Below are 57,671 nucleotides of genomic sequence, written 5' to 3' on the forward strand. Positions count from 1 at the left end.
GTTGGAAATCTTGCTTCCGGAAAATACGTAGTGCGTATAAAAGGAGAAAATGTTAGCGTAAGCAGGCAATTTGTAGTCCTTTAAAACAGAACAGTATCTTATGGTCGTGTAAATTTTTCCAAATCCGATTACTTCAAAAAATACTAAAACGAAACCTGTTTTCTCTGAATCATGTTGATGAAAGATGCAAGGCCGAAGTTGGGTCTGCGAGTTTATTAACTGATTTGTGGGAGGTTAAAATTTTCTTCCCAAAGTATTTTAAAGAGTAAAAAATGTTGTCACAAGTTTCTTCCCAAAAGTATATTAAAGAAGAGCATAAGGGTATCGCCAATTTATTAGCCTTTGCTTTAATTCCGCTCTCAGGATTTGCTACTGATATTTACCTTCCGTCGCTGCCCTCAATGGCGGGAACGTTGCAAGTAAGTGATATTCAGGTTCAACTCACATTGACCTTATTTTTAATTAGTTACGGTGTTACACAGCTATTTATTGGCAGTATTCTGGATAGTTTTGGACGTTATAATATCAGTCTTTGGGGTTTAATTATTTTTGCACTGGCCAGCATCGCGATTGCCAATACGCATAATATTTACGTTATATACCTTATGCGGATTGTTCACGGAATTACTGTTGGCGCAATCGTTGTATCCAAAAGAGCTTACTTTATCGATCTTTTTTCAGGTGAGCAGCTAAAACATTATCTGAGTTTGTTTTCAATTATTTGGTCAACAGGGCCAATTGTTGCACCTTTTCTGGGTGGATATCTGCAAACTTCTTTTGGCTGGGAATCAAATTTCTATTTTCTCGCTCTTTTCGCAACCATCATGGCTATCCTGGAATACATTTTCAGCGGAGAGACACTACGTCATTATTCTGATTTTAATATAAAAAAGATAGCCGGCATTTATGGCGGTATGATCACCACGTCCAGTTTTACACTGGGTCTGGCAATGATTGGACTGGCGTACAGCATGGTGATGATTTACAATATGACAGGGCCTTTTATCATAGAGCATGAGCTGCATCTGTCACCGGTCGTATCCGGTTATGGCTCCCTGGTTCTGGGATTTGCTTGGCTGGTCGGAGGATTCGTCGGCAAGGCGACAATCAATAAGCCACTTTTTAGAAGAATTTCCTTCAACATTGCCTTGCAGGTTGTTTTCGTTGCAGGAATGTTAGTCAGTATCCAGTTCATTTCAGGACTTTATTCTTTAATATTTTTTGCGTTTATTATTCACGTCGGAGCAGGATTTACGTTTAACAATTTTTTTACTTATTGTTTAAGCCGTTTTCCAAAAAATGCAGGTATAGCAAGCGGTCTAAGCGGTGGAATTAACTACGTCATCGTATCTTTCCTAAGTTATGGAATTGTATTTGTATTGCCGGCGAAGGACGAATACAATCTGGGTTTTAGCTATGCCATATTGATTTTGGCTTCTGTTCTGGTAATGTTTATTCTAAAATCCAGGAAAGAAGGCCTTGATTGATTTTGCTATATCAATATTGCGGATCGCAGACATTTTGACGATGGCGAAAAAACCATTTTCACCTTTTGATTTAAATCCTTCGTTTTAGTACCAAAAGGACGCTCTGCGGTTTCTTATTCCGAGCAATTTCCAACAAAACACCCCGGTTATTTCCGGACTTGAAGTATTCATCAATTTCCTCCAAAGATAAACCGGCAACGGGTTTAAGGTTGACAGACAAAATTTCGTCATCTTTTTGCAAGCCTGCCTGATCTCCTGATGAACCGGGCTCGACGCGGCTAATGATAACACGCCTCAGGTCAGGCCCGCCCGCAAAAAATTCAAGTCCGCTCATGTCATGTTCAAATGGTTCGCCGAATCGCTGCGTTGGTTTGAGATACATTGCGTGGTCGTGGTAATTCAGTGTGATCGTAAAACGCTTCAAAATTCCTAATCCTAGATTTCCGTCACGTTTGGTGATTAACCGTTCGCGTTTAAACGGGTCTATCTCTGGAAATGCGGTAAGTACATTTTTGAATTTATATTTGCCAATCTCTATTCGGTTAATCCGACTCAGAAAGCCGCTGATGGGTCCGGTAAATCCCATTCCCAGGTTCGCCATGGCTAATTTCGGATATCCCTGCTCATGCTTTGCAGCGTCCTCAAGTGATAGCGCGTGTCCCGCCCCAATATCTACGACGAGCTTGCTTTTCTTTTTCGTTCCATCGGGCAGTACCAAATGCGTTTCAACATAAGGCTTTCGGTTTTCGATCGTTATAGGAATTTTATTTCTTTTTCGTCCAATTTTAAGATCTTTAGGCCGACAAATATTGAGCTCGCTATCCGTAAAATTAATCTCGACAGCCAGATTATTAAAAAATTCGTAACCTAATAAACCATGGATTCGGGTACCGGCGTAATTTGAAAGGCCGAAATGATCCTGCTTGAAAATTACTGCGCCAACTCCGTTACTGTAAATATCCGGGAGCGTCACATGAAGTGCCGATGCTATGTAGGCTTCAAAAGACTCACCATCACCGAGACCATAAAGCTGAATCGTCTTCTTATAAGAAATGTTTATGGAGTCAACAAGTTTAGGTTCAGTTATGATCATCAAGCCGACACCTGTATCAAGGATGAAGTTATAGGGGCCATTGTCATTTATCATAAGCTCTACCACAACCATATTGCGAACCAGCTTGAATGGAATTTTTACACGTTTTTTATGGTCGGCAAGATTAAAGCTTTGAGCTTTTACGAATGACGTGAAAACGTTATTCGTAAGAAAAAGTAGAGCAGCGAATAATGTGAAGCATTTAAGGCGCATATTATCTTGGCATTATAAAAAGCTTCCGGGAAAAAACTCAAAATTTACAGAGCAATTGAAAGTAGTCTTAGTCGGTTATTGGTTACATTACGAAATGTTTCTCAGTGGTACTAATATAGAATTTTTATAAGTTTTATCATAAGAATATTGCTGATCAATCAGGATTTGACTCTTTTTATCTTTGAGATCTTCTCTATGATTATTGTTGGGATTCAAAAAAAAATTAATTTTTTATCAAATGACAGCTGAATCCGACATTCATTTCCGATTGGTGAAAACTTGTAACTTAACGGTGTTAAGATTTATCTCAGTCACAGATTATGCTCTGATGAAGCGTTAAAGCGCTTTTGATAATATTTTGATGATAGATATTTTTTGAAATCCAGAGAAAAAACGTTGCTTGAATGGCTTATTTTAACTAATTTTCCGACTAGGTTACAAAGTCGTGAGACTTGGTGACTAAGCAAATACAAACCCTCATCATACTCAACGTGAATAAGTCAAACATCTTCGTTCATATCGAGCTTTCCAAGCTCGTTGCTAACCTGACGACTAATGTTTTGTTGTCGAAGGAATACCTGAAATCACAGGCAGGTTATTTCAACATCATTCCCCCAAAATATTTTTCAGATGCCTTGAGTCCGGAGTGGCAAAACATTATTGATTCCATTAAACACAAAGGACCAAAGCTAGATGAAGACGGTCGGGTGGTAGTTAACGCGGTTTTAAATACGATTGAACAAATGTCTTCCGAAGAATGCATCGCTATTGCCATGCGTATTATCAGCCTTCGTGACAAGGTGAAAATGGAATTTGAGTAAGATTTTTTGAGTATATATACCTAATTTGTGGATAGTAGTATCCTAAATACCCCCGACATCTGTTAGGGGTATTTATTCTGTTTTCGGTATGAAATACTCAGATATTTTCATTGCTCAGTTTATTTAAGTTTTCTTTTTGCTCGGTCATGCCTATCTTCAATGCTTAATTTTAACAATCAAAAGCGTCTGTCATGCCATTTGTAAATTTCAATAAAGGTAAAATCGTCAGGATTTGGGATGGTATTTCAGGGACGCTCGCACATTCAGAGCGTTCTACTTTTGGCCATTTTACAATTGAATCAGGAACGGATTTGCCAGAACACAGCCATGTTCATGAGCAGTGGTGCCATGTATTGGAGGGAGAGTTGCTATTCACAATCAATGGCGAAACGGTATTGTTATCTTCGGGAATGACTGCTTTTATACCTTCGTGGTTGCCTCACTCTGCGAAGGCGTTAACGGCGTGTAAGGTAATCGACTGTTTCACGCCCGTTAGGGAAGATTTTAAAATTTTAGAGGAAAATCAATCGGATAAGCATTGATAATTCTTGCAAAAATCAGGCAGTTCCAAGGATAGACAGGAACCTTTGTTCGGGAAATCGCTAAATCAAGCCAATTCTGTTAAACTTATTTTGATATTAATTTGGTGGCAATCTTCTAAAAACTAGAAACTTAGATAGTGGAAGGAAAAAAAAGTAAAAATTAGTTTATAATTTAATTGGGAACATAGAGTTAAAATCATACTTTTGCATCACAATTGAGCGACACGGTAAAAGCGGGTTGCTACATTGTCTGCTCTGATTAAAGATAGTATTTTGATTAATTAGGGTAACATAAAAAATATCCTCAACATGTCCAGGTGGTGGAATTGGTAGACACGCTACTTTGAGGGGGTAGTGCCCGTTTGGGTATGGGAGTTCGACTCTCCTCTTGGACACGAAATACAAATACCAACAAGATTCCGTAGCTCAGCTGGTAGAGCAATACACTTTTAATGTATGGGTCCTGGGTTCGAATCCCAGCGGGATCACTCCAAACAGTATCAAAAGACATTAAACTCCTGCAAATCAAAAGATTGCAGGAGTTTTGTTTTTGGAAAGCACCTCAAAATATTCAATAATTCTCAAAAAAAAAGGTGAGTGATTCGGTGAGTAAAATCGGCGATATCCCAAATCACCAGAATCGCACGTAATGCGTTGCAAGATTAATTTTTAAGCTAATTTACATCTAATTAGCCAGGATCTGGAGGACTACATCGGTTTAACTAACATCTTCTTATAAGAGTCTATGTAGCTTTATGTCATATCGGTGCGCGACGTAAACTCAAAATATTCAATAGCCTACATGTTATCGCATATACACCCTCAGGTGCTGATCTGTATAAGGTATGATAAGTCTTAAGATTAGAATAATACGAAAAGTACAAAGAATTGAATTTTCAATCGGAACAGTAAGGGGAAATCAGGATTGAGTCATCCGAAATTTCGGTTTTGGTTAGGGATGCAGGAAAGTCAAATGATCTTCACGAAAAAGGCATAGAACCAAGAGTTGGAGATTATTCATAATATGATTCACTTGTTCTTGCTTTTAAAGGTGTAAACAAAATTCTCCTGGTTTTTAGTAATGACCGTCTGGCCATTGGAAACAGAACAGCTCATCACCTGAATGCAAAGCTGCGAAAGAAGCTGACGTTAAACGAATTGTTTATACATCTTTTGTCAGGAAGCCGAACTTTGAAGATTTAGCCATATCGGGTTTTCAAAATTCGCATTTGCGGTTAGAAACTTTTCTAATCAATAGCGGGATACATTATACGATTCTTCAAAACGGGATTTATCTTGAAATGATACCAGTCTTTTTGAGATAAAAAGCTGAGGAAAAAGGTATTATTCTTTTTCCTGCCAAAAATGGAAAAGCCAGCTTCGTGCTTCAAGAGGAACTGGCAGAAGCCGCAGCGCACGTTTTAACCAAAAATGGTCGTCGCGATAAGCTGTACCAACTAACCAATACATCTTCTGTTTCGATTGATGACATTGCTGGCGTGCGATCAAAAGTCACGGGGAAAGACATATTATTTGAGCCTCCGCCGGCAGAAGAATTTGAATCGATGTTGAAGCGTTTTGGTGTACCTGATCAATCTGTATGTGATGTGTGCAGCGGTTATATCCCAATGTACGATGGATACAGATGGTAGCACTTTGGAGCTCTTCTTAGGTCGAAAGTGAACTACCATAGAGCAGTTTGTCAAAGATTTTTATGGAAAAGGTGACACTGATACAGCCAGCAAGAGTTAGGGTAGGTTCCTCAAACGGAAAATGGGATTCTTCCGACTTTCTCGAAGTGTGATACCATGGATTCCGTATCGTGCTTTGATTTTAGTAATAGAGAATATTGAATTAACCGTAAGAATTGCTCTGGTTTCTTAATTCATCCTGCAACTCCGTTATAGCTTTCTTTTTATTCTGTTTGATCCTGTCAAGCCACGTTTTAGGGCCTCCGTCGGGGTTATATCGGGAGCCCCAATTTAGAATTTCCACCATGACCGGCACCAGTTCAATACCCTTGTCGGTTATCAGATACAAGAATTTTGAAGCATTTTTAGGGGATGTAACTTTGGAAACTATTCTTTCGTTCAAAAGTATGTTCAGCTTTTCCGTGAGTACTGCAGAGGATATTTTCTCATCTGATGCCCGAAATTCGAGGAAAGAATTTTTTCCATTAAACATGATATCCCTTAATAGTAAAAGCATCCATTTGTCGCCGAAAATTTCCACAGAGTAGTTGATAGGGCAAGTTGATCTTCTTTCTGTTGTTTTCATGATTTTATTATTAAAAGTAGTCTGTTTTCTGAACTACTTTTATGGATTTGCAGTTCATAAAACAGATTACAAAAATAACTAAAAATTAATTATGGACTTTACAAATAAAAACGTCGCTATCACAGGCGGAACAACCGGAATAGGGCTGGCGACCGCAAAAGCATTCATCGGCGCGGGGGCAAATGTTTGGATTACAGGAAGAAGTGCAGGTAATCTGCAAAAGGCCAGCGCGGAAGTGAACAGCCCGAAACTGATTACCGTCGTATCCGACACTTCAAAACTAGCAGACATTTCGGTTCTGGAAAAGGCAATTGCAGACGATGGAAATAAACTGGATGTTCTTTTCCTTAATGCGGGAATAGGGACGTTTGAGCCAATCGAAAAAGTAACCGAAGCAAATTTTGACGCACAGTTCAATACCAATGTTAAAGGGAATTTTTTCACACTGCAAAAATTACTACCGCATCTGTCAGATGGCGCATCGGTAATATTCACTTCATCATCGGTTGCAGCTGCTGCAAATCTGGGAACAAGTGTGTATTCCGCAACCAAAGGTGCAATAAATAAAATTGCTCAAATCGCAGCTAACGAGCTTGCTCCGAGAAAAATTCGCGTAAATGTCATTAGTCCGGGACCCATTGCAACACCGGGTTTGGATAGCGTGGCAACGGAAGAAGCAAAAGCGTTTTTGGCCGGAGCAACAGCATTGCAGAGACTTGGACATCCCGATGAAATTGCAAAAACGGTAATGTTTCTGGCTTCTGATGCTGCTAGCTTTATATCGGGAACAGAAGTTACCGTTGACGGTGGGTACCATAGCTACGCACTAAAATAAAACGCCAGGATCATTTTTGGCTGGGGTAAAAAAGCGGCATCTGCCGCTTTTTCCTTTTTTGCATAATTTATTGATACCTTTGTTTTTTACAAAAATAAAGTCATGTCCAAAACCTCATTCGAAGATCTTTGTTACCACCTTTCCAGCGGCTCTTCGACTGATCTGAGCGTACTGTTGCCCGAAGGGATACAAAAGGAAGTTGGTCATTTCAATGTATTTAATTTGACAGACATTATGCCGGAAGCCCGGGATAAAACAAAAATTTCCTGCGCATCCCGTGCATTTTACAAGATCAGCTTATTGACGGGCCGCTCACTGGCTGAGTACCCGGACCGGGCGGTTGAGATCACGCGGCCGACATTGATTTTTACGACGCCTAAGAGTCCATATGACTGGTCGCCCATAGGCCGGCAAACCGGACAATTCTGTGTGTTTACAGCTGAATTTTTTCATCCGTCAACGAGCGGTGTCATACTGGACGAATTGCCTATTTTTAAATCGCCGGAACATCCTGTCTATGCACTTACAGATTCTGACGTTGTTCGTGCACAAGGCATTTTTGACAACATGAACACGGAAATCAGTTCCAATTATGCATACAAATATGACCTGCTCCGTGCTTATGCACTGGAACTGATCCACCTTGGGCAGAAGTTGCAGTCAACCGTTATACTGCATCCGAATCACAGTGCATCGGCACGAACTACATCCTTATTTTTAGAGCTGCTTGAAAGACAATTTCCTTTGGAAAGTCCGCAACAGAAAATGGTCTTGCGGACGGCAAAACAGTACGCCGATCACCTTTCCGTGCACATCAATCATTTAAACAAAGTCCTGAAAGATACCACAGGACTAACTACCACCGAGCTCATCGCCGGCAGAATTCTTCAGGAAGCGCGGGCATTGTTGCGGCTCACCGACTGGAGTATAGCCGAAATTGCTGATAGTCTTGGTTTTTCAGATTTTGCGCATTTTGCTAAATTCTTCAAGAACGAAACTTCCTTATCTCCCGGAGCCTTTCGCAGTCAGGCAAAAAGTTTGAATTATACATAAAATTGATTGACCGGAACTAACCTGCACCTGGTCAATTGGCGGACATTTGTACTGTTTTTAATCTGTACAAAATTAGTCTTATGACAACTCAAAAAATCGCATTAGTAACCGGCGGAAGCCGCGGAATTGGTAAAGAAATTGCAATAAAACTTGCAGAAAAGGGAATCGGTGTCTTGCTTACTTACAACAGCAACCTGGCAGAAGCAGAGAAAACCGTTGCAGCAATTAAATCTCTGGGACAAAAAGCAATCGCCCTGCCGCTCAACACTGCTGATACCAGCGGTTTTGGTGATTTTTTCCTGAAAGCCAACTCGGCATTAAAGACTGTTTTTGGTACCGATCGTTTCGATTTCCTGATCAACAATGCGGGAACAAGTCTTACAGCACCTGTCACTGAAACAACTGAAGCTCAATTTGATGAGATGATGAACATTCATCTGAAAGGTGTTTATTTTCTGACTCAGAAGGCACTTGTTCATCTGCGGGATGGTGGGCGGATAATCAATATTTCTTCCGCCGTATCACGGGTAAGCTTTCATGGCGTATCTGCTTACGGAATTATGAAGGGGGCAGTCGATGTATATACCAGGTTCCTGGCGCTTGAATTGGGCATTCGTGGCATTACCGCTAACGTAGTCGCTCCGGGCGCCATTTTTGGCGGCGGGGCAATGGAGGATACACCAGAAATTCGTGCTCACATAGCAGGTGCAACTGCGCTTGGGCGCGTCGGTTTGCCAGATGATGTTGGTGGCGTAGTTGCTTTCCTTTGCAGCGAAGATGCCAAATGGGTCAATGGCCAGCGTATTGAACTAACCGGCGGAATGAATTTGTAATATTAATGAAAATCACTGGCGTATATAACATATTGTTGTAAACGATATGTTATATACGCCAGTGATTTTGAGTCGCTTTTTGCATATTAAATGCTGGCGGGGACGAAGTATAGGGTCTCTCTACCAGGATTAATCCATGTTTCCTCGTTTCCGAAATCTTCTTTTAGAAAATGGCAAGGCCTAGTGTTGCCTGAAACAGGTTGCTCTTTTTACCAAATCGCGAAGCGGTTGTAACATTATCGAACTGAATTTTCAAAATATCCGTGAAATTACCTTCATAACGGACATCCAGGCTCAGTCTTCCAAGGTCAAATCCAACGCCGGCCTGATAACCATATGCCAGTCGGTTTTTGAATTCTGCTCCTGAATTTTCACCCGTGACAGCATCAAATGAATCCCCGATTTTACCATTGCTGGACAATCTGAGCGATGCCATCGGACCAACATTTATGCGGAAAAACTTAGCAATGCGTACCCCAAAAAGGACAGGCACATCAAAGTTTGAAAAACGCACATCGACTTTTCCGTTGTTCAGCACGCCGTCCTCGTACACATTGAACTTACCGCCTTTTTGAGATAACAAAATCTCTGGCTGGATATAAAACGTTTTACCAAAACGAAAGTAAACACCACCGGCGAAGCCTGGTGAACGGTTATCGTTATCCCTGAAATCAAATGCATTACCTCCTGGTGAAAGGCTCAAATCATTACTGCCATTAATATTGGATAAATTAGCACCTGCTTTGATTCCGAATCTAAAAGCAGGGTCGTATTGTGCATTTGCCGCATAGCTAATCGTCAGCATACACAGCGCAATCATCATGTTTTTCATGTGGAATTTGGTTTGAAGTTAATTGTAATTGATAAAAAATTTCAAGGAACGGTGCGCGGAGGCTACTTTTTAACAAGATCATTCAAGTCGGCATCAAATAGACTCGCAAATTCGCGGCTGCCGATAATATGGTCTTTATTGTCTGCGTTTCTGGCCAGATTGTATCCCCACTCGGTAGCTGCCTTTCTTTGCGTAGGTGTACCGTGGTGCCCGTCTATCGTGAAATCGCAATCACCTGTGTTGTAGAACACCTCTGCGACTTGTTGCAAATCATTTAATTGCATCGCGGCACCTTTGGTGTGTGCCAAAAAGTAGGCTGCGTATGCATCGGCCATTAATTCGGCGCGGCGGGAGATTTTTGGGGTGAGTTTCATACCCGGTTTTAAAATACCCAAATCATACTGAATGTGGTGGCCAAACTCATGAGCTAAAATAGACTGGGGTGCCGTGTCGCTGTAACCAAGTTCGTCGAAACCCTGCAAGAGGCCGTCACAAATGATAATTTTAGCCGGAACGTGACCAACATTGGTAAAGGTTGTGTCCGGTAGAGCAATTTGATTAAATGTAAAAGCTGGATGTTCTCCGTTAAGGAACTGCGGGTAGGTTTTGAATAACGTAGCCAATGAGTCGGCATATTTGTTAGACTTGTCATTACTGTATCCATATATTTTTGTATACATTTTTACGACCTTACTCCGGTCTTGCAACATGGAACCATGCGCTGCAACAGCCATGATGTTTTCCGCTTCGATATCCCAAAAGTTTTTCAGATCCTTTAAGCTCTTATTAACCTGTTCGGTATGTTCACCTTTAACACCATAATATTGGTTTTCAGAACTGTTCTCAAAGTATAAAGAATGAAAAATAGACAGATCTGACATGTGTAGCTCCTGACTGGCTGAGATGAGCGTTGGCTTTTCGCCCCAAATACCAAATTCCTTAAAAAGCCAGGCACGTAATGGAGGATTGGTACAGGGAGTTAGCTCCACTTCTGCTAAATCGGGAATGATCGGAGCATGATCAGCAACTTCATTGCAGCTGAAAAAAAGAATTAAAGAGGCGGCAACAGTTGCCGTTAATATATGAATACGTTTCATAAGATTTTTAGTCGTCTATAACGCTGGGAACAATAAAAAAGAAAAAATATATAGGAAAATGGAGGGTATTCTGTGTTAGTTCAGTCAGTTGGATTATTCGGAGGCATAGAAAGCAGCTTGGCATTAATCATTTCAAAAAACTCTTTTCGATACGCTTCACCTATTGTAATCGATTGTGCTTCATCCACGATCCGTACCATATTGCCTTCAACCGCAGTTAAGTGGCTAAGGGATATAATAAACGATTTATGTATACGGACAAAACCCTTTGAAGAAAGATGCTCTGCAAGTTCTTTCAATTTTAAATAGGCCGTTATCTTTCGCTGATCGTTCATATGGATTGTGGCATAATTACCCTGACCTTCGATATAGGTTATTCTACGTGAGTCTATTTTCAAAAGCTTGCCCTTTTGTTCTGTTTTTACAAATACATAATGATCCTGTTCATTGACCGGTCGAACGTTATTCTGAATGGTCCATAAGCGATTAACAGCTTTGAGAAATCTAAGAAAAGGGATCGGTTTTAATAGATAGTCAACCACTGCATGCTCAAAGCCTTCAAGTGCATACTCCTTATACGCTGTGGTCATTATTACATGGCTGTCATTGCCAATAAGCTTCAATATCTCGATGCCGGTCAGGTTTGGCATCTGAACATCTAAAAACACAAGTCCCGGTTTGAGATCAGCGATCATTGCTAAGCCTTCGATCGGATTTGATGCCGAGCCGACCAATTTTAAGAAATGAACATGCGTGATATGTTCTTTCAATAAATCAATGGCATGCTGTTCATCATCAATTATAATGCAATCTATCATAGCGGAAATGTTATTTTTAATGATACATTAAAATGGATTTCACTTTCCTCTATCAGAAACTCAGACCGGTTCCCGTAAGTCAGGCTGAGCTGCCGCCTGATATTATCAAGGCCTATGCCATTTGAAAGCTCTTTCAGTCCTTTTCCCTTTTTGTTGCTGATATCAAATGAAAGTTCGTTCACAGACGTATTGATTTTTATCCGCAGACTGTGGGCCGGGTCATATAAATCTCCGTGTTTGAAAGCATTTTCAACGAGCGTAATTAGTACCAAAGGCAAAATGCTAATAGACTGGTCGTCAATCTGCTCATCGTATTGAATATTTAACTTGTGATTGTGTCGACGTTGATTAATCTCGATCACATTTTTCATGTGTTCCAATTCATCCATAATATTGACAGTTCCATCACCGCCTGCGCTTTTCCCCAACGCATACCTCATGATATTGGCCAATATTAGTATCGAATCTGCGGTTTCTTTATCGAGCCTGATAACCTTTGCATAAATAAAACTTAACGAGTTGAATAAAAAATGGGGGTTAATCTGGTGCTTTAAGGCTTTAAGTTCCGCTTCGGTCTTTTCTTTTTCCAGCATGATACGCTCCTTTCCTTTATTAACCCACTCAACCAGCAGCGCCGCAGAAAAGCTGGTAACCATGACATAGACGTAAGAGATTAATAATAGCCAGAAAATACTATTTTCGGGCAAAACGGTTGAGGTGGAAAACGCACTATTATCCGCCTGACGTCTCTTAATTGAATATGAAATGTAATCAAATGCAAACTTGACTATGAAGAAAAGTATCCCAACAATGATAACCCTGTCGATACTCCTTTCTTTACGCATCGCAGGAAGTATTACCACGAAAATGAGAATGTAATGGGTGACTACCGACTCAATAACAAAGGTTAAAATATTGAACAGAATTCCGGTTTGACCAGCGAAGTTTCGTGCGGTTTGCGTTGGGTTAACCACGTAAGAGAGGAAAAAAAACGAGCCATATAGGCACAAGGATAATAAGGCCAATAAGATCAGCCGCCTGTAATTTTTTCTCAGAAACTTCCATGCTGATGTTAACATTCTATTTGAATTTACAAAATCCGGATAAATAAGATTTCTCTAACCCAATAACGATTTAAACGACAATTGAATTACGGTTTTCGGTACCCAATCCTGAGATTTGTAAATAATTGCATAGATCTTAAACACTTGGTTTTGGATCTATGCAAATATAACTGCGTCAGGATTCAACGAAATTTTCTATTCGTATTTAATAAATGTTGCCACAATCTTTTTTTCCTTAATATCCATTGTCGAAGACGAATTAGTAGCAACGACTTTCTGTTTTTTTGTTTTGGAAACCACAGCTGTTCCGTTTTGCTGCGTGGAAATTACATCTTCTGTGAGGGTCATAATCACGCCGTCTGCACCGTTGGCCTTACCTAATTCTATTACTTTCTGCTGCATGGCGCTCATCGAGCTGAAACCTTTCGCAAGATTAGTAGATCCCATAGTAATGAAGTTTTTTTTTACATCTGTTTTATCGAGATAGATATCTACATTTTGAGTGGGTGAATAAGTCTTCCCAAAATAGGATGGCTTTGCGCATGACGCTAATAACGCGATGAACAGAATGATGAGTAAGTGAATTAATGCTTTCATTTCAAGTGTTTTTATTATTTTAAGATTTGACAGGTTTATGTCAGACGGATAAGGAGCTTGCAGATTATATAAGGATTTTACTAAAAAGACTATGTTAAAAGACTTCACTTTACGCCTGGAAATTCCTCTTTCCTAAACCATGAAACAAAAGTAGCTGAGCAGGCAAACCTGAAAAAATATATTATTTGAACAGGCAGTTTGTATATGCCAATGGAGATTGATGTAATATCTTAACTGTTTCGCGTTGCTATAAAACTTATGGCCGGAAATTGAAAGACAACAACCGGCCATTTAACAGGGATTTATTTCTCTAAACAAGTATTAACTTTGAAAATGGAGAGATTTTCAGGTAAATGTTTATAGGATTTTGATGACGAATGCCCTTAATTAGGCCATCTTGCCATCCTGGAATCAAAACGCCAGACATCGCATTAGGCGTAATTAGAAACAGGATTTATGTGAAACTGATCACAACACCTTTAAATAGCCAGTGTTTTCATAAATTCCAGTATATCAGCACCGATCTCCGCGGCGTTTGTTTCAAGAGCAAAGTGACCTGTGTTGTAAAATTTCAAAGTCGCATCCGGAAGGTCCTTTTTATATGCCTCAGCTCCGGCAGGAAGAAAATACGGATCTCTGTTTCCCCAAACCAGTAATAATTTTGGTTGGTAGGTCCGGAAGTATTGGTGAAACGCAGGGTAAAGTGCAACATTGGTTCTGTAATCTTTCACCAAATCCAGCTGGATTTCGATATTACCAGGCCGATCCAGGAAGTGCTGATCAAGCGTATAAGCTTCCGGCGCAATCAATGACGGGTCGGAAACACCTTCGTGGTATTGAAAAAAGGTCGCCTTATAAGAAACGAAATCCCTTAGCGTATCACGATTTGCTTGCGATGAATCTTTCCAATATCGCTGTATTGGGCTCCATTCCTCACTTAGTCCTTCTTTATAAGCATTGCCATTTTGGGAGATGATCCCAGTGATCTTTTCAGGATTTGCCATGGCCAGGCGCAGGCCAACAGGCGCGCCGTAGTCAAAAATGTAAATGGCAAAACGTTTCATGCCAAGTTCATCAATGAATGCTTGCATTGTATTGGCAAGATTGTCAAATGTGTAATTGAAATCCTGATTTCCCGGTGCGTCAGAATAGCCAAACCCTGGCAGGTCTGGTGCGATAATACGGTATTGTTTGCTCAGGATCGGAATCAGATTTCTGAACATGTGGGAAGACGTGGGGTAACCGTGAAGCAAAAGAATGGTTGGTGCTTCTGGCGCACCCGCTTCCCTGTAAAATAGGTCCAAACCGCTTACCTTAACCTTGTTGAAACGAACTGATGTATTTTCCATGAATGATTTTTGTTTTTGATATGTCAAAATTAAGCCTGATATTTGATCAGAACAAACGATTAATAGTGATACAATAAATCACTTTTTATGATTGATAAATGAATACAAACGATTTGAAAATATTTGAAGCCGTTGCAGCGAGCGGAAGTTTTACTAAAGCGGCCGCGGCGATGTTTACAGTCCAGTCAAATGTTACCGCCAGGATTAAAAACCTGGAAGAAGAATTTGATACGGAACTGTTTTTCCGTACATCCCGTAAGGTAGAGCTTACTGCCAGCGGGAAAATTCTGATGCAGTATTGCAAACAGATCGGCATTCTGGTTGCTGATGCTAAAAGCAATATTCAAAGTAGAACGAAAATAAGTGGTAGCCTCAAAATTGGCTGTATAGAAACGACCATGGCATTGAAAGTCCCCGAGATTCTTAACCATTTTGAAGAGAACTTTCCGGATGTTGAGTTGGAGTTTAAATCACAAATGAGAAATGCCCTGATAGATGATGTGTTGAACTTCAATCTGGATGCCGCATTTGTATCGGGCCCAATTAATGTAAGCGGCCTGGATCATATTAAAATCAAGGAAGAACAACTGGTCATTTTAACTGCTTCTGAGGGGCCGAAAATTGAGGAATTACTTGCAAGAAAGCTAGTAAAGATCGTAGTGTTTGGCGAGGGTTGTATATTCAGAACAAGGCTGGAATCCTGGCTTAGCTCCAAAGGTATAGTTCATTATAAAAGCACGGTACTCAATTCGATTGAAGGCATTATCAACTTTGTCGAAGCTGGTTTAGGTATCAGCATATTGCCCGAAGAGGTAGTTTTAAGATATTATGCAGGCAGGAAACTGACAAACTATGCTTTAAATAAACAGCTGGGAACGATGAATACCGTCCTGATTTACAAAAGTGATAAAGCCCAATCCGGCGCATTGAGGGCATTTATTGATATGTATTTCAGTAACAAAGAATCAAAAAGTAACAGCGTCATTTAACTGCTGAACTAATCCTTCGCAACAAATTCATTGATCAACACATACCAAACTGCTCGCCAACTTTGTTCAGAAAATCAAGAATGTACGAATATTGCAAATGCGGACGAAAGCGTAGAAATTGGAGAGATAATTTCAGTTAAAACCATTTTCTGAACGCCGATGGCGACTGTTCAGTTTTTTATTTAGACGATTTATTGAACGACTGCGGATGCGCGTTCAGTGTTACTCATTTTTGCATGTACAAAACGCCTGTTCAGATAATAAATTTCTTTCAAGATAGTTTGCCAGGTTAATTTCGCTTCCGGCTTTGGTCAAGTATAAGTAATATAAGTCCGGCTATTAGCAAAATGTAATTAACATCACGGTCGATCCGCTAACTGTCCTCACTTTTTAGCACAGCTTTTAAAAGATAAATTATATTTTTTTGTTAAACGATTTAGGTATTTACTGAATGTAAAATGAAAGCAGCAATCTTAAATGAGTTTGGTCCTGTCGAAAATTTCGAAATTGCAGACGTACCAACGCCAAGACCAGGCGTCAGTGAAGTTTTGGTGAAAGTCATAGCAACATCTGTGAATCCCTTGGACTACCAGGTCCGTCGTGGGGATTATAAAAATGAACTGACCTTACCTGTCATCACGGGCCATGATGTCTCCGGTGAAATCGTTGAAGTGGGCCAGGGCGCCGGAAATTTCAAGGTTGGTGACCAGGTTTATTATACACCTGAGATCTTTAAGGGGCAAGGAAGTTATGCGCAGTATCATTGCGCTAATGAGTCTGTCATAGCCTTAAAACCTAAAAACATCAGCCATCTTGAAGCTGCAACCCTCCCTCTTGCAGCCGGCACGGCTTGGGAAATGCTGGTTACCAGGGCACAGCTAAAAGTCAATCAGTCTGTCTTGATCCACGGCGGGGCCGGCGGCGTAGGAATGCTAACCATTCAGATTGCCAAAGCAATCGGAGCGGTCGTTTTCACCACTGCAAGGAAAGTCCATCACCAACTACTTCTTGCATTAGGAGCAGATCATGTGATCGATTATGAAAACGAAAATTATATCGACGTTATTCAGCAAATTACGGATGGTAAAGGAGTTGATGTCGTCGTTGATACCATCGGAGGTAATACCCTTTCTGATAGCGGACTGATCCTAAGTCAGCTGGGGCAGGTAGTTACCATCGTCGATATTGAAAAACCTCAAAACCTATTTCATGCCTGGGGGAAAAATGCAACTTATCATTTTGTCTTTACCCGACAAAATCGAAATAAACTGGATGAAATAACCAAACTGGTAGAAACAAATAAGTTAAAGCCAGTTCTTACGAAGGTGTTTTTATTGTCAGAGATAAGTAAAGCTCATGGTTTGTTGGAAAACAAAATCGGCGATAAAAATTTTTATGGGAAAATCGGCATACAGATACACGATTAACACAGTCAATAAATGAAAATTATTAAGTCATCCCAATATTCTAGTCACAGCGCACAGAGTTTTGCCAGCAGGGAAGTATGACATTTACCAGTAACTGCACCGAAGATATCGAAGATTGTTTTGACAGTAAAAGCTGCCGGATTTTATTAAACTGGAAAAGTTAACTCACCCTATTTCGGTTAAAAGTTTACAGAGAACTTTTAACTGTCAATGACCAGCTTTGATTTTAAAGCTGGTCATTGACAGTTAATTGATTTAAAGTCTGACGGAAAAAGTTATAACGTTATTCGACAATCGTAGGCTCAATAATGATATGGCTCTCAGCGAGATCAAAAACATGGTGATAGTTATGAGGACTCGCTGCAAGAATTGTTGCCGCTGACATATTATAGATCAGAAAAGCAGTATTTCCGGTTAAATCGGAATAAACTGCTTTGTTACCGGGCAGCAAATTTTCCTTTACATGATAAAAAGCGTCAACAGCGGTTATGAATGTCTCGCCGTTGGCAATAGAAATCATCTGTAATACAGGTGGAAAAACGGGCGGGAATTGGTACAGGGCAAACTGAGCATCCATATTTGTAGTTCCGGAATTTAAGAATGGAATAACATATTGGTTACTGCTGGAAACGGAAGGATTGGATACCCGTTTAATATGCAGTAATACTTTAAAGGTAATGTCAGCATAACCTGGGGAAGGATAATAATAGGACCAGGCTGCATTAACGGGAATACTCACTTTACGATTCTTTGGTGTGACTGTGGCGACAACTTCGTTCCGGTTCAGCTTATTTGTAAACTCTGCTTTGACAAATTCAAACTCACAGGGGTAAAAGCGTGGCGAACCATCCACTCTGATGCAGGACGTTTCCGGATTTTCAATATTGTGATCGGTGCATGACAACACGCCAGCGCTCAGACTTATCGCAAGGCAGGCGGTAATCAAAAGCAATGAATGTATTTTTTTTATCATTTGATGTGAATTTTGAACTGGTTATTTTGTGTGGGCAATAAATAGGGGAGTCTTTAACTGCTGCATCAGTCCATCAGCCATACTGGATTTAAACCATCTGGAAATCGTGTTTCTCCTGTATGCACCCAGGACGACAAGTTCATTCTGGTGTTTATTTTTCAAGTATTGCACGATCTCTGTTTCAGGATCACCCGTCAGGATTTTATAAGTCGCGTCTGGGTAGTGTCTTTTCATGAATTCTTTCATTAAGCGGTTATCGGGCAGGTGAAGGTTTTGATTTTCATGTCTGACTGAAAGTATTTCCGTTGGCAGCAATTTCAGATCAGGGAAGAGATAGCTGAATTGTTTTACGGCGTATACGGAGGAAGGTTCGCCATCATACAGCAGAATTATTTTCTCAATCAGATCGAATTCAGAGGGGACAATGACGACAGGGCACTCAGTATCAACCAGCAATTGTCTTATAAAGTCCGACGGTACGTCTTGCTGGTAACGCGTTAAACTCTCTTTTTTGTCAATAACAAGTACATCTGCGTAAATACTTTCGTGCAGCAACTGTGGTAAGGCAAAGTTTTTATCACGGTGAATAGAGTAATTTATGCCCGATATACGGCAGATTTCTTTAAACATGTTAACAGAGTGCTCCCGCGTTGACTTGTCTTCATCGATCATCCTGCCAATGTTTTCTTCGATCGGACCGTCAATGACTGCAATGTTGTAAGGCGAGTAACTGTGGTAAGTAAAATCTTCAAGAAAAATACCTACCAAATGCGCGCTGGCTTCTTTGGTCAATTGTACGGCATATTCAACGGCACTGGTCGAAAATTTCAACCCATCAATGGCCACGATTATTTTTTTCATGATCGGGAAATATCTAAAATGGTGAATTCCTGAAATTTTAATTATGGAATACCTTCAAGTTACACGAAGTGCCACTACCGGCGAATGATTTTGGACATGGGTTTATATGATTAAAAACAGAATTGTTACGTATCGTTGAACGTTCCGACAATCCATAGGTTGGCAAACATTAATCCGTTGGCGGTCTGTTTTAATTTGTAAATGTTAAACGGTTTCCGTACACAATGGAACGGTCTTCAAATTTTGCGTATGTCCGGTAGTAGAAAAATGATCTTCCGTTGATAAAATCTTTGGAATATACCTGCTGATTAAGCCCTTCAACCAAAGCTGACTCAAAAGGCAACACGTGATCCTCCACAGTTGGAAAGAGATTGTGATCACCAACACCCCGGTAATAGGCAGTATATACAATTCCATATTCAGTGACCTTCCGATTTCCAAGTTGCTCAGCCTGTATACTAAATACAAAGTTTTGATTTTTATATTCAAAAGGGAGAGTTAAAAGAACAGTGGGCACAATTTCCAGATCGTGATCTGTAATACAACCTGTAAGGATAAGCGGGCAAAAGAAAATTACACTTATATATCGCCTTATCTGCATGATACGCATGTTATTTCGGTTTAAATGATGTTAAATTGACTTGTCTCCACTGAACAGATAAGATGCGTTTTCTTTAACGCGACATAGATCAATTACTTTCTTTTCTTGTCAAGCTTTTTTGTGCAGGAGAAACCTTACATTAATATGAAAAATCGATATTGAGATTTTAAACAACTACCAGTACCGGAATTGTTGATTGTCTTGCAATTTTCTCGGAAACTGATTCCAGGACAGAGAAGATACGCTTATTATGTGGCCTGGGTAGAATAACTAACAAGTCTGCTTCCGTTCTTTTTTCAAATCCACTGAGGATGGATACCAAATCGTGTCCCTCCACGATCGTTAGCGTATGCGGATAATTCATCATCAAATGCCTAATGTGTTCACTCGCTTTTTGGAAGGATGATTCCTTTGGGTTTTCGCTCATGCAAACGATATCCGGTTTCGCTTTAAATCGTTCTGCAAAAAGAATTACCTCATCGAGTTCCCCTGCATCGACGGGTTTTGAGAGGTCGATCGCTACCACCATGTTTTTAAAAGGGGTAACGGTTATATTTGGTGGAACCAGTAGTAATGGAATAGCTGTTTTTAGAATCATTTCCGTGGCCTGACTGCCAAAATAACGAGCTCCGGGTGATTTTTCTCCCATGATACCCATAATGATCAGATCAGCCCTGTGCCGCATCGCAACTTCGTTTATGGTTTCCAAGGTAGGGCCTTCCTCTGCAATTACAGAAATATCCAGAAGGCCGTTATATGCGTTTTGCAGCCTGTCCCGAAGGCGGGATAGTTTGCGGATGGAGCTTATTTTATTTTTTTTTATACGTGTCGTGTGAGGATCCAAAGAAAAAATATTCATGGAGTCCTGGTATATATGAACCAGTATAAGTCGAGTATGGAGCAGAGCAGTAAGCTGCGCAGCTTGCGCAGAAGCCGAGTCGGCGGCCTTTGAAAAATCGGTTGCCAAAAGTATTGTTTTCATCGTCAGAATGATCAGCGTGAACAACGACTGTTTAGAACTAAGCAAATCTAGCGATAGGATAAAACACTTCTTATGACTGTAACTTCTCAATGGAATGACGTTGGTCATACCCGCGACCTGGGCGCTTGCACTTCTGCCTTGTAAATAATCGGCGCAACGGACGTTCCTGAATTTGCTGCGGTAATTCTTGTCGCATGCAGGTGTGTTCCGGACCTTATCGTTACAATATCCACGAAGATGATTACCCGTGCAACGTCTTCAGCCTTCAGTAACTTCTATTTTGGTACTTGTCTGTCGCCCCAATAGTTGCTGTCGGTAGGGCCCGGGTTGATGTTTACCTGATCAGCACCATTGCGGCTTTGGGCGGCGTATTGTTCGGGTTCGACCTGGTCATTATTTCCGGGACAGTTTCTTTTTTCGCAAATCATTTTCAACTTAGTGAACTTGAAACCGGCTGGGCTGTGGGCTGCATTAATCTCGGTGCCGCCATTGGCGCAGTGATCGGAGGCAGGTTGAGTGATACGCTGGGGCGAAAAAACTTCTGATGCTTTGTGCTGTCCTTTTCGCAGTAACCGGCGCAGGTACCGGCTGGGCTGGCTCGTTTCAGCTTTTTGTCATGTTCAGGATGTTGAGCGGCGTGGCTGTTGGGGCGGCTGCGCTGGTCTGTCCTATGTACGTGGCCGAAATTTCGCCTTCCGCCATGCGTGGCAGGATGGTATTCTTTTACCAACTGTACATCGTGATCGGGATTTTATTGGCATATCTGTCTAATTATCTATTGCTCAATACTGGTGAAAATAACTGGCGCTGGATGTTTTCTTCCCAATCAGCACCTTCCTTGTTATTCTTCTTTGGCTTGTTTTTTGTGTCCGAAAGTCCGCGCTGGCTCATTGGTAAAGGGAGAAATCCGGAAGTAGATCAAATTCTGGCTCGGATCGGAGGGGCAAGTTATGCCAGAGCAGAGGCAGAACAGATCACGTTAAATTTTGCTGATACGCTTGCATTATCGGCTGCCTTTTACTTTCAGCTACCCGGCATTTGGGTACTGATTTTTGTTCTAGCTTTCATTGCCATTTATTCGGTCACGCTGGGACCCGTAATCTGGGTAGCATTGTCGGAGATTTTTCTAAACAAGATCCGTGGTAATGCATTGGCTGTGGCAACGCTGGCTTTATGGATCGCGAATTTTTTTACTACCTCGCTGTTCCCGGTCATGAACAAGTACTTAGGACTGTCGGTAACATTTTGATACACGCGTTGATCTGTCTTGTTTATTTTCTTTTCATCAGCGCACGGGTGCCTGAAACGAAAGGGAAATCACTGGAAGAAATCGAAAAGTTATTGAGCGGGAAATAAGGAAGTTTAAGGCCGGAACGAAAAACACAGTTCACCTGGGATACCAGGTATCGAGCAAAATGAAAAGCAGATGAAATTTCATAAATTAAGTTCCCTATATTAGTAAGAGGAACCTGAAAACAACAAAATCAGTCAGACTAATTTGAAGCCGGAAAATTTCAATCTTGCCAATTCATGAAACAATACATAGGGCAGATCACATTGGTCGTTGGAGACTATGATGAGGCGATTCAGTTTTACACTGAAAAGCTTAATTTTATCTTGATTGAAGACGTCCGCTTATCTGAAACAAAGCGGTGGGTAATCATTGCACCGCCAGGATCTTCAGAATGCGGACTGCTGCTGGCGAAGGCAGTAGGAGAGGAGCAAATGAGCCGGATTGGTAATCAGACCGGCGGAAGGGTTTTTCTGTTTTTGTATACGGATGATTTTGACAGGGACTATAAGAACCTTCTGGCTAACCAGATTCAAATTATTCGGGATCCCAAGGAAGAAGAATATGGTAAAGTGTTGGTTTTTGCAGATTTGTACGGAAATCAATGGGATTTAATTGCAAAAAATAACTTCGGCGTTTGAAGTTCGTCCGGACGAAATGCTCGCGAAGGCAATTTCAGCCCGCCAACTGAAAACCGCTTGCTTTCAAGTTGGATTATAAAAGGATGATTTTTTTGCAAATATTGATGTATCACAATGGGTGAAAGCGCGTTTGTCAATGTGATCTTGCGTGAATTGTTTTTAGTAAAACCACACTTTGAAATCGAAATAGATGAAGGTATTCGCAGATGAACAAATTATTGTAAAATTGGAAAAAAGGAAAGGCGTATTTTTATCTAATCATTCCTGGTGAGGTTGTAGATAAATTCAAAGATGACAGGCAATTTGGTGCAGGGATAACCCTTGTTTCAGAGATTCCACCTTAAAGTCTACATTCTATTGGCACCTCGCGGGAATAGCGCTGTTAGGTGTACTGGCAGTACTCTCTTTCATTGTTCAGAAATTCAGACGCCCTGAGTCGCTACCTGCGGTTCATCGGTATCGGATTCTCTGTATGTTTTGTGATCAGGATTTTGGCTACTTTCAGTCGTGAACTTGGCAATTTTAGTACTCAAATATAACGGTAATCGTTTTAGTCATAAGATCACGTAATTTTACTCATATCAATGCGTAGTTTTTGGTTACGATTTTGTTTTTGCTAATTATTAACTTTGATATCATCTAACGGGTAAGAGGATAAAAGCCGATGACTGTACAGTTATAAAAGCCTGACTATTCCGCATAAAATGATTTTAATATTGCGTTCGGATCTTTATTAAAAAAATGAATTTCACAAACTTCTTGAAGGCATTGTGAATGTCTACCTGCAATTTGATTGGCATTAAGAAGCAGGAAATAGGCACGTTAATTCTAAAAACTTAAAGGTAAATGATTAAGTTTTTGAACCGAATGAATTATAAAAGTTCCTTCGAAATTTTGTATAGGTAGTCAAATTAGATTTTGCAAATGGTGCAGGTCAATGTATATTGCTCTAAGAATTTAATGATTTGATATATACACACTTACTCCCAAATGATTACTTATGGATTTCGTTTGCTCCTTTTATCACTTGTTTACTGTTGCTGTTGCCAAGTCATTTGTTCGCAAACTTTGTCCATATACGTAGATGGTCAAAAACGTTCCCTGAAAGACAAGCTGGTATTCAATTCCGAATATCATGATATTGTAATTGTCTTCACGACAAACCGAAAATGTGAATATGCGTTTAGACTGGAAGGTTTGGAAGAACGCGAGATTACTTCGAATTATCCTGTCGCCAGATATACCAATCTGAGCGGTGGCGAATACCAATTTTATGGAAGGATACTCAACAACGGGAGAACGGTAGAAAAATTTGTGGTGCCGTTTGAAATCAAAGAGGATTTCTGGGAGAAATGGTGGTTCTGGCTGTTTGTGGCGATTGTAATCGTTTCATTTTTATCCATTGTCATCTACTTCTGGTTTTTGTACGATTTTCGACAGCGCATGAAGGTTCAGGAAATAAGGCAACGTATAGCGGCAGATCTGCACGACGAAGTGGGTGCAAATTTGAGCAGCATTACTTTTTTTGTTGAGCTATTAAGAAAAACGCTGACGAAGTCAGAAAACGAAATGAATCCTCTGCTTGAAAGAATTTCTAAGAATTCGCAGGAGTCAGCATCGTTAATAAATGACACAATTTGGGCACTGAATCCGGAATATGACAGCTTTGAGAAATTGGCTGAAAAAATGAAGAGTTTCGCTTCTGAGATATTAGCTGCAAGGGATATTGCACTTACATTTCAACCCATTCCTGAAATAAAATTTGATTTCAGCATCGACCAGCGCCGCGATGTTTATCTGATTTTCAAAGAGGCGATAAACAATGCGGCCAAGCATTCCCAGGCGAATCAGGTATTGGTAAAGATGGCTGAAATTGAAGGAGCACTTGAAATTTCAGTGGAGGACAATGGCATTGGCTTCGACGCCTATCGGGTGTACGAAGGTAACGGTTTAAAAAATTACAATCACCGATCACGTAGCGGAGAAGCAAAAGTGAAAGTTGAATCAAAACCAGGCCAAGGGACAACGATCAGGATCAAGACCAGCATACAAAATCACCAGAATTGATGATTTCTTTTGATCAGCAACGTCACTTATTTTGATGGTGAAATAAACAACTAACAAGTTAGCAGTAAACAATCAGCAAAAGCCAATTGCCACAAGCTAACAGCTAATAGCTAAAAAATGATCAGGGTAATGTTGTTTGAAGACAATGCGAATTTCAGGGAAAGCCTGTCTTTGTTCATTGCGGCGTCAGAAGGAATGTGGTTGTTAGGAGCCTACGCAGATGCACGTGAAAGTGTATCACTTGTACGGAAACACAAGCCCGATGTGGTGTTGCTGGATATCCAGATGCCATACGTGACAGGAATCGAAGCGCTGAAACTGATCAAAAAAAGCTACCCTGAAACCAAAGTACTGATGCAAACCATACATGACGATGACGATAAAATCTTCGCTGCCATTTGCTCCGGTGCTTCGGGATATATACTTAAAAACAGCAAACCTGATGATTATATGAACGCCATACAAGAAGTGCACGCGGGAGGTTCACATTTGTCTCCAACGATCGCGGCCAAAGTGCTGAGAATGTTCCAAAACCAGTTCGTAAAGGACCAACCGAACTACATAGACCTGACACCGAGAGAAAAGGAAGTATTGGGTTGCCTTATCAAAGGAATGAGCTACAAACTCATCGCTGACAAGTGTTTCATCAGCATCAACACCGTGTGCACACACGTAAAACACATATACGAAAAACTACACGTAAACTCCGCCCCGGAAGCAATTCTTAAGGCGATTGAACTGCATTTGATATGAAGAAGGTTTTGGTTATGATGACTTTCACGTTTTATTCTTGTAATAATCAAAAGGCATATTTAGTACCTCAAATATACCCGGAATCTTGCTGGGCCGCCTGTCTAGCTATGTCGTCTCAGTACATTAATGGAAATGATTCCCTAAGTCAGTGCTATTTTATTCATCGTTCAGTCTCAAATAATAATTCGGGATGTTGTAGGTTACAAGATGGTACACAGGTCGACTTGCAAGGCGAGGGATTAATTGATAGTCAAGGAACTAATAATTGCCATAATGGCACATCCTCGAAAGGATTGGACGTGATTACTGCTCTGGCGGCAAATATTCCATCCGTTACAAATAGGATAGCAGGGAACGTAGGTTTACCATTTTTTTCCTCAAGATTTACTGAAAATTCAGTGTCACCTGTAATCTACTCGTATCCTTTTGTCGGCGTTTCTAATAAATATCCCGGCGCGAACAGATACCACGTAAGCCTATTAGATGGTCTTACGAATCTCAAATCCGAGAGTTCGATCGGCGACCAACATATGATCAGAGTTAAGGATCCATGGCCAGTTTCACTTGGTACTGAATATTTTCTTAGCTATGAAAGATTTTGGAGTCATGATTTAAAAGAATTGATCCACTTCAGAGAGCCGAATGAGCCATTAATAGACGTTCAAACAAATTCTTATATAACAAGCTTCGAATCATTGTCCAGTGGAGATTTTAATCAGTTAGTTAATAGATTTTTGGAGAAAATAATGAAAATCGAGAGTGCTACACAAGAGGACTTTTTGAATATATGTGGTTTACCGTTATTGAAAGAAGATAGAGGGAATTTAAACGCAGGCAACTATTATCAGGTCAAGACAATCGATCTAGACCTTGACAATGTAGTGATAAATGAAAGCGATAATACTATAACTGTATTCGGTGTAAATTTCAATAAAAGTATGTTTGAAGAAAAGATTGCTCCTATCTTTTCACATAATGAACTATGCTCGGTAGTTACGGTTTCAAAAAAAATAAATGCGAACCCTACTATAAGTAATGGTTGGATGATTGGTAACATTGAAAATGGAAAAATAAGATATCAAAAATTATCCAATATTGCCCTTGAACGTTTTAAACATCAAGGGATCTTTCCTAATACTGTCATAAAGATATACGGTGAGGTTAATGGAATTTATTTGGCTGAGGAAATAGAACCGAATAAAACCTATAGAATAGCCTATCCTATTGTTGCGTTTGCAAATAGAATTCCAAGGCTGCCTACTTTTCCATCATATATATATATTAAATAATCTAAACTAAAATAAAAGATGAAACAATCAAACGCACTTCAAAGGGTCTTGCTAAGAAATGAACCTGACTTTGGAATTTATTTGTCTTTGGGCCAATTGAAAAAACTTTCAGAATTTCAAGAATATGAAGGTAATAAGCCAGATGGAGTTTTTATTATGGCGGGGAAGACGGGTGGAGGAGAAAACACCATCGAAATTATTCCCTATGTGAATGATCTGGATAATCCCCAAGTAGGTACTCCAAAGCTGAAATATTACCAGTCTATCAGAAAGGGTGATAGTAGTTCTACTCCTGAAATAGTTCAAGGGGAGCTTTACCTTAATTTAGGCTTCCCCATTCCTTCAAGGCCAGAATTTGATGAAAAGGGGCCGCTAATTTTGGATAATGGGCCTGGAACCCCTGTTGCCGGCCCCGACGGAACTGCCCAACAAACGCCTCCTCCAAGCAATTGATTAGGATATGGAATTCTCGTTTCCGCTTATTATATTCCGGATTTCCGGCTGGACTATTAATCTCCTCACTCTTTTCATCGCGTGGAAGGCTGTGAGGAACAAAAGAATGTGGGATGGGAGATATTTATTCTTAGCTATCAATTTCTGCGTAGTCGCTCTTCTAGAACTCGTATCCTCCATAACCGCGATTATTCTCGTCAACAATCTTTTTATATCTTATGTATATATTATTGTTGAGTTTTCAATGATGATGATGTACCTCAGTGGCCAATACCACGACATGAGAATTCAAACAATAAGCATCTTGATCATTATGATATTTATTGGGTTTGAAATTTTTCAGGCTATTGATTCGGCAGCATACCTGAAATATAATGCAATTGGTGTTTACAGTAATACTATTTTGCTGTTGTTTTTTTCCTTATACAATTTGATTATATTATTTAGACAAAGAACTCTGTCAAAAAAATTACGACTCAATTCTGACTTTTGGTTTACGGGGACTATTTTCTGTTTGTGTTTCCTGGATTTATCAAATAGTATTTTGGCTGAGGCAACTTACGCGTCCAAAAGCGCTAAGATTTGGTATTCTATTTACATTCCCAGAAACTTTCTAAAAGCAATCCTCATGTATGGCTACTACAAAGGCATAAAACTTCTGAGATAACCAGTCATATATCAATTTTCCTCATTAGACCGGAGCTTTCTGCTTCGGTTTTTTTTGTGCTATAAATCACCAGTTTATGTGATTTACAAGCAGCACAAGAGTGACGAACTTTGATAAAGAAATTTATAGGGCAATTGGGGCACAACATATATGTCCCGTCGGCAACTACATTTTAGTTAACAGGCATTTAAAAAAACATAAATCCATTTTGCCATGTACACAATCAAATTATCAACGCTTTACAAACTCTATGTCTACCACTTTTAGCTCTTAAGAAAATGACGACCGCGGAAGAAAACAAAATGAAGCAAGGTATTTTCGACAACATCTTTGGCGGGGCAACAGAAGCTAAGCCCTGTGGAAGACCACTCGCCCTTTTCAATCATATCCCTTCTTCTTTCGCACTGAAACATAGACAACCGAATTTGCCATATATCCGGCCGCAAAAATCTGATTATCAATTTGGTTGAATAAACTATTTATCCAATTACAGTAAAGGCGTATACCGAAAAGCCTGAATAGAGTAGGTGCCAAATTACAAACTTCACAAGTATGTCAGCACAAGTTTCATTCATCTCAGAAAGTCAAAATTCCTTTCTTGCCGCACTGCCCGCAATCGCAGAAAATCAAATCATCACTGGATTTGATAGCTTTATTCCAAATCAATTTTGTACGCCCAGTTTTTTGGGATGCAAGCTTTGTATAGGTGCTAACGTGGTAAATGGGTTTTTAACTCTGACTTTCCAGGCAAGCACTCCATTTGGAGGTGTTAATAAATCCTTTAAGATTACAAACAACATCAATTTCACATGGAATCCGTTCGGGTTATTTAAGGTCGAAGTCAAGATTGCAAACTTCACCAGAACCGGAAGTAGCTTTAGCTTTAAAATTACGGTAAAGATTTGTATTAAAGTTCCGATTTGGGGTTGGAAATGTAAATCGTTTAGTCACACCTTCTCCGTTCCAACAGTATTACCTCAGGCACAACAATCCTTTTTAAGTGCTTCGGCGGATGATGATAGTGTCGACGATACAAATAACGTATACGGCACAATGTTAATGCTTCAAGCGATTTTGGAAGACAAAAGTGTTTGTAGCTGTGAATCTGACGATTAGTTTTTAATAGATCCGGGATGTCGAAAGATATTCCGGATCTGGTAATTCTCTATTGATACAACGAAATCCTAAAATCCCGGACTTACTAATCCATCTTATAACTATGTGTACAAACAAACATCATCGTCATTCCATCTTCTGCATTTTACCGCCCTATCTTTTGCAACATGTTGCAAGCCAGGGGACTTCGCTAAAAATGCGTCAAATGGCAATTGATATTATCAGCATTGACAATACGTTTCGAAATCTACGCATGTTAAAACGTTCCAATGCCGATTTAAAACATAACCTTCCTACTTCCTTCACAGTTGGGGGAGATAAACAGCGTTCTATCGCGACAGCTCATAATCAGCAAACTTTTCCGGGAACAATCATTCGTTCAGAAGGAAGTCCTCCATCTAGTGATAAAGCAGTAAATGAAGCATATGATGGTTTAGGTGACACCTACGATTTTTTCTGGGAAACTTTTAACAGAAATTCTATCGATGACGAAGGATTGCCACTAGAAGGGATTGTACACTTTGGGCAAGACTATTCCAACGCATTTTGGGATGGACAACGCATGGTTTTTGGGGACGGAGATATGGAACTATTTAATCGATTCACCTCTTCACTTGATGTGATTGCACATGAACTTACTCATGGTATAGTACAGGATGAGGCGCAATTGATTTTTTCCTTTCAGTCAGGTGCGTTGAACGAATCCTTTGCAGATGTCTTTGGCTCGTTGGTGAAACAAAAAAAATTAAACCAGAATGTTGATCAGGCCGATTGGCTTGTCGGTGCAGAATTGTTAAGTGATCAAGTAAAAAACGACAGAACTTTAGGAGAAAGCAAGGCAATAAGATCGCTTAAAGATCCGGGCAAAGCATACCATCATCCGGTATTAGGAAAAGATCCTCAACCGAAACACATGAGGGATTTTGTAAATACGTTTGAAGACAACGGCGGCGTTCATATTAATTCCGGAATTCCCAATCACGCATTTTATCACAGTGCGATAAATATTGGTGGGAAGGCCTGGGAGCTGGCTGGCCGGATATGGTATGAAACCTTACTGGATTCAAGGCTAAAACCAAACGCAAAATTTAAACGATTTGCTCAATTGACCATTATCCACGCACGTCAATACAACGTTGAGGATCAAGTTAGAAGTGCCTGGAAAACAGTTGGAATAGAGCCTAATTAGCATAAAATACCTATGATGGTCAGAATATTTATCAGACATTTTCTGGCACAAATATGTTTTCACAATATCTGATAAATTGCTGATATTTAAATTCTTGGATTTAAAAAGTGGTCACCGTATGAAAATATCATTTAAAACTGAGGGAGGGTTTGGTTTCTTTCCCGGATTAAATAAAAAGCTGGAAATAGATACCGCTAAGTTGCCAAAACAAGAGGTTGAAAAGGTGACCCTCATTGTAGCCGCAATCGATTTCGAAAATCCGCTTCCAGAAAAAGAACAGACGAAAATCGGGGCCGATTTACAAAAATATACCATCGAAATAGAAGATAATGATTCATACTCAAAATTGAGTATCGCGGATGATGAGCAAAATATACCTATTCAAGATCTTTTGCATTACCTTAAAAATAAACAGAAGGAAATGCGGTAGTATTGGATTGCATCAAAAAGTGTGGGGCATTGGTTATTTGATAGGCTGAAAAGATTTTCAAAAGACTGTTTGCCTTCACTTTTTCACATACATTTTAAATTTTCCAACATTGTGGCTTAAAAAAGCCCACATTTTTAATGGATCACATCACTGAAAATTCCCGTCTATCCCCACCAGTATGATCCTTGTCAAAAATTTGAAAATTACAGCGAATTTTACTGAGCAAGACTGGAAAAATGCCAATGAAGCCATTGCATTTGGGTGTTTTAATATTGATAAATCAAGGTTTGCAGAAGTGACTATTTCCGGAGTCAAGACTTATGTGATAAATGCCGGGGAACCGCAAATAATTGGATGGATATGTAACTATCTGCCCAAATTTCCGGCTTACTCGGATCCACATTTAGATGAATGAAGTTTGTTGCTTTTCACCTTTACTGTTGAATTTATCGAACATTCTTTGGTGATCCAATGATGCGGTTATACAATTTATATACATTACTTGGTTGGGGATATTTATCTTAATTGAAGGTTACAAAAATTAATACGGGAGATGCGAAAAATGGCAATCAATCTTAAATTTCTTGATTATGAAATCACTTACAGAAAATCTTAACCTAAACCTCTTAGAATTACTATCTGTACTAATGCCCGGTGCAGTTTGTTTGACAATTCTAAACAAGATTAAGGCTATTCATGATGCCATATCACTGCTTATCCCTGCTGGAGATGGCTGGAAAGATAGTATTGGCTATGTAGCGGCTGCTTATTTTATAGGTTATGCCATTTATGTCATAAGCACCTATATGGATGAGGCATTTGACTGCTTAAAAAATAAATATGCTCTTGTCGACAAAAAAGAAGCCGATTGTCAGATAACTTATAAAAAAATAAGATGGTGGGCAAAATGGATTTTTCCTTATCTCGCGGATACCTACAAGATGATGAATCATGTAGTTCTGATGAAACAAAAACATTTAGGAAGTTGTGACCATAAACCCATTACGGATTTTCAATATTGCTATCGTCGACTCATGATGGAGGAGTATCCACTAATGTTCGCAGAAGTAGAAAGATATGAAGCTACCTCTAAATTTTTTAGAAGCATGATTGTTGTTTTAGTACTAAGTCTATTTGTATTTTCTAATTCTGTTTTTTTCTGGACCGGCCTTATACTTTTTACGGTTTCATTACTTGTTTATCTTAACCGAAGGCAGAAGGCATTGAATGTGGCATTCAAAAATATTTTAGTAATTGAAGGGGTAAAAGGAGGAGCAAAATAAGGTTATTATGGCATATTGCTAACAAACGCAATACCGCGAGTGTGTATTCATGCCTTCGTTCACTGTATTCATAAAGCAATTAAAACTGCAAACATAGGGTTCATCAAGGTCACGCATGGAATGATATCTGGTATTTTCGAAAGAATATCGATTTTAATGTCAAACATGCGAAACAAATAAATTATTTGGCATGAGATGTCGGACCAAAAATCGAAAAACGCAAACTCCTGTAATCCTTATTTTATATTTTACAGACGCATCACGAAACGGCCAAACATCCGGATGGGTAGGAATGGCGGTTATCAAGCATATGGATGCTAACAATGCTAACAAAGGAAATATCAAGGTTGCGGAGGTTGAGAATTTTTAGTTGCGTGACAGCAGAGATTTTAACAGAATTATAGTTTTTTCTTAATAAATAATAGAATAAAAAAATTGAGCAGTTACAAGGCAGTAATACTGCCCTGCAAAACAGCTTTTATAAAATGGTTGAATTACGTTCCGGTAAATAGCCTTATGTTTGTCCTAAATGATGCGTTTTAGATGGACGAAAAAGTAAGATATTTTCGAAAATTGCTTGATCAGCTTTTGATCGCAATGAGTGTAACATGTTCGATGGTGATTATTTTTCATCTGGGGTATAATACTAATCGTGAGATTGAAGAACTCACCAATCGTATACTGGAATGGTGTTTTCTTTTTTTCGCACTGGCACTGGCTCTAAAGACAATTACTGTATTTAAAAGCAAATCTTCTGTCATCTCTCGGATTGGGGAAGCGATGCTGCTTTTTTATTTCCTTGCTGTAACCATCGCCGACAGTTATTATTTCTCCGCAATAGATGGCACCCAGCTCGTCAAACCGGAATGGATGTATGTCGGTATTTTTGCGATATTGATCATTGAAATCTCCAAGCAGACGCTGTTTTTTGATAAATTCTATTTCAATCCAACATTGCTTTTTGTACTGAGTTTTTTAGCATTGATCCTGATAGGCACCGCATTATTACTATTGCCGAAGACGACCCACCATCAGCAGCTCAGTTTTGTGGATGCGCTTTTTCTGGCAACGAGTGCAGTCTGTATTACCGGTCTGTCCGTGGTGGATATAGCCTCTGAATTTACACGCTTCGGGCAGACCATTTTGCTCATACTTGTTCAGATCGGCGGGCTGGGGATCATGACATTTACAGGCTTTTTTGGCTATTTCTTTTCGGGTGGTTTTTCGTATAAAAATCAGTTGATGTTTACGGAACTGATAGGTGAGAGCAAAGTTAGCTCTGTCATTTCGACCTTATACAAGATAATACTGGTTACTTTCTTTTTTGAAATACTGGGAGGGGTGTTCATATATCTAAGCCTGGATCCTGATCAGTTTGAAAACCGTGGCGAGCAGCTTTATTTTACAATATTTCACTCGGTAACTGCATTTTGCAATGCCGGGTTTTCTACGTTGCCTGATGGATTAAATAATGCTGCTGTACGCTTTAATTATGAGCTGCATCTTTCACTGATCCTGATTTATGTTATGGGCGGACTTGGTTTTGGCATTATTTTTAATTCCTACGAATTCATCAGCCGATGGGCTCTCAATTTTTATCATAAAATAAGGTATCGCCGGCATTTTATTTACAGGGCACGCGTAATAGCCTTCAATTCCAAAATTATCGCTTACACCAGTTTTTTTCTGATTTTCTTTGGATCTCTCCTGGTCTTTGTTCTGGAATTTAACCACACGTTGCTGGCAGATAAAAGTTATTATGGAAAGTTTGTTACCGCCTTATTTATTGGCACGAGCCCACGAACGGCCGGATTCAACACCGTTGTCATGCAGGAGCTGGCTTTCCCGACAGTGATGGTGATCTTTTTGCTCATGTGGATTGGGGCCGCTCCCGGTTCAACGGGCGGAGGTATTAAGGTGACAACATTTGCGTTGGCAACATTGAACATCCTGACATTGGCCCGCGGGAAAGACCGAACTGAAGTTTTTGGAAGAAAAATTCCGAGCAATTCAATAGCCAAGGCATTGGGAATTATTTCCTTATCCCTGATTTTTTTGGGACTGGCTATTTTCATGTTATCGGTAACAGACCCTGACAAAAAGTTGATATCACTTGCCTTTGAAGCCTTTTCAGCATATAGCACAACAGGCCTTACCTTAGGAGTTACACCCCAACTTAGCAACGCCGGCCGATTAGTGATTATTTTGACTATGTTTGTCGGGAGGGTAGGGTCGTTGACGTTGCTGGTAGCTTTCGTTAAAAAAGCAAAACCAAAAGACTATCAGCTTCCCGGTGAAGAAATTATTTTTTAAATTATTGATTATGAAGTATATCATATTTGGACTTGGAAGTTTTGGGAAATCCCTCGCCATTCGGCTGACTGAATTGGGTCACGAAACCATAGGGGTGGATAAAAATATGCAGAAAGTGGAACAGTTAAAGAACCAGATTACGCATACGGTCTGCATGGACTGTACAGATAAGAATGCCGTGAGTTCACTCCCGCTAAAAGATGCAAACTCGGTAATTGTTGCGATTGGTGAAGATGAAGGTGCATCGCTTTTGGCAACAGCACTACTTAAACAGCTCGGTGTGAGTAAAATCATTGGGCGGGTCGTTTCAGATCTTCAAAAAACGGTTTTGGAGGCAATGCAAATTGAGGAATACATCCTTCCCGAAGCTGAATCAGCTGAAAGACTTGCAATGCGCCTGGATAATTCAGGTATTGTTGATTCATTCAAAGTGTCGGAAAAATACAGCATTATCGAAACACGCGTCCCGGCGCGTTATGTGGGGATGAGCCTCGCCCAGGCAGACCTCACCAATCGGTATAATGTGATTGTGTTAACGGTTTTAACAATGTCAAAAGGTTCGGAAAACGGTCTTGCCCGGATCTTTAAAAAAGCATCAGGTATCGCTACCCCTAACACAATCATGCAGGAAAATGAAGTTCTGGTCCTGTTTGGGGAATTGAAAGATATTGAAAAGCTCATGCACTAAGTCTGGGTCAGACTTCAGGCGCTTACCAGCAGGATTGATGAAGATCCTTCTCACTGATTTCCAACGATAGTCTGTCGCTATCGTTGGAAAAAGTTTCATTGACCATGCATTAAAAGTTGGATGATCCTCAGATTACATAATTGTCAGAACTGGATATTCGAACTGCCTATCCTTTTCAAGGTTTTAGAATGTTTCGAATGAACTTATCACCCGTTTTTCCGAGTTGATTTATTCCTTTTTGGAATATTTCGCCAGTCTTTTCCGTCTGGCTGGTTTGGAGTGAAAAGTCAGCCTGAAGATCCGGGTACATCAGCAGGTAATTATACTCATTAAAATATTTGGCCAGGTGACGTGGAATTTCCGCCAGGGCAGGATGGTAACTTATATTTCCAGGCCGGGCACAGATAACAACAAACAGATCTTCTGTACGAACGTCCCTCGAAAGGATCAGGAAATCATCCCAGTTATCAAAAAGCGTAAACTGAGCTCCCGGGCCCTTATTTGCCTGATTATATGCTTTGATGGAAGCGAGGGTGCTTTCAGTACTATAATAATGAACATCACAGTTCAATTGTTTTCCGATGGTCGATATGCGTTCAATTAATACCGGGAATGAGGCTTCAAGCTCCACCCGGTCAGAACACACGACGGTGATTTTTCCAATCGTGCTGAGTGGTTGCATGCCATGGATCAAATAGACAATCTGAGGACATCTCGCCAGCAGTTTCTGAGATTTTAATCCTGTCACCGAACCAGGATTTTTCTCATCTTTTTGCTGCCCGATGATAACTTCGTGTATCCTTTTTTCTTCAAGTGTATGCTGAATTCCGGAAACATAACTAACATCATAACGGATCAGCGGTGATACGATCACATCCGTTGCAGCGGCTGTAACCACCATTCTGTCCTGATATTTTCTCAGCCTCCGTTCTTCAGACTCGCGGTCAGCCGTTTCGGAACTTATAACGGACAGGACAAATATATTCTGTTCATCTTTTCTTGGCTGCATCAGCAGCGCAAGTTCAATCATAGGATCGATCGTATCTTCCTTCGAGGCTGCGATCAGAATGTTCCTGGTATCCTGACTTGTGGTCTGACTTGCACCCTCGTTGAGTTTTCGGGCTAGCTTCACTGAGGCCCTGCTGGTTTCAATAGAGGCGATTGTACAGGTGATCAAAATCATAATTAAACAGCCATTAAGTACATCCTCATTTAATAACCGGATAGGCTCACCCAATGCATCCTGACCAATGATGATATTATAACCAACTAAAACCGTGGCTAGCGTGGCAGCCGCACGTGCCGTGCTCAGCCCGTAGATCAATGTACGCTCATCGCCGCTCATTTTAAATGTCTTCTGCGTAAGGAGTGCTGCCAGCCATTTAGATCCCAATGCTGCAATGGTCATAATGCCGGCGACCTTTAATGATTCGGCACTTTTGAATAACACCTTAATATCGACCAACATGCCTACACCTATTAAAAAGAATGGGATAAAAAGTGCATTGCCCACAAAATCTATCCTGTTCATTAAAGGGGAATGATGAGGGATTAACCTGTTTAACGCCAATCCCGAAAGGAATGCGCCGATGATTGGTTCTATGCCTGCCAGTTCTGCCAAAAAAGATCCAAGGAAAACCATTGCCAGCACAAAGGTATATTGCGCGATACTGTCATCGAAATGCTTGAAGAACCATCTCGCGATAATTGGAAAGATAAACCAGACGATTAATGCAAACACAATGACCGATACAATGAGCTGTATCCAAAAGGCCTGGTTGATCTCGCCCTGGCTCATTTTGGCAATAACGGCTAAGACGAGCAGGGAAAGAATATCTGTAATGATTGTCCCTCCAACGGCGATAATGGCTGCTTTTGTTTTATGAACATTGAACCTGGCCGCAACAGGATAAGCAATAAGCGTATGGGATGCCAGCATACTGGCAAACAGAATACTTGAAATCCAGCTAAACTCCAATAAGTACCTTGCAGCAGGGGCTGCGATCAGCATAGGCAGTGCAAAAGTAAAAACCCCAAAGATCAGACTTTTGGAACTGTTCTTCTTAAATTCTTTCATGTCAATTTCCAGCGCCGCCAAAAACATGATGTAGATTAAACCCACGGTGCCAAAAAGAACAATACTGCTGTCCCGTCTGAGCAGATTTGCTCCATGTTCACCAACCGCCACACCGGCCAGAATGAGCCCGATGACATAGGGAACTTTAATTTTGTTGAGTAGCAAGGGAACGAACAAGATAATGAAAAGCACGAGCGAAAATATCAGTACCGGATTGCTAAGCGGCAGCTCGAACATACTTTCTGCATTTAATAATATGGCCATAAGGTCTATTTTTTAGCGGATGGGTTTAGTGTAACTTCACGATCCAGGATGGTCAATGAGCGTTTGCCTGCATCGTAAAATGCACTCTTTAGAATGACTTTGCCGCTGTCAGCCAACATTTTTACCTGTGGACTGCTTTGAAGTATTTTTTCGACTGTAAGTTGTGCTTGCCGTTGGGCGATGTTATCTACAAAACTTTTGTTTGCAGAAGACCTGTCTGCAAATTCAGGGGCAGTTTTTGTTGCCTGCGAAAGATCGCTGACGATGCTTGGGAAGTTGGCAGTCTGCACATTGTCTACTGCCGCACCTATAATCCGGCTGCTGCTGTTCGACAGCACCAGAATTACTTTGGTGCCACTGTAATTTAGCGCATATTCCATCACTGCGATCTGTTTTGGGTCAACCAGGCAAGCCGGGCTTGCCAACTGCATAAACATCGAACGCCGCAGATCAAATATCTTTTCAACCGACAGCCCCAGATCGATGTCCGTCAGTACCAGAAACGGTTTTATACGGGCGAGACTATCCGGAATATTTTTTTTGGAATTATAAACAAATGAGGAGTCATTTTTAAATCGGTTATGACCTGTCATCAACGCCTGAAAAACTTTTTTAGGCGTTTTCTGATAAATAGAGTCGATGACCATTTCAAAATTCAGTCTTGAAGAATCTTTTCCGATTGTCCCGACAGCGGTGTCCGCAGCAGTTATCGCGGTACTATCAGGTGTTTCTGCCGTTTTATCGCTGGAAGACTTACAGCAGGCCAGTCCCATTATTAAGACAGGTATAATGATTGCATAAAGGCTCTTTTTTGCAGATTGTACCATATTTTTTTTAGTATTTATTGAAGTATTGTTCACCATAATAGTAAATTTTTTCGACTAATTAAAAGCTAAAATTTAATAATACTGTGAAATAATTTAATTAACTGGTCATCAAGTGTACGGAAAAACGCTTCCTTGCGTAGTTTAACTTATGGTTATTCAGGGTTGGTTATAGTCACTGTTATCAAAAAATCATGCTCTTATTTGTGACCGACTTTGACTCAGGTCAGAAAAAGAAACTTTTGGTACCCATTTTCTCTCCTTCTTTAATTTGTGAATTATTTTTTGTGGTTGCTGCTACAATTTTTACCGAAGATCTGAGCGTTGAGAGGAAGTCTTTTAGATGATTTGTCAGCTACTGATTTTTTGCAAATGCCGGGATTAAATATATTGACAACTTCACAATTTTCATCGGGAAAATATGCTTTGCGAGAATTGCCCTGAGGTGCTTTTACCAATTAACCCGTTCCGGAAAGTATTTCCACATCATCCAATTTTTAGCCCTTAATGAGAAAATTGTTCCCAGGTTAATCTTTCAGTATGTATAAAATAAGCCTTGGAACGATATCGGTGGGGGTGGATATGAAACAATTGAATGGGCCTAAGACTTCACCAGCAGAATCGGTTTTATAAGCAAACGTATCCAACCCCGATGTTTAAGAGTCATTTGACATCTAAATGAGATAGCGAGGCTTGTACAACGCGCATTGAAACTGGGACAAAAGGCAAAAGCTGATTTGTAAAGTTCGCATTCAATAAGCTAAACAATCAATAACCACTTAATAATTAAAAATGACGAATCGCTCTTTTGATATAAGAAATCTAATACTTAGTTTTTCAATCTTGTTGATGGTGTCTGGCATATCTGCATGTTCACGAAAACTCTCTTTTAAAGAATCGGCAATTGTGCCTGCGGCTCAGGGAACAGTGAAATACAAAAAGGATAAAAATGAAAACTATGCAATCGACCTCTCGGTTCGTCATCTTTCACCGCCTGACAGGCTTGTGGAATCCAGAAACACTTACGTGGTTTGGGCAAAAACTGAGCGGAATGGTCTGAAAAATCTTGGTCAACTCAAATCATCCAGCGGCTTATTCTCTAAAGAGCTAAAAAGTGATCTGGAAACGGTTACCACATTTGAGCCAAGGGGCTTTTTTATCACGGCAGAAAGGGCTGGTGATATCGGATATCCGGAAGGTCAGGTAGTGCTAACAACTGATTAATTGGTTGATATTTACAATGAAAAAACATTAGCTGTTATGGATCAGATATTTTTTAGTACTTGGGATAGCTTGCTACGCACATTTATAATTTGTATCCTTGCCTATTTTTCACTAGTGGTCATGTTGAGGACTTCCGGGAAGAGGACCCTTTCCCAGATGAAGGAATTTGATTTTATTTTGACCGTGGCACTCGGCTCGACACTGGCAACGGTTTTGTTGAATAAAGACGTAGCACTGGCCGACGGCACACTGGCATTGGCACTGCTGATTTTCCTTCAATATTTGCTTGCCACAGCATCTGTAAATTCCAAGACATTCTCCAGATTGATCAGTTCGGAGCCTACACTGGTTTTTTTTAAAGGAAAGTTTCTGGATGAAGCATTAAAAAAAGAAAGAGTCACAGAGGACGAGATCCGATCAGTGTTGAGAGGGGAAGGAGTCACTTCTATTTCTGATATTGAAGCTGTCGTGATGGAGTCTAACGGGAAATTTACCGTAGTCAGACAGGGCAGCTTGTCAGACAAGGATTCACCCTTATCAAATGTAAAACATGTTATAATTTGAGATAATGACTATTTTTCGGAAAAAGTGACTTTGTCATATTCAAGTACTTTTTCGGATAATCATTTTTTATCTGAGCGCCCTAAGCCCATAAATCATTCGCTTAATTTGGTCTTAGGCCTTATTTTTAGTAATTTGCGCTTATTGTAGGAAGGTAATTACGTTCATAATCGATCCACTTCCTGCTGCACAATCCTCTGGGCGACATTTGCCTGAGACATTTAGATCGACTACCTGATCAATTCAATCTGGATTTCGCATCCACTACGCCGGAAAAATGTCTGGCTCTAATACTTTGTTAATTTTGGATCGTTTCAGATCTGCAAAATGCATCATCATGAATAATACTTTAAACGCTGTCTTTTTTGGTAATACTATTGGTTCCTGGCTGCTCGCACTGGCAATACTGTTTGGATTTATAGTATTCATTGGTTTATTTAAGTCAATTGTGATCAGAAGGGCGAAAGCGTGGTCTCTGAAAACTACTACCAGTTGGGACAATTATGTAGTGGACATTATCGGAAATTCAGTCGTGCCGGTACTCTATATCAGCAGTGCATATTTCGCGATATCTACATTGGTACTTCCACTGAAGTTTGAAAAAATTACGGATGTTGTGTTTCTGGTTGTCGTTACATTTTTTGCGCTAAAGATTATTAGTTCAACTTTCCGGAAGTTTGTTTTTTCATTTATCCATACACAGGAAAACAGCGAGGCCAAGGAAAAACAGGCAAGTGGATTGATCTTAATCGTTAATATCGTAATCTGGATTATCGGAATCATTTTCATGATTGACAATCTTGGATATGACGTAACCTCGCTGATCGCCGGGCTGGGAATTGGGGGTATCGCTATTGCCCTTGCTGCGCAGACAATTCTTGGAGATCTTTTTAGCTATTTTGTCATTTTCTTTGACAGGCCATTTGAAATCGGGGACTTTGTTGTAATTGACGATAAATCAGGCGTGATAGAATATATTGGAATAAAAACTACACGCATCAGGACGCTTGGCGGAGAACAGCTCGTTTGCTCTAATACAGACCTGACGAATTCCAGGCTTCACAACTATAAGAGACTTCAAAAACGTAGAATTTTGTTTAACCTTGGCGTAACTTATCAGACTTCTCATGAGTTGCTTTCAGAAATTCCGAATGTTATTAAACAAATTATCCAATCAAAGTCAGACGTCACCTTTGACCGTGCTCATTTCTCTGGTTATGGAGATTTTAGTTTAAATTTTGAGGTGGTATATTATGTGTTAGATTCAGATTACACTGTTTACATGGATAAGCAGCAGTCAATTTATCTGGACTTATTCCGGGCTTTTGAAGGTCGTGGGATAGAGTTTGCCTACCCAACTCAGACGGTCATGATGCAGATGGAAAATTTTCAGGCGCGCTAAAAAACGAATTTTGAAATGGATTACCCTAAGCAAAAGAACGAAAGCCCTAAGCAGTCTTCTTTTCATAATACAAAGTCACAACGCCAGACCCAAGAGTTTTTGATGCCAGTAATTTTAAATTACTCATTTGTAAATTACTATCAAAGAGACTGATACCTTCACCTAATATAACGGGATGTAACGTTAATTTATATGCATCAATCAATCCAAGATTCATTAGACTTTTAGACAGACCAGGGCTTCCAAATATCACAAGATCCTTACCGGGTTGTTGTTTCAGTTTGTTGACCTCTTCCACAACATTATCGTTAATCAAAGTCGTATTGTTCCAGTCCGCACTGGGTAACGTCGTTGAAAAAACGACTTTCGGAATATCCTGTACCCACCGTGCATGTGCAAGGGAATGTTTGCTCGCATTCGGATCGTCCAAAACTGTGGGCCAGTAATCCTTCATTAAATGATAGGTGTTTTTGCCATAAACAGGAGTGCCAACCGTCTTTACCAGCTCCTCCGCGAATTGTTGAAGTTCCTCATCGTAAGAAAGGAAACTAAGGCCACCGTGAATGTCACCTGCAAACCCGTCCAGTGAAATGTGTGCGAACAGAACTAACTTTCTCATTTTGACTGTGTTGGTTTATTTCAGTAAAAATATAAATTATTTATTACCAAACTGTTGCCACAGCAGGGCGTGATGTGATGCTCTATAAAGAGATGCATTTTCTGCACTTTAATTCAGTTTTTTCACAAATACTATGACAATTTGATTTCAAACGAACGCTTTGCCAGCCCTTCCTAAGCTACGTCCTAATCTAAAAACAAAGTTGCTTCCTTTACCACAGCGAACGATCCGTCGTGTCAGTAAGTGATTATCTCATTGGAAGTCAGGAAGCAAATAAAGCACCTTTGAAGCCAGCGGCTGAGCATTTGTGGTGGTATCAGTATTATTTTGCAACAGAGCGCGGTGCTGTGGGCTATAAAACCAGCTACTATGAATTTAACAAGCTGATCTGGGAGGCTGCTTCTCCGACCTGGAAGTTCAGTGAATATACATACAACCGTTCGGCTGCGTCATTTAATAATCAGGACCACGTCAGTATTGTCATCGACAATTACCGTTGGCGGCTGGGCCTCTCGAAAGGAGAAGCCCGATATAATGAACTTGAAGTCAGACTTGCTAAATTTCCGGTGATCACGGTCCCGACCGTTACGCTGGAAGGAGACGCAAATGGCACTCCTCATCCTGATCCAGGTAATTATGCTGTAAAGTATAAAGGTCAATATGTCCATGATATTGGTATAAATGATCAGAGCAGTTTCTTTGCAAAATTTACAGTCTGCTTTACCTCCCGGAATGTCTGCTTCGCCCACAGGTTTGTCGAATCGAAGGTTTTTTGCTGGAATATGGGCCCGCGAGATAATACTTTTAGGCATAAATAATCAAAAATTCTACGCAAATGAAAATTACAGGAATACCAATTTACAGCAGTGTAGCAGTGATGATAATATCACTTTTCACCTGGCTACAGGTCTCATCGCCCGCTATTGTGAATCCACCCATAAAAAGTGAGATCGCGCTTCCATCTGACGTGAAACAAATTCTGGAACGGGCATGTTATGATTGTCATTCCAACCAGTCCAAGCTTGAATGGTTTGATAAGGTGGCCCCGGTATCTTATCTGGTCGGGCAAGATATCAGAGAGGCGCGGCTAAGATTCAATTTTTCAGAATGGGACAGGAATCCGCCAGCCGTTCAGGAGCTTTTGCTTTGGGAAATGGTGAATGCTATTGAGCAGGGAAAAATGCCTTTGAAACGTTACAAGAAAGTGCATCCTGGTGGCCGAGTGTCTGCATCCGAACTGATGGTTTTGAAGCGATATGTCAACACGCTGCCCGGTGGACATAAGGTTGATACCATCAGAAGTGCCGCTAAACCTTCAACTATCCGGAAAGTCCTGAATCGCAGAAATAGCATTTCTCTGAATGGAATACCGTATTCCGAGGATTATAAAAACTGGGAGGTCATCAGTGTTACAGACAAATATGATGGTGGAAGCATGCGGATCGTTTACGGCAACGACATCATGGTGAAAGCCATCAAAAACAAGAAGTTGCCTTTTCCTGACGGCGCAAGGATCGTGAAGGTAGTTTGGGGAAAACAGGCGGAGGATCAAGACGGGAATGTCTTACCAGGCAGCTTTTTAAACGCGCAGTTTATGGTTAAGGATAGTAAAAAATACAGCTCGACGGAAGGGTGGGGGTTTGCCAAGTTCGATGGACCGGCGCTGATACCTGTCGGGAAAAACATTCTCTTTGAGCAAACCTGCGCTAATTGCCACCAACTTCTGGCACCTCAAAATGATTTTGTTTTTAATATTCCTACCAAATAGAACGCCACAACGATGAAATCGAATTTGATGATCTATATTTTCGCAATCACATTTTTAATGCTGTCCTGCGACAATGTGAAACCAACTAACCTTGCGCCGGAGTATCTTTATGATGCTAAAAATCAGAAAGTGATAAAATCCATTATTAACAATAGGAAGGGGACGATCGCTATACTCTATGGCAATGACCTTGCATTGCAAACTGCCGGCGATTCGTTACTCGAAATGCAAGTCGGGGCAAATTATACGTTGGTGACCTGGAATCAGAAGCAAATGCCGCAATGGTATGGTACCAACATGAACGAGGAAATTTATTCCGTCGAAACTGTGAATGTGGTGCAAGCAAATCGGGGGGATATTGCTTTTCAGTATGATTTCAGTTCAGGAAACGGTTTCAGACCAGGTGATCATCGACCTTCAGAGGATCAGAGAGTTCGTTTTATTACTGAGCAGCGCACGGCTATTTTCCCTTGATAGATTATATTCGCACCTTTGATCCTACGGATTTTTATATGGTAACAAAAGGAAGTTTGAAAGTTTCAAATAAAATCATCTGGACAAGCTCCATAGTGATTGGTCTTTTATCCTCGGTGCCTCAGCTTGCATCCCAGCAGTTTCGGATTCTGGAAGCGGTTGTGAATGCGGGGATCACGGCTGCATTTGCCATTATCATGTGGTATTTTAATATCTATATGCTTTCGCGGAAAAGCAACCGGAAGCAAGGCCTGGAGATTTCTTATGGCAAGTTATTAAATTCCCTGCTTTTTGGTCTCGTTATTATGCTTGGCCTCGCTTACTTTCAGCAGCTTATACTCTCCCATATCGATTTCGGCCCGGCGATGTTAATGGTGGAAGTCCGTGGGATCCTGATCAATCTCGTTTTTTACATGTTCCTGAATATGCTCCAACAAAATTATGAGAACCAGCATGTGAGCATGGAGCTGGAACGCTTTCGGAACGACAATTTGAGTGCGCAGTATGATCTTTTAAAACAGCAGGTGAATCCACATTTTCTGTTCAATAGTCTTAATACGCTCAAAGCGATGGTGGAATCCGGCGATAAGCAATCAGTCGATTTTATCCTTAAACTTGCTAACTTTTATCGCTATACGCTGGAAAGCCGCAAGTTGGATCTTATTCATTTGAAAGAAGAAATAGAGATCCTTTCAGCCTATCTTTTTTTGCAGAAAGCAAGGTTTGAAGATGGATTTATTTTTCAAAATACGCTTGATGAATCTGCATTAAATACATTAATTCCGCCTTTTACATTACAATTACTGGTCGAAAATTGCCTGAAACACAACATTGTGTCGCTGCACCGACCTTTGCACATCCGCATTTTCAGCGAAGGTGACAAGCTGTTCGTCGAAAACCAGGTACAGTTAAAAAAAGGCGAGGAAAATTCCCTGGGCGTAGGATTAAAAAATATCGAACTCAAATACAGACATTTGTTGGACAAGCAGGTTGAGGTAATCAACGATCAAAACGTATTTAGGGTTATACTTCCATTAATTTATGAACATCGTAATCATTGAGGATGAGCTGAAAACGGCAAGATCTCTCGAAAATATTCTGAAAGAAATCAGGCCTTCTTCCAGGATCACCGGACCGTATCAAAGTATTGAAGAATCGGTCGAGGCCCTTTCTGAATTGCCTCAGCCGGACCTGATTTTCATGGATATCCAGCTTGCGGATGGCCTGAGTTTTGAGATTTTTAAATCTGTAGAGATCGTTTGTCCGGTGATTTTTTGTACGGCTTTTGATGAATATTCACTTGAAGCTTTTAAACGAAATGGCGTCGATTATGTGCTGAAACCGTTTTCCAAAGAGCATATTGTAAGTGCACTTGAAAAAGTTGACGGACTGAAAAATTTCTTTCAGCAAAAAGCAATACCAGATCTGAGCGAATTACTGAACAGGATTACCCCGACTTCGGACAAGACCAATTTTTTGGTTTTTAAACATCAGAAATACACGACGGTTCAGACAACGCAGATCGCTTTTTTCTATATTCAAAACGAATCAACAACGATCAAGTGTTTTGACGGACAAGAGTTTTCTCTGAACCAGTCGCTTGATCAGATTGCCGGGTCGGTGAGTAAAATACAATTCTTCCGCGTCAACCGGCAGTACCTGGTCAACTTTTCCGCAATTAAAGAAATTGAGCATTATTTCCTTAGGAAGTTATATGTAAAACTGGTCATAGAAACGCCCGAGCCACTGCTTATCAATAAAGAAAAATCGCCCTCGTTTCTGGCCTGGATGGAAAATCGATAGTATCACATATCCGTCAGATTCGGGATGTCCATTTGGAGGTTTTATATGCCCGGTTCAGCGTAAATCTCCTCGTTTTCTGTTTCTCCTGGCTATAAGTTTGTATCGTATTTAAAGATCAAAATTTATGAAAATGAGAAACTTATTTGGATTAGCAGCGAGTTTATTGCTAATAGCGGTAGTGCTCAGCTCGACTGCAGTATCGAAACCAGGGATTGCAGATGTTAATAAAGAAAATGGATTTCTGGTGCTGGAATTATTCACCTCAGAGGGCTGTTCAAGCTGTCCTCGCGCCGATGAGCTGTTAGGGAATATCCAGCAGCTGGCCAAAGACAAACCGATATACATTCTTGCCTATCATATCGATTACTGGGATCATCAGGGTTGGAGAGATATATTCAGCAATGCGGCTTATACAAAACGCCAGTACTGGTATGCACAAAAATTAAACGCGCAGGTATACACGCCACAAGTAATCGTTAATGGTAAAACCGAATTTGTTGGATCTGACCAGTCGGCTTTGACAAATGTACTGCAAAATGGCTTTCACTGTGATTCTTCTAAAAATTTGATTTTGACAGGTAAGGGGAATGGAGGAAAACTGGCCGTTAACTATGTAACGGCGGAAACCAGGACCAAGGGTGAGCTGTTAATTGCAATAGTTCAGAAAAATGCGGTGCGTCAGATCAAACGAGGCGAAAACGGTGGTCGAACACTTCGGCATGTACAGATCGTTCGGGATCTTAAATCTTTCAAACTTGGAAACGCACAAAAGGGAAGGGCTGACATCTCCCTGCCGGACGGGTTTAATGAAACTGAATGGGAAGTCATCGGTTTTCTTCAGGATAAGAAAACGGGTGAGATATATGCCGCAAACCGCTTAATGATCTTTGATTATTCCAACGATCGCAAGCCTAAGCTGTGAGATTCGTTTACTGTACTACGTTCGGACGAGATTTCGTTGATCGTTTCGTTTTTTGTAGATCAGTCGGCGGAACGTTTTATCATCGGACTTTTTCAAAATCAAAAATTGAGTCTGTATAACAAAGACCACCAGGCTGATTTTTTCGTAGCGCGTGGGGAGACGATCGCAGTCAATATTCCCAGGAAAATGTTACTTCTGTCCGGTTGAGGATGCTTTTTTCGATGGTAACAGCTTAGAAAATAGCGGATTAAGATCAATACCGGCATCCGGAAGATGAGAAATTTTCCGGGATTTGGTGCTGGATAAATATCTTAGCATATAACAAAACGAAGGATTGACGATGGATTCCGCGCCTGCACAACAGCTGGTGAAATTCAGGTTGTTGCCAGATCAGCATATCATAATCTTGAATTTTAACCAACGGCGCCGAAGCAATTGCCGGAGGTGGCCATAGAGAGCGGAATCGGGAAGTATCCGAGCACGCTGGGGTATGGATGTTGCGAGGTTATTAGGTGAGCTGTTTTTTTAGACTGGTCGGGAGAGGGGTAGAACGCAACTGAATTTGGGAATTAATCCGCTGGGTACAGTAAAATATTTATTATTTTTTTTCAAATTGCTTAAAAACTTACAGCGAATTAAGCATGACATTTCAATTTAAAATTCAAATCAAGAATATAATAAAGCCCCCTGTATGGCGTAGGCTTTTGGTTCCCGCATCTTTTTCGTTTGAACGTTTCCATGAAGTCATTCAGGCCGCATTTGGCTGGGAGAATTATCATTTATACCAATTTTCGAGAAGCGGCTACGGATCTGCTGAACTCATTGGCATTGTGGATGAAGAGGACGACGATGACAATCCGTGGCGACCGTATACCAAACTGGATTCGTCCAGGGTTCTGCTTTCTGAGGTTTTCGGATCCGTCGGGGAGAAATTTATTTATAATTACGATTTCGGCGACGACTGGACCCATCAGATTACGCTGGAAGATAATCGGGAGGAACGCATGATTAATGCTCAATTGCTGGCCGCCAAGGGTGCCTGTCCTCCGGAAGATTGTGGCGGTGTATGGGGCTACGAGAACCTTAAAGAGGTTTTAGGTGACAAAAAGCACCCGGAACATAAGGATATGAAAGAGTGGCTTGGTATGAACCCTCGGCAGAACTGGGATGCCGATTTTGTTGACATGGAGATACTTAAAATGCGGGTACAACAGTCATGATTTCAGTTTTAAGCATAGAATAGGTTTCTCTTAATACCGTTATGATCCCTGAAAAAATCCTTTTTCCTCTTCAACCTGGGCCGTCTTGCCCGGAAGGGCAATAAGCTTTGCTTTCAACCGGTAGACGAGTAAGGCAATGTGCCGTAACCTCGTTATTTGCCGGTTGAAATGGTGAATAATCTGCACTATTTCGGCAGCCTGGATGTGAATAGTAGGATTTACGAGAGAAAGCGAAAATTAGCGGCTGAGAGCCATTTCCTTTTTATACCTTATTTGCCAATTTTGACATTGCTTCCCTTGTATTCATAGCTACGGGCCGCCAACTAATGGCTATTGACCACTGTTCGTGTTGACTGGTGGTTTATGCGTTTCAAAAAACATCGTTGGTATTGCATTCATTTTTGTTATCAAAAATGGTTCTTCTGGTGTTTTTCTAGTGTACAAAAAGCCATCTTCCCGTGATGTTGAAATCGTCAGAAGATAACTTTCATCTCTTATTTCATTTTTCACCCAGGCATCGACCCACTCAACTGCGACAATAATATTTTGATCAGTCACAAGATTAAAACGGGACAGATCTACACTCACCCATTTTTGGTTTTTACGAACATTGAAAAACACATTTTCTTTTAGTAGTTCAGCCTTCAAATTACCTGACAGATTCTCCCCAACCGGCAAAATATGGAGCCTGAAACGTACACTATCAAATTCGCATGCGTCAAGATGCATTTTAAATTTTGATAGTTTCAGCGGGGTCTCTTTTGTTTCAATAGCCACTCCTCGTAAACGACCTCTGGAACTGATATAATCACCCCAGCCGGTGTACCGGGAACTCGGATTTTTGTTGCCGATAATAATCACTTCTCTTTTGCCACGCGTTACCACTTCGTGGAGCTGGATTACGCCAGGCACTAGCTTAATGTCGTATTTGGATTGCGTTAGGCTGCTCTTTACGAATGTTTTAGTAGCATAGCCAAGATAACTTACAACAATTGTATCAGTTAAATCCGCATTAGAGATATTGATATGAAAGTGCCCTTTTGAGTCAGCTATTCCTCCAATGCTTTTTCCTTTAACGCCAATACTGGCATACGGAAGAGGACTGCCGTTTTGGACATCCACAATTATTCCTGAAAAAGACTGACCAAATAAGCTTGATGAAAACATCAACAAAACGCTTAACAATTTTATTTTGTCTGACACATATATTTAGGTTTAACTTCCAAAGGACTGAATCACATGATTATACTTTCGGCGGGAGTACCGGTAGCCCGAAACTATTCAAAGCTCTCCCAACCTTTTTCGCAGGTAAAGTAAGAATATAAAAAAAGAACCGCAGACGAACCAGGCTATACCATCGATCCAGATTTTTCTTTTGTCAACAGCACGTTCTCCAAGTATTAGTCGCGAGAAAAAGTAAACCGAACTTTGGTTGTCAATTGACAAAGGGCTGGTTTTAAACACTTCGACAAAACATCTGATCGCTCTCTGGTAACATGTGCCGGATAAAAGATAAAGTAAAATAGTTGTCATCTGTAAAGTTTATTGAAATACTGCAAATATTGATAACCGAATTAACGGGCAAAACACTAATAACAAATTACCAAAGTTTTTAAGAGACGATAATCAGAATGCATATTAACATTACGCTAAAATTTATATGCCTTAATCTTTTAGCTTGCTAGTAAGAGGATTCAATAATGGTGGTCTAAATGTGGTGGATATTTTAGTAAACTTATTATATTTGCAACTATGTTGCAAAATTTGTTTCTGGTTTTGCTATCCGTTTTATTAATTAAGAATTGAATATTCAATTAAGTGGTACTAAAAATTAAGAATAGATTTATATTAACGATTTGTGCGATGTTTATGTCGGGTTTCGGAATGGCTCAGTCTTCATACTATTTTCAAAATGAGGAGATTAAGGCGGGTGCTTATAAACATTTTCTGGTACCAATTGTGACTGGACGAGATTCAACATTTATTCCTGTTTCCGTTTTTAACGGTGTTAGGAATGGCGAAACATTGGGTATTACGGCAGGAATTCATGGATATGAATATGCGCCAATTTTGGGCGCGCAAAAATTGATTCATTCCATCAACCCTCAGAAATTAAAGGGCGTGGTCATCCTTGTGCAGCTTGCCGGATTAGATAGCTTTTTAGGAAGGTCGCCTTATGTGAGTCCTGTTGATAGAAAGAATTTAAACAGATCTTTTCCAGGTAATAAAAATGGTTCAAATACGGAAAAGGTTGCCAACTTTATTACAGAGCAAATTATCTCTAAGTCCAATTATTTCCTGGATATGCATTCAGGAGACGCGCCGGAAGACCTGATGCGTTATGGCGCCTATTACAGCAATAGTAGCTTGCCCGAAATTTCTGCCAAAGGAAAAGAAATGGCTTATGCGCTGGGATTTGATCATGTAGTGGTTTTTAATACCGATAGTAAAAACTATATGAAAAAGGAAGAATTAAGCCTCTACTGTACCGCCGAGGCTTTCAAGAGAGGAATCCCATCCATCGATATCGAATGCGGACGCCTGGGCATTGTTGAGCAGGCCTCAGTGGATCAAGTAGAAAGCAGCGTATTAAATTTGCTGGATTATTTAAAGTTCCTTCCTTTACCGATGCCAAAAGAAAAGGTAGATAGGCCTGTCGTGATTTCCAACAGGATTTCTACATCCTCGAAATTTAATGGAATATTTTATCCGGCAAAAAAAGCGGGGGATCAGGTTACTAAGGGAATGAAACTGGGGCACATCACTGATTATTTTGGAAATATACTGCAAACCATATACGCAGAAGCGGATGGGTTGTTGCTGCTCATTGTCACCACACCTCCGATCAATAAAGGAGAAGATGTGACAGTAATTGCTAAAATTGACCAGGATTTATCGAAGTAACTTATTTATAGTCTCGCTTGTTAGTAAGTTTGTTGTTGAAAATTCCATTTATCTCACCCATGTAGTTTATTAGAAATCACACCGTTTTTTTGTCCGGCAGAAAACGATTCAGCAATTTTTCAAACAACGGTATGAGTGGAAGAAATAGCAGGACTCCTGCTATATTGAAGATCATGTGCGCGTTCGCTATTTTTTGCTGAATCCCGGCTCCGCCTGAAATCCATTCGATAAACTGGTTGAATAGCGGGAATATGGCAAGCCCTGCTGTTATGCAAATTATATTAAACAATAGATGAAATAAGCCGGTTTTGACAGCCTGGCGATCGGAACGGATTGTTGCCAGTAGGGTGTCAGAACAGGTTCCGAGCTCGGCACCGAGCATCACGGCAATAGCGCCTGGCAGATTAATCAATTCTTTTTTTGCCAGGGTAATGACCATACCCACAGTGGCCGAAGAGGACTGAATAACCAGCGTTACCAGCGCACCGATAAATGTTCCGCGTATCGGGCTGTCCAGTTTTGCCATCCAGACGACAAATTTCTCGTGGTCTCTCAGAGGTTCTACGGCTCTTTCCATCGTATAAAGACCGAAAAACAGAATCCCAAAATAAAGGATGACGCGCCCGGTGCTCGAAACTTTTTCACTTTTTGCAAAAAAGCTAAAAATCAGGCCCAGGAAAATCGGGATAGGAGAGTACTGACCAATATCCAGCGCAATAAGTTGGCTCGAAAAGGTCGTACCAATATTGGCACCCATAACCACTCCCAGAGATTGCCGGAAAGTTAATGCGCCGGTATTTACAAGAACAATGGTCATAATGATGACGGCCGAGGAAGAATCCAGAATAACAGTAGCGATAGTTCCCGTTAGAATGGCTGAGAAAATATTGCTGGTAAATAAATTCAGCCATTTATTGGTCTTGTTACCAATAATTTCCTTCAAAGTATCCGAAAGATTGTTGACCGCAAAAAGGAAAAGCCCTAGCCCTCCCAGTACCATTAGAAATATATCCATCAGAAGCCTTTACGGCAAGTTATCATCTGAATATTAACTCAGTGTTACTGCTGGATGAATTTATTAATGATTATCCTTTTTCTTGCAATGCACAGAACTGTTCGTAATAATGCCGGACCATTTTATCCCAACCGAAGTTTTTGGCTGTGTAAATGTGACCCTGCTCCGCAGTGAATTTATTTGGATATTCAATAAAGTCATTCAAAACCTTCATCCACGCCTGCGAATCGAGCGTAGGAAGCAAGGTGCCGTTTTTTTCATTATGTACTGCACTGGTTATCCCTTCAATGTTAGAAGCAAACACCCAATTTCCTGCCAGAGAAGCTTCCAGACAAACCAGCCCGAAACCTTCCATGTCACCTTCAACAGGTATATTGGGCATTATAAATCCGTCACAATGATGCAGGATCATTTCTAAATCAGTCTGTGGAAGTTTTCCCAGATGCAAAACTTTGTTTTTGAGCTCAGTTTTTTGCAGCTGCTTCCTCAGGTTATTTTCGTCAGAAGGATACCCGAGCATAAGTTGTAATTTGCTTTTCATATACTCAGGGCAAAATTCCCAAAACTTATCTTGCCAGGGCCTTTTAAAGTTGAACGGCCCTACAAATAATACTATAAAATTTCCGTGAAGACCCGGCAATACGCTTTCCAAAAACCAGGAAAAGCCTTTTCGTTTAACAGGTCGTCCGATGGCCAGCAGTATGGTTTTGTCACGTAGTTCAAGCCCATATTTTTCTAGAAAATGACTGAGAAATAAATCTTCACCGCCCGTCGTGGCAAGTTTATGATTTACGCCGTTGCAGATCGTGACCACCTTGTTTTTGTCTATTCCGCGGTCAACGCAAGCCTTTGCTGTCGCGTGGCTTACGGCGATGATCAGATCAAAACGATTAAATTTTGGCAGGATTAATTTCTGATATCTTGTGCTTGGGAAAACAATATCCAGTCCGTGCACAGTAACCACCCTTTGGATATGATTATAACGCTTATGCCGCAGGCAAACCGTTGCAATTAACGCATCATTAAAATGGATGATCGAAATGGAAGGAAAGCTGGCCAAAATTTTCATGATCCTTTTTTCGAGGAATATAAAGAAAGCAAGACGGCTGCCTTTTCCCTCGTATACAAGTGCGTGGACTTTGGCAATTTTATCCATTCCGGTGATCAGCTCCAGACTTTGTTTTTCCATCCCACCGACAGTAGGCGGATATTTATGACTGACAAATAAAATCTCCATTATCTGATACCGGGTACAGTTTTTATTTTTTTGTAATACAGCAGGTAGATCGCCAGTCCAAATAGAATCCAGAATAGTTGGCGGCAGCGCCTTAAAACGGAAAGTGTAAACCAGATATCCATATCAGAAACACCGATCAGATCAAGCATAACCTTGTTGCCAAACTCTTCCACACCAATTTGCCCAGGGACAAACGCGCCCGCTGATTTGAAAATAATGATGCCCATGTCAACGAACAGGACAGAAGTTATGCTGGTGTTTACTCCAAGCACTTTCAGAATAAAATATATCTCCATCGATCCCGCTATCCAGTGAAGTGTAAAAAACAAAGCGGAAAAAAATACGGCCTTTTTGTCTTTCTGAAAGAATAACTTAAACTCAGAGAAGACGTGCCTGATGTTTAATTTTTTGTCCAGGAAGGCAAATATTTTGTTTTGTCTTAGTTGTTTTTTCGGTCTTTTTGAGAAAATTAAGTATAAAAGAATTGTTGATAATGATATCACAAAAAGCATCATTTCCCAATCCGGACTTGGTAACATTGCAGGGCTAACGACGAAAATATCTCCTGGAATGCCAACAATAAAGAGTGTCGCGAAAAACAACAATAGTTGGGTAATGGCCATTAAAACCCTGCTCACCAGAACAGAAGCGATGATCTTTGCGTTTTCAAGACCTTTTTGCTGAAGAAGATAAACTTTAAAAGCTTCTCCACCGATGACGCTGGCCGGATTTATGATACTTAACATTTCACCCAGGTGGCGGATTATAAAAAGGTCCGTGAGCTTGACTTTTTTTGCATCTTCACCAAGACAATATTTCCATCCGATCGTTGCCAGTAAATAAGCAAATCCGGTGATAAGTATCAGATATACAAACCGGTATCCGAAGTCTTGAAGCGATTGTGCGGCTAAATGCCAGTCCGTAGCCTGTACGAAAAATCCCAGGCAGAGCAACACAATTATCAAAATTACAACCTTGAAAATTTTCATTTTTAATCCTGATCAAAGTCTTTTAAGAATGAAGCACACCGGCAAGATTTTGCAGGTCATTGAAATAAATGGAAGCCAGATTATTCCAGTCAAGTCCCAGACTGTAATTTCTTCCCATTTGTGACATGTGCCCCTTCAACTCAGGATTGTCCAGAAGAATCAGGATTTTCTGAACGTAGTCAGTTTCGCTTTCCGGATCACATTTGAACCCGTTTTCTCCCTGACTGACTAAATCCGCGGAGCCGCCTCCGTCTGCGATCACGCAAGGAAGTCCGGATGCCATGGCTTCCAAAACAACGTTTCCATAAGTTTCCGAAATAGATGTGAAGACAAAAATGTCGCTGGAAGCATACAGGTTGGCCAGCTGATCATGCGGTAAACTTCCTGTAAAAAGAGCATTTTTCATCCTGCGCTGACAGGCTTCTTTTGCTGTTCCGTCACCGGCAACGATAAAATTATATTGCAAATTATTGACCTGGCAATGGTTATAGATCCGGATAAGTGTTTCCAGATTTTTTTCCCAAACCAGCCGGCTGGCAAAAAGAATAGTTGGCAAATTGTTACCTGTGATGGATTGTGCAAAACCGGAATCTTTTTTTGTCGGGGAAAATAAAGAGGTATCAATCCCTCGTTTCCAGAGTTTGATCCTGCCTGGCTCAATACCTTGTTGCGTAAGCTCCGATGCCATCGTTTTTGATGGAACGTAGATGATCTCACAACGGTTGTAAAAACTGTTTTGTGAAGCGGCCACTTTGTTTTTGGCAAGTCCGATCAGGAAGGGCACCTTGCTTAAATAATAATCAAGATAGGCAATGAAATGGGTATGGTAAATAGTCAGTACAGATATGTTTTGATCTTTTGCATAGTCCAGCGCAAAATGTCCAAGCGGTGAGGGTGTGGCAATATGAATAACATCCGGACCGAATGTTTTAAGCTCGTCATTCAGGCTTGTTTCGGCGAGATAGGGTAATGCCATCGTATAATTCTTGTTGAATGGCAGGGTGACACTGGGAATCACAACACATTTGAAACCATTGATTTGCGCCGGACCTTTTCCGCAAAAGAACAGAAATTCGAATTCATCTGAAGGAATTCGCCTGATCAGTTGGAACATAGTACGTGAAGCCCCGTCGAAATCTTCAATTAGAATTTCAGCAAAAAACGCGATCTTGATTTTTTTCATGATGCAATTACAACTTTTTAATCAACGTTATAAAGGTAAACTTGGGTATAGGCTATTGAATAATAGAAATGAAATCTTTACAATTCCTTAACATGCAGGAAATCAGAAAATGCTTATTCAGATCAGATAACTGACAAATATATTTAAGCATAAAAAACGAGGCTGCCGTTTCTGGCAACCTCGCATAATCATTTTTTTTTAATTCAATAATGCGACTACCAGCCAGGATTCTGACCTAATGCCGGGTTCCGGGTACGATCTGCTTCGGGAATTGGGTAAAGATATTTTTTGTCTGCCCATTCGCGTTGGCCTGGATTCCAGATCAACTCGCCTGATGTTCCTTTGGATAACTGGATACGTCCAACAGCTGATGAAGGCGAAACATCAACGAACGCAATACCCGCGGTTGAAGAAGTTGGTTTCGTTCCCTGGTAAAAATATACATCATTTTTACCATCGCCGTTCAGGTCAAATTCTCCTAATCCTGGTACATACATCCCATTCAGAGGTGCAGTCTGGAACAGGTTACCTAGCTTCCATCTTCTCAGGTCATCCGGACGAAGACCTTCAAAAACCATTTCTGTACCTCTTTCTCTAAGTACTTCGAGCAATACAGGATTACTGAACTTATTTGCGAAGAAAGATACCATGTAAGGATCGGCAGTCGTCGGAACGGTCGTCAAAGTAGCACCAGTGATACCCGCTCTCTTACGAAGCGCGCCGATTGTGTTGGTCCATTCGGTAGCCGTCATTCTGTCCAGCTCAGCCAATGCTTCTGCTTTATTCAGAAGAACTTCTCCCCATCGCATCACGATATGCGCGTTGTCGTTGCGGCTTTCATCATCAAAAGGAAAACGCTCGTCGTAACTCCATTTGATTGGCTGATAACCTGTGTAAGTTTGACTAAAATTCGGTGGCGAAATAACGGGTATTCCATTTTCAGTACGCGTGTAGTCGCCGGTGCGGATGGTTTGTTTCAAACGCAGATCACGGTTTTTCACTTCTTCTACAAATGGCGTTGTCTCATAACCAGTATTGCTGGTAAATGGCGTTCCGTCCAGATTCAGATAAGTGTTGACAAAACGGCGCGTCAGGCTTGGTCTGTTACCATAAGTCGGGCTGATAAAGCGGCGGTTGGCCGAGCTGTAAACCTGCAGGCTCGCGTTTAAGGCAACTGAAAGGATTGTTTCGTCCGTGTAAGCCGTTTTCGTGATGAACATTTCACGGTAAGCACGATCAGGTACGCTGGTATGCAGCGTATATCCCGTGATTGCATTTGCTTCTTTTATTACCTCTTCATACCAGACGTTAGCGGTCGACTGCTTATTATCCTCCGTATGATATTTCCGCCACGACGCTTCGAATAGTGCGATACGGGTTTTATATGCACGGGCTACGTTTTTTGTAATCCGGGTTACAGAAGCGTCGGATGTCAAAGAAATATTTTCGATCGCATAGTCAAGATCGGCAAGAACTTTGTCCATTACTTCGTAACGGCTCATGCGGGAACCGTACAATGCCGCCTCATCTTTTACGTCGATCGTCTTGTCGATCCAGGGCACATCACCGAATCTTTTTACTTTGTCGAAATAAAACAAAGCCCGGAAGAAGCGCGCCGTACCCATATAATGATTCTTGGTTGGTATCGTACTTTTTTCTGCGTTTTCAATAAAATAATTGATGTTGCGCAGTTGTACCCAGTTCCAGCCGGTGCTGGTAATCGGACTTAGTGCATTGACAGCCAGGTAGTCGTCCACACCATTACGGGCAACGAGGTCAGAGTTGTCGTCGATCTGGAACACGCCGACATCTGTATTGGGCAGCAAGTCGTAAAACGAGCCAACATAAAGTTCCAAACCACTTTCTGAGCCAAAAACTGCTTCGTTGGTAGCAGTATCTATCGGCACCTCAGTGAGGTCGCATGAGCTGGCCATAGCAAGCAGCATAACGGCCAAAGTATAACTGATTATTTTTTTAGTCTTCATAAATTCCATTAAAAATTAAGTGACAATCCGATTGACACAGATTTTAGCATTGGGTAACTGTATCCGTCACCGCTTCCGCCGCCGCTTAGATCGCGGTCAGATCCGTAAATACTGGTTACGTCTGTATCACGGGTCCATTTATAGAGCGGAGACCATGTCCATAGGTTTTCGCCGGAAATATATACTTTCAGGTCGCGGGCATGAATTTTCGAGGTAAGACGCTCTGGAATTGTGTACCCTACTTGCAGATTTCTCAAACGGATATAACCAACGTTC

At 40.7% G+C, this 57,671-nt stretch carries 56 protein-coding genes, 2 tRNA genes and 1 pseudogene (2 of these 59 only partly in view); 37 read left to right on the top strand and 22 right to left on the bottom strand.

The features are described from left to right. A protein-coding gene (locus AC1XUO_RS05840) for a sialate O-acetylesterase (protein WP_483328833.1) crosses the window boundary here: on the top strand, positions 1-84 show its final stretch. It extends 2,106 nt beyond the left edge of the window; the window shows 84 of its 2,190 coding nt (coding positions 2,107-2,190); its start codon lies off the left edge, out of view; its stop codon occupies positions 82-84. A gap of 188 nt (positions 85-272) precedes the next feature. Then, complete coding sequence (locus AC1XUO_RS05845) at positions 273-1,487, top strand: MFS transporter (protein WP_483328834.1); 1,215 nt, start codon at positions 273-275, stop codon at positions 1,485-1,487. Positions 1,488-1,557: 70 nt separating this feature from the next. Here the strand turns inward: AC1XUO_RS05845 and AC1XUO_RS05850 are convergent, their stop codons facing one another. Further along, positions 1,558-2,793, bottom strand: coding sequence for an aspartyl protease family protein (locus tag AC1XUO_RS05850; protein WP_483328835.1), 1,236 nt, complete (start codon positions 2,791-2,793; stop codon positions 1,558-1,560). A 491-nt stretch (positions 2,794-3,284) separates the two neighbouring features. On the opposite strand from AC1XUO_RS05850, the gene AC1XUO_RS05855 reads away from it, so the two are divergent. From AC1XUO_RS05855 to AC1XUO_RS05875, 5 genes are all read left to right on the top strand, one after another. After that, positions 3,285-3,614 carry a hypothetical protein gene (locus AC1XUO_RS05855; protein WP_483328836.1) on the top strand — a complete coding sequence of 110 codons (330 nt, stop codon included), beginning with the start codon at positions 3,285-3,287 and terminating at the stop codon, positions 3,612-3,614. A 191-nt stretch (positions 3,615-3,805) separates the two neighbouring features. After that, positions 3,806-4,156, top strand: coding sequence for a cupin domain-containing protein (locus tag AC1XUO_RS05860; RefSeq protein ID WP_483328837.1), 351 nt, complete (start codon positions 3,806-3,808; stop codon positions 4,154-4,156). Between the two features lie 311 nt (positions 4,157-4,467). Further along, a tRNA-Leu gene (locus AC1XUO_RS05865) sits at positions 4,468-4,551 on the top strand. Positions 4,552-4,571: 20 nt separating this feature from the next. Then, a tRNA-Lys gene (locus AC1XUO_RS05870) sits at positions 4,572-4,644 on the top strand. An 894-nt stretch (positions 4,645-5,538) separates the two neighbouring features. Further along, complete coding sequence (locus AC1XUO_RS05875; protein ID WP_483328838.1) at positions 5,539-5,808, top strand: hypothetical protein; 270 nt, start codon at positions 5,539-5,541, stop codon at positions 5,806-5,808. Between the two features lie 202 nt (positions 5,809-6,010). Here AC1XUO_RS05875 and AC1XUO_RS05880 read toward each other — a convergent pair whose 3' ends face one another. Further along, positions 6,011-6,433, bottom strand: a complete 423-nt coding sequence (locus AC1XUO_RS05880; RefSeq protein WP_483328839.1) for a winged helix-turn-helix transcriptional regulator — start codon at positions 6,431-6,433, stop codon at positions 6,011-6,013. A gap of 91 nt (positions 6,434-6,524) precedes the next feature. On the opposite strand from AC1XUO_RS05880, the gene AC1XUO_RS05885 reads away from it, so the two are divergent. From AC1XUO_RS05885 to AC1XUO_RS05895, 3 genes are all read left to right on the top strand, one after another. Further along, complete coding sequence (locus tag AC1XUO_RS05885) at positions 6,525-7,268, top strand: SDR family oxidoreductase (protein WP_483328840.1); 744 nt, start codon at positions 6,525-6,527, stop codon at positions 7,266-7,268. 102 nt (positions 7,269-7,370) lie between these two features. Then, positions 7,371-8,321 carry a helix-turn-helix domain-containing protein gene (locus AC1XUO_RS05890; RefSeq protein ID WP_483328841.1) on the top strand — a complete coding sequence of 317 codons (951 nt, stop codon included), beginning with the start codon at positions 7,371-7,373 and terminating at the stop codon, positions 8,319-8,321. A gap of 80 nt (positions 8,322-8,401) precedes the next feature. Further along, positions 8,402-9,154 carry an SDR family oxidoreductase gene (locus AC1XUO_RS05895; RefSeq protein ID WP_483328842.1) on the top strand — a complete coding sequence of 251 codons (753 nt, stop codon included), beginning with the start codon at positions 8,402-8,404 and terminating at the stop codon, positions 9,152-9,154. 163 nt (positions 9,155-9,317) lie between these two features. Here the strand turns inward: AC1XUO_RS05895 and AC1XUO_RS05900 are convergent, their stop codons facing one another. The 6 genes from AC1XUO_RS05900 to AC1XUO_RS05925 form a co-directional block, all read right to left on the bottom strand. Further along, complete coding sequence (locus AC1XUO_RS05900; protein ID WP_483328843.1) at positions 9,318-9,986, bottom strand: porin family protein; 669 nt, start codon at positions 9,984-9,986, stop codon at positions 9,318-9,320. Positions 9,987-10,048: 62 nt separating this feature from the next. Then, positions 10,049-11,083, bottom strand: a complete 1,035-nt coding sequence (locus tag AC1XUO_RS05905; protein WP_483328844.1) for a hypothetical protein — start codon at positions 11,081-11,083, stop codon at positions 10,049-10,051. Between the two features lie 80 nt (positions 11,084-11,163). Next, complete coding sequence (locus AC1XUO_RS05910; protein ID WP_483328845.1) at positions 11,164-11,901, bottom strand: LytR/AlgR family response regulator transcription factor; 738 nt, start codon at positions 11,899-11,901, stop codon at positions 11,164-11,166. Further along, positions 11,898-12,980, bottom strand: coding sequence for a sensor histidine kinase (locus tag AC1XUO_RS05915; protein ID WP_483328846.1), 1,083 nt, complete (start codon positions 12,978-12,980; stop codon positions 11,898-11,900). The genes AC1XUO_RS05910 and AC1XUO_RS05915 overlap by 4 nt, the downstream gene beginning before the upstream one ends. 180 nt (positions 12,981-13,160) lie before the next feature. Next, positions 13,161-13,562: a hypothetical protein gene (locus tag AC1XUO_RS05920; RefSeq protein WP_483328847.1), complete on the bottom strand. Its 402-nt coding sequence runs from the start codon at positions 13,560-13,562 to the stop codon at positions 13,161-13,163. A 479-nt stretch (positions 13,563-14,041) separates the two neighbouring features. Continuing rightward, on the bottom strand, positions 14,042-14,911 hold the full coding sequence (locus AC1XUO_RS05925; protein WP_483328848.1) for an alpha/beta fold hydrolase: 870 nt from the start codon (positions 14,909-14,911) through the stop codon (positions 14,042-14,044). A gap of 98 nt (positions 14,912-15,009) precedes the next feature. Between AC1XUO_RS05925 and AC1XUO_RS05930 the strand changes: the two genes are divergently transcribed. Continuing rightward, a complete protein-coding gene (locus AC1XUO_RS05930; protein ID WP_483328849.1) occupies positions 15,010-15,900 on the top strand; it encodes a LysR family transcriptional regulator in 891 nt (296 codons plus the stop codon). A 458-nt stretch (positions 15,901-16,358) separates the two neighbouring features. Beyond that, complete coding sequence (locus tag AC1XUO_RS05935) at positions 16,359-17,327, top strand: zinc-binding dehydrogenase (RefSeq protein ID WP_483328850.1); 969 nt, start codon at positions 16,359-16,361, stop codon at positions 17,325-17,327. Positions 17,328-17,610: 283 nt separating this feature from the next. On the opposite strand, the gene AC1XUO_RS05940 is transcribed toward AC1XUO_RS05935, so the two are convergent. The 4 genes from AC1XUO_RS05940 to AC1XUO_RS05955 all read right to left on the bottom strand — a co-directional run bounded on the left by AC1XUO_RS05940 (position 17,611) and on the right by AC1XUO_RS05955 (position 20,744). Further along, positions 17,611-18,300, bottom strand: a complete 690-nt coding sequence (locus AC1XUO_RS05940) for a hypothetical protein (protein WP_483328851.1) — start codon at positions 18,298-18,300, stop codon at positions 17,611-17,613. Between the two features lie 21 nt (positions 18,301-18,321). Further along, positions 18,322-19,161, bottom strand: coding sequence for a universal stress protein (locus tag AC1XUO_RS05945; RefSeq protein ID WP_483328852.1), 840 nt, complete (start codon positions 19,159-19,161; stop codon positions 18,322-18,324). A gap of 190 nt (positions 19,162-19,351) precedes the next feature. Next, on the bottom strand, positions 19,352-19,762 hold the full coding sequence (locus tag AC1XUO_RS05950; protein WP_483328853.1) for a hypothetical protein: 411 nt from the start codon (positions 19,760-19,762) through the stop codon (positions 19,352-19,354). 166 nt (positions 19,763-19,928) lie between these two features. Beyond that, complete coding sequence (locus tag AC1XUO_RS05955; protein WP_483328854.1) at positions 19,929-20,744, bottom strand: universal stress protein; 816 nt, start codon at positions 20,742-20,744, stop codon at positions 19,929-19,931. A gap of 371 nt (positions 20,745-21,115) precedes the next feature. On the opposite strand from AC1XUO_RS05955, the pseudogene AC1XUO_RS05960 reads away from it, so the two are divergent. The 14 genes and pseudogenes from AC1XUO_RS05960 (at position 21,116) to AC1XUO_RS06025 (ending at position 34,924) form a co-directional block, all read left to right on the top strand. Next, positions 21,116-21,993, top strand: a pseudogene (locus tag AC1XUO_RS05960) (MFS transporter). 281 nt (positions 21,994-22,274) lie between these two features. After that, complete coding sequence (locus AC1XUO_RS05965; RefSeq protein ID WP_483328855.1) at positions 22,275-22,676, top strand: VOC family protein; 402 nt, start codon at positions 22,275-22,277, stop codon at positions 22,674-22,676. Positions 22,677-23,744: 1,068 nt separating this feature from the next. Continuing rightward, positions 23,745-24,743, top strand: a complete 999-nt coding sequence (locus AC1XUO_RS05970) for an ATP-binding protein (protein WP_483328856.1) — start codon at positions 23,745-23,747, stop codon at positions 24,741-24,743. Positions 24,744-24,860: 117 nt separating this feature from the next. Beyond that, positions 24,861-25,496 carry a response regulator gene (locus AC1XUO_RS05975; protein ID WP_483328857.1) on the top strand — a complete coding sequence of 212 codons (636 nt, stop codon included), beginning with the start codon at positions 24,861-24,863 and terminating at the stop codon, positions 25,494-25,496. A gap of 530 nt (positions 25,497-26,026) precedes the next feature. Continuing rightward, entirely contained in the window at positions 26,027-26,785 is a 759-nt protein-coding gene (locus AC1XUO_RS05980; RefSeq protein ID WP_483328858.1) for a hypothetical protein, read from the top strand. Positions 26,786-26,803: 18 nt separating this feature from the next. Then, positions 26,804-27,238 (top strand): hypothetical protein, encoded by a 435-nt coding sequence (locus AC1XUO_RS05985; RefSeq protein WP_483328859.1) that lies wholly within the window; start codon positions 26,804-26,806, stop codon positions 27,236-27,238. A gap of 1,219 nt (positions 27,239-28,457) precedes the next feature. After that, entirely contained in the window at positions 28,458-29,021 is a 564-nt protein-coding gene (locus tag AC1XUO_RS05990; protein ID WP_483328860.1) for a hypothetical protein, read from the top strand. A 103-nt stretch (positions 29,022-29,124) separates the two neighbouring features. Beyond that, the gene (locus AC1XUO_RS05995) at positions 29,125-30,210 is read left to right on the top strand and encodes a M4 family metallopeptidase (RefSeq protein ID WP_483328861.1); all 1,086 of its coding nucleotides are present in this window, start codon (positions 29,125-29,127) and stop codon (positions 30,208-30,210) included. Between the two features lie 118 nt (positions 30,211-30,328). Continuing rightward, the gene (locus tag AC1XUO_RS06000) at positions 30,329-30,640 is read left to right on the top strand and encodes a protealysin inhibitor emfourin (protein WP_483328862.1); all 312 of its coding nucleotides are present in this window, start codon (positions 30,329-30,331) and stop codon (positions 30,638-30,640) included. A 178-nt stretch (positions 30,641-30,818) separates the two neighbouring features. Next, positions 30,819-31,055, top strand: coding sequence for a hypothetical protein (locus AC1XUO_RS06005; protein ID WP_483328863.1), 237 nt, complete (start codon positions 30,819-30,821; stop codon positions 31,053-31,055). A gap of 175 nt (positions 31,056-31,230) precedes the next feature. Beyond that, positions 31,231-31,923 (top strand): hypothetical protein, encoded by a 693-nt coding sequence (locus AC1XUO_RS06010; RefSeq protein ID WP_483328864.1) that lies wholly within the window; start codon positions 31,231-31,233, stop codon positions 31,921-31,923. Positions 31,924-32,113: 190 nt separating this feature from the next. After that, positions 32,114-32,293 (top strand): hypothetical protein, encoded by a 180-nt coding sequence (locus AC1XUO_RS06015; RefSeq protein ID WP_483328865.1) that lies wholly within the window; start codon positions 32,114-32,116, stop codon positions 32,291-32,293. Positions 32,294-32,466: 173 nt separating this feature from the next. After that, positions 32,467-34,236 (top strand): TrkH family potassium uptake protein, encoded by a 1,770-nt coding sequence (locus AC1XUO_RS06020; RefSeq protein WP_483328866.1) that lies wholly within the window; start codon positions 32,467-32,469, stop codon positions 34,234-34,236. A 10-nt stretch (positions 34,237-34,246) separates the two neighbouring features. Continuing rightward, positions 34,247-34,924 carry a potassium channel family protein gene (locus AC1XUO_RS06025; RefSeq protein WP_483328867.1) on the top strand — a complete coding sequence of 226 codons (678 nt, stop codon included), beginning with the start codon at positions 34,247-34,249 and terminating at the stop codon, positions 34,922-34,924. A gap of 175 nt (positions 34,925-35,099) precedes the next feature. Here AC1XUO_RS06025 and AC1XUO_RS06030 read toward each other — a convergent pair whose 3' ends face one another. Next, entirely contained in the window at positions 35,100-37,265 is a 2,166-nt protein-coding gene (locus AC1XUO_RS06030; protein WP_483328868.1) for a cation:proton antiporter, read from the bottom strand. A 5-nt stretch (positions 37,266-37,270) separates the two neighbouring features. Continuing rightward, a complete protein-coding gene (locus AC1XUO_RS06035) occupies positions 37,271-38,092 on the bottom strand; it encodes a carbonic anhydrase (protein WP_483328869.1) in 822 nt (273 codons plus the stop codon). 789 nt (positions 38,093-38,881) lie between these two features. On the opposite strand from AC1XUO_RS06035, the gene AC1XUO_RS06040 reads away from it, so the two are divergent. The 3 genes from AC1XUO_RS06040 (at position 38,882) to AC1XUO_RS06050 (ending at position 41,276) form a co-directional block, all read left to right on the top strand. Beyond that, positions 38,882-39,313, top strand: a complete 432-nt coding sequence (locus AC1XUO_RS06040) for a hypothetical protein (RefSeq protein WP_483328870.1) — start codon at positions 38,882-38,884, stop codon at positions 39,311-39,313. Between the two features lie 36 nt (positions 39,314-39,349). Further along, complete coding sequence (locus AC1XUO_RS06045) at positions 39,350-39,877, top strand: DUF421 domain-containing protein (protein WP_483328871.1); 528 nt, start codon at positions 39,350-39,352, stop codon at positions 39,875-39,877. 334 nt (positions 39,878-40,211) lie between these two features. Beyond that, a complete protein-coding gene (locus AC1XUO_RS06050) occupies positions 40,212-41,276 on the top strand; it encodes a mechanosensitive ion channel family protein (protein WP_483328872.1) in 1,065 nt (354 codons plus the stop codon). 46 nt (positions 41,277-41,322) lie between these two features. Here AC1XUO_RS06050 and AC1XUO_RS06055 read toward each other — a convergent pair whose 3' ends face one another. Further along, positions 41,323-41,895 carry a dihydrofolate reductase family protein gene (locus tag AC1XUO_RS06055; RefSeq protein WP_483328873.1) on the bottom strand — a complete coding sequence of 191 codons (573 nt, stop codon included), beginning with the start codon at positions 41,893-41,895 and terminating at the stop codon, positions 41,323-41,325. Positions 41,896-42,128: 233 nt separating this feature from the next. Between AC1XUO_RS06055 and AC1XUO_RS06060 the strand changes: the two genes are divergently transcribed. The 7 genes from AC1XUO_RS06060 to AC1XUO_RS06090 all read left to right on the top strand — a co-directional run bounded on the left by AC1XUO_RS06060 (position 42,129) and on the right by AC1XUO_RS06090 (position 48,082). Next, positions 42,129-42,713 carry a hypothetical protein gene (locus AC1XUO_RS06060; protein ID WP_483328874.1) on the top strand — a complete coding sequence of 195 codons (585 nt, stop codon included), beginning with the start codon at positions 42,129-42,131 and terminating at the stop codon, positions 42,711-42,713. A gap of 17 nt (positions 42,714-42,730) precedes the next feature. Beyond that, a complete protein-coding gene (locus AC1XUO_RS06065) occupies positions 42,731-43,663 on the top strand; it encodes a heme-binding domain-containing protein (protein ID WP_483328875.1) in 933 nt (310 codons plus the stop codon). Positions 43,664-43,675: 12 nt separating this feature from the next. Beyond that, the gene (locus tag AC1XUO_RS06070) at positions 43,676-44,137 is read left to right on the top strand and encodes a hypothetical protein (RefSeq protein ID WP_483328876.1); all 462 of its coding nucleotides are present in this window, start codon (positions 43,676-43,678) and stop codon (positions 44,135-44,137) included. A 38-nt stretch (positions 44,138-44,175) separates the two neighbouring features. Next, the gene (locus AC1XUO_RS06075; protein WP_483328877.1) at positions 44,176-45,198 is read left to right on the top strand and encodes a sensor histidine kinase; all 1,023 of its coding nucleotides are present in this window, start codon (positions 44,176-44,178) and stop codon (positions 45,196-45,198) included. Beyond that, on the top strand, positions 45,179-45,940 hold the full coding sequence (locus AC1XUO_RS06080) for a LytR/AlgR family response regulator transcription factor (RefSeq protein ID WP_483328878.1): 762 nt from the start codon (positions 45,179-45,181) through the stop codon (positions 45,938-45,940). The genes AC1XUO_RS06075 and AC1XUO_RS06080 overlap by 20 nt, the downstream gene beginning before the upstream one ends. A 130-nt stretch (positions 45,941-46,070) precedes the next feature. Further along, positions 46,071-46,862, top strand: a complete 792-nt coding sequence (locus AC1XUO_RS06085; RefSeq protein WP_483328879.1) for a DUF1223 domain-containing protein — start codon at positions 46,071-46,073, stop codon at positions 46,860-46,862. Between the two features lie 641 nt (positions 46,863-47,503). After that, positions 47,504-48,082, top strand: a complete 579-nt coding sequence (locus AC1XUO_RS06090) for a plasmid pRiA4b ORF-3 family protein (RefSeq protein ID WP_483328880.1) — start codon at positions 47,504-47,506, stop codon at positions 48,080-48,082. 330 nt (positions 48,083-48,412) lie between these two features. On the opposite strand, the gene AC1XUO_RS06095 is transcribed toward AC1XUO_RS06090, so the two are convergent. After that, complete coding sequence (locus AC1XUO_RS06095; RefSeq protein ID WP_483328881.1) at positions 48,413-49,285, bottom strand: carboxypeptidase-like regulatory domain-containing protein; 873 nt, start codon at positions 49,283-49,285, stop codon at positions 48,413-48,415. Positions 49,286-49,966: 681 nt separating this feature from the next. On the opposite strand from AC1XUO_RS06095, the gene AC1XUO_RS06100 reads away from it, so the two are divergent. Beyond that, complete coding sequence (locus AC1XUO_RS06100; RefSeq protein ID WP_483328882.1) at positions 49,967-50,986, top strand: M14 family metallopeptidase; 1,020 nt, start codon at positions 49,967-49,969, stop codon at positions 50,984-50,986. A 76-nt stretch (positions 50,987-51,062) separates the two neighbouring features. Here the strand turns inward: AC1XUO_RS06100 and AC1XUO_RS06105 are convergent, their stop codons facing one another. The 6 genes from AC1XUO_RS06105 to AC1XUO_RS06130 form a co-directional block, all read right to left on the bottom strand. Continuing rightward, positions 51,063-52,001: a Na/Pi cotransporter family protein gene (locus tag AC1XUO_RS06105; RefSeq protein WP_483328883.1), complete on the bottom strand. Its 939-nt coding sequence runs from the start codon at positions 51,999-52,001 to the stop codon at positions 51,063-51,065. 70 nt (positions 52,002-52,071) lie between these two features. Then, positions 52,072-53,238: a glycosyltransferase family 4 protein gene (locus tag AC1XUO_RS06110; protein WP_483328884.1), complete on the bottom strand. Its 1,167-nt coding sequence runs from the start codon at positions 53,236-53,238 to the stop codon at positions 52,072-52,074. Beyond that, a complete protein-coding gene (locus tag AC1XUO_RS06115) occupies positions 53,238-54,227 on the bottom strand; it encodes a lysylphosphatidylglycerol synthase transmembrane domain-containing protein (RefSeq protein WP_483328885.1) in 990 nt (329 codons plus the stop codon). Before AC1XUO_RS06115 ends, AC1XUO_RS06110 begins: the two co-directional genes overlap by 1 nt. A gap of 22 nt (positions 54,228-54,249) precedes the next feature. Then, the gene (locus AC1XUO_RS06120) at positions 54,250-55,410 is read right to left on the bottom strand and encodes a glycosyltransferase family 4 protein (protein WP_483328886.1); all 1,161 of its coding nucleotides are present in this window, start codon (positions 55,408-55,410) and stop codon (positions 54,250-54,252) included. 215 nt (positions 55,411-55,625) lie between these two features. Continuing rightward, on the bottom strand, positions 55,626-57,395 hold the full coding sequence (locus AC1XUO_RS06125) for a RagB/SusD family nutrient uptake outer membrane protein (protein WP_483328887.1): 1,770 nt from the start codon (positions 57,393-57,395) through the stop codon (positions 55,626-55,628). Between the two features lie 8 nt (positions 57,396-57,403). Then, positions 57,404-57,671 carry the 3' end of a SusC/RagA family TonB-linked outer membrane protein gene (locus AC1XUO_RS06130; RefSeq protein ID WP_483328888.1) on the bottom strand. 3,026 nt of this gene lie beyond the right edge of the window, so 268 of the gene's 3,294 nt are visible here — the last part of the coding sequence; its start codon lies beyond the right edge, outside the window; its stop codon occupies positions 57,404-57,406.

It is taken from the genome of Dyadobacter sp. HNCC25DJ186 (genome assembly GCF_056895235.1).

Bases quoted from the DNA above. Each gene is read 5' to 3' on its own strand.
- AC1XUO_RS05845 (WP_483328834.1), top strand. From the start codon at position 273: ATGTTGTCACAAGTTTCTTCCCAAAAGTATATTAAAGAAGAGCATAAG.
- AC1XUO_RS05850 (WP_483328835.1), bottom strand. From the start codon at position 2,793: ATGCGCCTTAAATGCTTCACATTATTCGCTGCTCTACTTTTTCTTACG.
- AC1XUO_RS05860 (WP_483328837.1), top strand. From the start codon at position 3,806: ATGCCATTTGTAAATTTCAATAAAGGTAAAATCGTCAGGATTTGGGAT.
- AC1XUO_RS05880 (WP_483328839.1), bottom strand. From the start codon at position 6,433: ATGAAAACAACAGAAAGAAGATCAACTTGCCCTATCAACTACTCTGTG.
- AC1XUO_RS05885 (WP_483328840.1), top strand. From the start codon at position 6,525: ATGGACTTTACAAATAAAAACGTCGCTATCACAGGCGGAACAACCGGA.
- AC1XUO_RS05890 (WP_483328841.1), top strand. From the start codon at position 7,371: ATGTCCAAAACCTCATTCGAAGATCTTTGTTACCACCTTTCCAGCGGC.
- AC1XUO_RS05895 (WP_483328842.1), top strand. From the start codon at position 8,402: ATGACAACTCAAAAAATCGCATTAGTAACCGGCGGAAGCCGCGGAATT.
- AC1XUO_RS05900 (WP_483328843.1), bottom strand. From the start codon at position 9,986: ATGAAAAACATGATGATTGCGCTGTGTATGCTGACGATTAGCTATGCG.
- AC1XUO_RS05905 (WP_483328844.1), bottom strand. From the start codon at position 11,083: ATGAAACGTATTCATATATTAACGGCAACTGTTGCCGCCTCTTTAATT.
- AC1XUO_RS05910 (WP_483328845.1), bottom strand. From the start codon at position 11,901: ATGATAGATTGCATTATAATTGATGATGAACAGCATGCCATTGATTTA.
- AC1XUO_RS05915 (WP_483328846.1), bottom strand. From the start codon at position 12,980: ATGTTAACATCAGCATGGAAGTTTCTGAGAAAAAATTACAGGCGGCTG.
- AC1XUO_RS05920 (WP_483328847.1), bottom strand. From the start codon at position 13,562: ATGAAAGCATTAATTCACTTACTCATCATTCTGTTCATCGCGTTATTA.
- AC1XUO_RS05925 (WP_483328848.1), bottom strand. From the start codon at position 14,911: ATGGAAAATACATCAGTTCGTTTCAACAAGGTTAAGGTAAGCGGTTTG.
- AC1XUO_RS05930 (WP_483328849.1), top strand. From the start codon at position 15,010: ATGAATACAAACGATTTGAAAATATTTGAAGCCGTTGCAGCGAGCGGA.
- AC1XUO_RS05935 (WP_483328850.1), top strand. From the start codon at position 16,359: ATGAAAGCAGCAATCTTAAATGAGTTTGGTCCTGTCGAAAATTTCGAA.
- AC1XUO_RS05940 (WP_483328851.1), bottom strand. From the start codon at position 18,300: ATGATAAAAAAAATACATTCATTGCTTTTGATTACCGCCTGCCTTGCG.
- AC1XUO_RS05945 (WP_483328852.1), bottom strand. From the start codon at position 19,161: ATGAAAAAAATAATCGTGGCCATTGATGGGTTGAAATTTTCGACCAGT.
- AC1XUO_RS05950 (WP_483328853.1), bottom strand. From the start codon at position 19,762: ATGCAGATAAGGCGATATATAAGTGTAATTTTCTTTTGCCCGCTTATC.
- AC1XUO_RS05955 (WP_483328854.1), bottom strand. From the start codon at position 20,744: ATGAAAACAATACTTTTGGCAACCGATTTTTCAAAGGCCGCCGACTCG.
- AC1XUO_RS05965 (WP_483328855.1), top strand. From the start codon at position 22,275: ATGAAACAATACATAGGGCAGATCACATTGGTCGTTGGAGACTATGAT.
- AC1XUO_RS05975 (WP_483328857.1), top strand. From the start codon at position 24,861: ATGATCAGGGTAATGTTGTTTGAAGACAATGCGAATTTCAGGGAAAGC.
- AC1XUO_RS05980 (WP_483328858.1), top strand. From the start codon at position 26,027: ATGATCAGAGTTAAGGATCCATGGCCAGTTTCACTTGGTACTGAATAT.
- AC1XUO_RS05985 (WP_483328859.1), top strand. From the start codon at position 26,804: ATGAAACAATCAAACGCACTTCAAAGGGTCTTGCTAAGAAATGAACCT.
- AC1XUO_RS05990 (WP_483328860.1), top strand. From the start codon at position 28,458: ATGTCAGCACAAGTTTCATTCATCTCAGAAAGTCAAAATTCCTTTCTT.
- AC1XUO_RS05995 (WP_483328861.1), top strand. From the start codon at position 29,125: ATGTGTACAAACAAACATCATCGTCATTCCATCTTCTGCATTTTACCG.
- AC1XUO_RS06000 (WP_483328862.1), top strand. From the start codon at position 30,329: ATGAAAATATCATTTAAAACTGAGGGAGGGTTTGGTTTCTTTCCCGGA.
- AC1XUO_RS06005 (WP_483328863.1), top strand. From the start codon at position 30,819: ATGATCCTTGTCAAAAATTTGAAAATTACAGCGAATTTTACTGAGCAA.
- AC1XUO_RS06010 (WP_483328864.1), top strand. From the start codon at position 31,231: ATGAAATCACTTACAGAAAATCTTAACCTAAACCTCTTAGAATTACTA.
- AC1XUO_RS06015 (WP_483328865.1), top strand. From the start codon at position 32,114: ATGAGATGTCGGACCAAAAATCGAAAAACGCAAACTCCTGTAATCCTT.
- AC1XUO_RS06020 (WP_483328866.1), top strand. From the start codon at position 32,467: ATGGACGAAAAAGTAAGATATTTTCGAAAATTGCTTGATCAGCTTTTG.
- AC1XUO_RS06025 (WP_483328867.1), top strand. From the start codon at position 34,247: ATGAAGTATATCATATTTGGACTTGGAAGTTTTGGGAAATCCCTCGCC.
- AC1XUO_RS06030 (WP_483328868.1), bottom strand. From the start codon at position 37,265: ATGGCCATATTATTAAATGCAGAAAGTATGTTCGAGCTGCCGCTTAGC.
- AC1XUO_RS06035 (WP_483328869.1), bottom strand. From the start codon at position 38,092: ATGGTACAATCTGCAAAAAAGAGCCTTTATGCAATCATTATACCTGTC.
- AC1XUO_RS06040 (WP_483328870.1), top strand. From the start codon at position 38,882: ATGACGAATCGCTCTTTTGATATAAGAAATCTAATACTTAGTTTTTCA.
- AC1XUO_RS06045 (WP_483328871.1), top strand. From the start codon at position 39,350: ATGGATCAGATATTTTTTAGTACTTGGGATAGCTTGCTACGCACATTT.
- AC1XUO_RS06050 (WP_483328872.1), top strand. From the start codon at position 40,212: ATGAATAATACTTTAAACGCTGTCTTTTTTGGTAATACTATTGGTTCC.
- AC1XUO_RS06055 (WP_483328873.1), bottom strand. From the start codon at position 41,895: ATGAGAAAGTTAGTTCTGTTCGCACACATTTCACTGGACGGGTTTGCA.
- AC1XUO_RS06065 (WP_483328875.1), top strand. From the start codon at position 42,731: ATGAAAATTACAGGAATACCAATTTACAGCAGTGTAGCAGTGATGATA.
- AC1XUO_RS06070 (WP_483328876.1), top strand. From the start codon at position 43,676: ATGAAATCGAATTTGATGATCTATATTTTCGCAATCACATTTTTAATG.
- AC1XUO_RS06075 (WP_483328877.1), top strand. From the start codon at position 44,176: ATGGTAACAAAAGGAAGTTTGAAAGTTTCAAATAAAATCATCTGGACA.
- AC1XUO_RS06080 (WP_483328878.1), top strand. From the start codon at position 45,179: ATGAACATCGTAATCATTGAGGATGAGCTGAAAACGGCAAGATCTCTC.
- AC1XUO_RS06085 (WP_483328879.1), top strand. From the start codon at position 46,071: ATGAGAAACTTATTTGGATTAGCAGCGAGTTTATTGCTAATAGCGGTA.
- AC1XUO_RS06090 (WP_483328880.1), top strand. From the start codon at position 47,504: ATGACATTTCAATTTAAAATTCAAATCAAGAATATAATAAAGCCCCCT.
- AC1XUO_RS06100 (WP_483328882.1), top strand. From the start codon at position 49,967: ATGGCTCAGTCTTCATACTATTTTCAAAATGAGGAGATTAAGGCGGGT.
- AC1XUO_RS06105 (WP_483328883.1), bottom strand. From the start codon at position 52,001: ATGGATATATTTCTAATGGTACTGGGAGGGCTAGGGCTTTTCCTTTTT.
- AC1XUO_RS06110 (WP_483328884.1), bottom strand. From the start codon at position 53,238: ATGGAGATTTTATTTGTCAGTCATAAATATCCGCCTACTGTCGGTGGG.
- AC1XUO_RS06115 (WP_483328885.1), bottom strand. From the start codon at position 54,227: ATGAAAATTTTCAAGGTTGTAATTTTGATAATTGTGTTGCTCTGCCTG.
- AC1XUO_RS06120 (WP_483328886.1), bottom strand. From the start codon at position 55,410: ATGAAAAAAATCAAGATCGCGTTTTTTGCTGAAATTCTAATTGAAGAT.
- AC1XUO_RS06125 (WP_483328887.1), bottom strand. From the start codon at position 57,395: ATGAAGACTAAAAAAATAATCAGTTATACTTTGGCCGTTATGCTGCTT.